The organism is Pseudomonas sp. GD04058, assembly GCF_029836855.1.
In the GTDB taxonomy this organism is placed as follows: Bacteria; Pseudomonadota; Gammaproteobacteria; order Pseudomonadales; family Pseudomonadaceae; genus Aquipseudomonas; species Aquipseudomonas bharatica.
In genome coordinates, this window is sequence record NZ_JAOECN010000002.1 from 1 (window position 1) to 55,557 (window position 55,557).

The 55,557-nt window shown below is 63.7% G+C and carries 53 protein-coding genes and 1 pseudogene (1 of these 54 only partly in view); 26 read left to right on the top strand and 28 right to left on the bottom strand.

What is annotated here, in order from left to right:
- Positions 1 to 193: 193 nt before the first annotated feature.
- Positions 194 to 793 carry an FMN-dependent NADH-azoreductase gene (locus N7650_RS01765; protein WP_009405166.1) on the bottom strand — a complete coding sequence of 200 codons (600 nt, stop codon included), beginning with the start codon at positions 791 to 793 and terminating at the stop codon, positions 194 to 196.
- A 100-nt stretch (positions 794 to 893) separates the two neighbouring features.
- The gene (locus N7650_RS01770) at positions 894 to 1,220 is read right to left on the bottom strand and encodes a hypothetical protein (RefSeq protein ID WP_009405167.1); all 327 of its coding nucleotides are present in this window, start codon (positions 1,218 to 1,220) and stop codon (positions 894 to 896) included.
- Positions 1,221 to 1,270: 50 nt separating this feature from the next.
- Between N7650_RS01770 and N7650_RS01775 the strand changes: the two genes are divergently transcribed.
- From N7650_RS01775 to N7650_RS01790, 4 genes are all read left to right on the top strand, one after another.
- Positions 1,271 to 2,194 (top strand): LysR family transcriptional regulator, encoded by a 924-nt coding sequence (locus tag N7650_RS01775; protein ID WP_009405168.1) that lies wholly within the window; start codon positions 1,271 to 1,273, stop codon positions 2,192 to 2,194.
- Positions 2,195 to 2,206: 12 nt separating this feature from the next.
- Positions 2,207 to 3,022: an alpha/beta fold hydrolase gene (locus N7650_RS01780; protein ID WP_009405169.1), complete on the top strand. Its 816-nt coding sequence runs from the start codon at positions 2,207 to 2,209 to the stop codon at positions 3,020 to 3,022.
- Positions 3,016 to 3,573 carry a peptidylprolyl isomerase A gene (locus N7650_RS01785; protein ID WP_009405170.1) on the top strand — a complete coding sequence of 186 codons (558 nt, stop codon included), beginning with the start codon at positions 3,016 to 3,018 and terminating at the stop codon, positions 3,571 to 3,573. The genes N7650_RS01780 and N7650_RS01785 overlap by 7 nt, the downstream gene beginning before the upstream one ends.
- A gap of 63 nt (positions 3,574 to 3,636) precedes the next feature.
- A complete protein-coding gene (locus N7650_RS01790) occupies positions 3,637 to 5,472 on the top strand; it encodes an ATP-binding cassette domain-containing protein (protein WP_009405171.1) in 1,836 nt (611 codons plus the stop codon).
- A 9-nt stretch (positions 5,473 to 5,481) separates the two neighbouring features.
- On the opposite strand, the gene N7650_RS01795 is transcribed toward N7650_RS01790, so the two are convergent.
- Positions 5,482 to 6,606, bottom strand: coding sequence for a GNAT family N-acetyltransferase (locus tag N7650_RS01795; protein ID WP_279896804.1), 1,125 nt, complete (start codon positions 6,604 to 6,606; stop codon positions 5,482 to 5,484).
- 202 nt (positions 6,607 to 6,808) lie between these two features.
- Complete coding sequence (locus N7650_RS01800) at positions 6,809 to 8,122, bottom strand: porin (RefSeq protein WP_009405173.1); 1,314 nt, start codon at positions 8,120 to 8,122, stop codon at positions 6,809 to 6,811.
- A gap of 375 nt (positions 8,123 to 8,497) precedes the next feature.
- Between N7650_RS01800 and N7650_RS01805 the strand changes: the two genes are divergently transcribed.
- The 7 genes from N7650_RS01805 to N7650_RS01835 all read left to right on the top strand — a co-directional run bounded on the left by N7650_RS01805 (position 8,498) and on the right by N7650_RS01835 (position 14,421).
- Entirely contained in the window at positions 8,498 to 9,238 is a 741-nt protein-coding gene (locus N7650_RS01805) for an SDR family NAD(P)-dependent oxidoreductase (RefSeq protein WP_279896805.1), read from the top strand.
- 4 nt (positions 9,239 to 9,242) lie between these two features.
- Positions 9,243 to 10,442 (top strand): hypothetical protein, encoded by a 1,200-nt coding sequence (locus N7650_RS01810; RefSeq protein ID WP_279896807.1) that lies wholly within the window; start codon positions 9,243 to 9,245, stop codon positions 10,440 to 10,442.
- The gene (locus N7650_RS01815) at positions 10,442 to 11,671 is read left to right on the top strand and encodes a hypothetical protein (protein ID WP_279896809.1); all 1,230 of its coding nucleotides are present in this window, start codon (positions 10,442 to 10,444) and stop codon (positions 11,669 to 11,671) included. The genes N7650_RS01810 and N7650_RS01815 overlap by 1 nt, the downstream gene beginning before the upstream one ends.
- Positions 11,672 to 11,673: 2 nt before the next feature.
- Positions 11,674 to 12,297, top strand: coding sequence for a 2OG-Fe(II) oxygenase (locus N7650_RS01820; protein WP_009405177.1), 624 nt, complete (start codon positions 11,674 to 11,676; stop codon positions 12,295 to 12,297).
- 65 nt (positions 12,298 to 12,362) lie between these two features.
- Complete coding sequence (locus tag N7650_RS01825; protein WP_009405178.1) at positions 12,363 to 13,262, top strand: DMT family transporter; 900 nt, start codon at positions 12,363 to 12,365, stop codon at positions 13,260 to 13,262.
- A gap of 64 nt (positions 13,263 to 13,326) precedes the next feature.
- The gene (locus N7650_RS01830; protein WP_279896813.1) at positions 13,327 to 14,088 is read left to right on the top strand and encodes a class I SAM-dependent methyltransferase; all 762 of its coding nucleotides are present in this window, start codon (positions 13,327 to 13,329) and stop codon (positions 14,086 to 14,088) included.
- Positions 14,089 to 14,130: 42 nt separating this feature from the next.
- Positions 14,131 to 14,421: a hypothetical protein gene (locus tag N7650_RS01835; RefSeq protein WP_158467721.1), complete on the top strand. Its 291-nt coding sequence runs from the start codon at positions 14,131 to 14,133 to the stop codon at positions 14,419 to 14,421.
- On the opposite strand, the gene N7650_RS01840 is transcribed toward N7650_RS01835, so the two are convergent.
- From N7650_RS01840 to hrpA, 3 genes are all read right to left on the bottom strand, one after another.
- A complete protein-coding gene (locus tag N7650_RS01840) occupies positions 14,372 to 15,784 on the bottom strand; it encodes a PLP-dependent aminotransferase family protein (protein WP_009405184.1) in 1,413 nt (470 codons plus the stop codon). The genes N7650_RS01835 and N7650_RS01840 overlap by 50 nt on opposite strands.
- Before the next feature lie 227 nt (positions 15,785 to 16,011).
- Positions 16,012 to 17,133, bottom strand: coding sequence for a beta-ketoacyl-ACP synthase III (locus N7650_RS01845; protein ID WP_279896817.1), 1,122 nt, complete (start codon positions 17,131 to 17,133; stop codon positions 16,012 to 16,014).
- A gap of 166 nt (positions 17,134 to 17,299) precedes the next feature.
- Positions 17,300 to 21,211: an ATP-dependent RNA helicase HrpA gene (gene hrpA, locus N7650_RS01850; protein ID WP_279896820.1), complete on the bottom strand. Its 3,912-nt coding sequence runs from the start codon at positions 21,209 to 21,211 to the stop codon at positions 17,300 to 17,302.
- Positions 21,212 to 21,734: 523 nt separating this feature from the next.
- Here hrpA and N7650_RS01855 point away from each other — a divergent pair.
- Positions 21,735 to 23,099: a glutamine synthetase family protein gene (locus N7650_RS01855; protein ID WP_279896822.1), complete on the top strand. Its 1,365-nt coding sequence runs from the start codon at positions 21,735 to 21,737 to the stop codon at positions 23,097 to 23,099.
- A gap of 32 nt (positions 23,100 to 23,131) precedes the next feature.
- Positions 23,132 to 24,439: an FAD-binding oxidoreductase gene (locus N7650_RS01860; RefSeq protein WP_279896825.1), complete on the top strand. Its 1,308-nt coding sequence runs from the start codon at positions 23,132 to 23,134 to the stop codon at positions 24,437 to 24,439.
- A 111-nt stretch (positions 24,440 to 24,550) separates the two neighbouring features.
- On the opposite strand, the gene fadD1 is transcribed toward N7650_RS01860, so the two are convergent.
- Together fadD1 and fadD2 are read right to left on the bottom strand one after the other, a co-directional pair.
- Positions 24,551 to 26,248, bottom strand: a complete 1,698-nt coding sequence (gene fadD1 / locus N7650_RS01865; protein WP_064301924.1) for a long-chain-fatty-acid--CoA ligase FadD1 — start codon at positions 26,246 to 26,248, stop codon at positions 24,551 to 24,553.
- Positions 26,249 to 26,545: 297 nt separating this feature from the next.
- Positions 26,546 to 28,234, bottom strand: coding sequence for a long-chain-fatty-acid--CoA ligase FadD2 (fadD2, locus tag N7650_RS01870; protein ID WP_009405195.1), 1,689 nt, complete (start codon positions 28,232 to 28,234; stop codon positions 26,546 to 26,548).
- Positions 28,235 to 28,433: 199 nt separating this feature from the next.
- Between fadD2 and N7650_RS01875 the strand changes: the two are divergent.
- Positions 28,434 to 29,378, top strand: a pseudogene (locus tag N7650_RS01875) (lysophospholipase).
- Positions 29,379 to 29,415: 37 nt separating this feature from the next.
- A complete protein-coding gene (locus tag N7650_RS01880; protein ID WP_009405197.1) occupies positions 29,416 to 29,886 on the top strand; it encodes a MaoC family dehydratase in 471 nt (156 codons plus the stop codon).
- On the opposite strand, the gene N7650_RS01885 is transcribed toward N7650_RS01880, so the two are convergent.
- From N7650_RS01885 to N7650_RS01900, 4 genes are read right to left on the bottom strand one after another with little or no spacing between them, the layout of a single operon-like run.
- Positions 29,873 to 31,126 (bottom strand): RNA polymerase sigma factor, encoded by a 1,254-nt coding sequence (locus N7650_RS01885; RefSeq protein ID WP_037061795.1) that lies wholly within the window; start codon positions 31,124 to 31,126, stop codon positions 29,873 to 29,875. The two genes, N7650_RS01880 and N7650_RS01885, sit on opposite strands and share 14 nt — an antisense overlap.
- Positions 31,126 to 31,617 (bottom strand): SRPBCC family protein, encoded by a 492-nt coding sequence (locus N7650_RS01890; RefSeq protein ID WP_009405199.1) that lies wholly within the window; start codon positions 31,615 to 31,617, stop codon positions 31,126 to 31,128. The genes N7650_RS01885 and N7650_RS01890 overlap by 1 nt, the downstream gene beginning before the upstream one ends.
- 18 nt (positions 31,618 to 31,635) lie before the next feature.
- Positions 31,636 to 31,980, bottom strand: a complete 345-nt coding sequence (locus N7650_RS01895) for a YciI family protein (RefSeq protein ID WP_009405200.1) — start codon at positions 31,978 to 31,980, stop codon at positions 31,636 to 31,638.
- A 19-nt stretch (positions 31,981 to 31,999) separates the two neighbouring features.
- On the bottom strand, positions 32,000 to 32,425 hold the full coding sequence (locus N7650_RS01900; RefSeq protein ID WP_009405201.1) for a nuclear transport factor 2 family protein: 426 nt from the start codon (positions 32,423 to 32,425) through the stop codon (positions 32,000 to 32,002).
- A 196-nt stretch (positions 32,426 to 32,621) separates the two neighbouring features.
- On the opposite strand from N7650_RS01900, the gene N7650_RS01905 reads away from it, so the two are divergent.
- Positions 32,622 to 33,428, top strand: a complete 807-nt coding sequence (locus tag N7650_RS01905) for an AraC family transcriptional regulator (RefSeq protein WP_009405202.1) — start codon at positions 32,622 to 32,624, stop codon at positions 33,426 to 33,428.
- Here N7650_RS01905 and N7650_RS01910 read toward each other — a convergent pair.
- The 3 genes from N7650_RS01910 to N7650_RS01920 form a co-directional block, all read right to left on the bottom strand.
- A complete protein-coding gene (locus N7650_RS01910; protein WP_009405203.1) occupies positions 33,406 to 34,050 on the bottom strand; it encodes a LysE family translocator in 645 nt (214 codons plus the stop codon). The genes N7650_RS01905 and N7650_RS01910 overlap by 23 nt on opposite strands.
- Before the next feature lie 128 nt (positions 34,051 to 34,178).
- Positions 34,179 to 34,355 carry a hypothetical protein gene (locus N7650_RS01915; protein ID WP_009405204.1) on the bottom strand — a complete coding sequence of 59 codons (177 nt, stop codon included), beginning with the start codon at positions 34,353 to 34,355 and terminating at the stop codon, positions 34,179 to 34,181.
- An 83-nt stretch (positions 34,356 to 34,438) separates the two neighbouring features.
- Positions 34,439 to 35,395 carry a threonine dehydratase gene (locus N7650_RS01920; protein ID WP_009405205.1) on the bottom strand — a complete coding sequence of 319 codons (957 nt, stop codon included), beginning with the start codon at positions 35,393 to 35,395 and terminating at the stop codon, positions 34,439 to 34,441.
- A 92-nt stretch (positions 35,396 to 35,487) separates the two neighbouring features.
- On the opposite strand from N7650_RS01920, the gene N7650_RS01925 reads away from it, so the two are divergent.
- The 3 genes from N7650_RS01925 to ada all read left to right on the top strand — a co-directional run bounded on the left by N7650_RS01925 (position 35,488) and on the right by ada (position 38,763).
- Positions 35,488 to 36,849 (top strand): PLP-dependent aminotransferase family protein, encoded by a 1,362-nt coding sequence (locus N7650_RS01925; RefSeq protein ID WP_279896836.1) that lies wholly within the window; start codon positions 35,488 to 35,490, stop codon positions 36,847 to 36,849.
- A gap of 5 nt (positions 36,850 to 36,854) precedes the next feature.
- Positions 36,855 to 37,514 carry a DNA-3-methyladenine glycosylase gene (locus N7650_RS01930; RefSeq protein ID WP_009405207.1) on the top strand — a complete coding sequence of 220 codons (660 nt, stop codon included), beginning with the start codon at positions 36,855 to 36,857 and terminating at the stop codon, positions 37,512 to 37,514.
- A gap of 181 nt (positions 37,515 to 37,695) precedes the next feature.
- Positions 37,696 to 38,763 carry a bifunctional DNA-binding transcriptional regulator/O6-methylguanine-DNA methyltransferase Ada gene (ada, locus tag N7650_RS01935; RefSeq protein WP_279896840.1) on the top strand — a complete coding sequence of 356 codons (1,068 nt, stop codon included), beginning with the start codon at positions 37,696 to 37,698 and terminating at the stop codon, positions 38,761 to 38,763.
- A gap of 107 nt (positions 38,764 to 38,870) precedes the next feature.
- Here the strand turns inward: ada and N7650_RS01940 are convergent, their stop codons facing one another.
- Complete coding sequence (locus N7650_RS01940; RefSeq protein ID WP_009405210.1) at positions 38,871 to 39,116, bottom strand: DUF2790 domain-containing protein; 246 nt, start codon at positions 39,114 to 39,116, stop codon at positions 38,871 to 38,873.
- A 263-nt stretch (positions 39,117 to 39,379) separates the two neighbouring features.
- Between N7650_RS01940 and N7650_RS01945 the strand changes: the two genes are divergently transcribed.
- Entirely contained in the window at positions 39,380 to 39,835 is a 456-nt protein-coding gene (locus tag N7650_RS01945) for a GNAT family N-acetyltransferase (protein ID WP_279896843.1), read from the top strand.
- Here N7650_RS01945 and def read toward each other — a convergent pair.
- The 3 genes from def to N7650_RS01960 all read right to left on the bottom strand — a co-directional run bounded on the left by def (position 39,787) and on the right by N7650_RS01960 (position 41,606).
- Positions 39,787 to 40,326 carry a peptide deformylase gene (gene def / locus N7650_RS01950; RefSeq protein ID WP_009405212.1) on the bottom strand — a complete coding sequence of 180 codons (540 nt, stop codon included), beginning with the start codon at positions 40,324 to 40,326 and terminating at the stop codon, positions 39,787 to 39,789. The genes N7650_RS01945 and def overlap by 49 nt on opposite strands.
- Positions 40,316 to 41,290, bottom strand: coding sequence for a YihY/virulence factor BrkB family protein (locus N7650_RS01955; protein WP_279896847.1), 975 nt, complete (start codon positions 41,288 to 41,290; stop codon positions 40,316 to 40,318). The genes def and N7650_RS01955 overlap by 11 nt, the downstream gene beginning before the upstream one ends.
- Positions 41,291 to 41,426: 136 nt before the next feature.
- Complete coding sequence (locus N7650_RS01960; protein WP_279896849.1) at positions 41,427 to 41,606, bottom strand: CsbD family protein; 180 nt, start codon at positions 41,604 to 41,606, stop codon at positions 41,427 to 41,429.
- A 281-nt stretch (positions 41,607 to 41,887) separates the two neighbouring features.
- Between N7650_RS01960 and N7650_RS01965 the strand changes: the two genes are divergently transcribed.
- Entirely contained in the window at positions 41,888 to 42,265 is a 378-nt protein-coding gene (locus N7650_RS01965; protein ID WP_009405215.1) for a hypothetical protein, read from the top strand.
- 15 nt (positions 42,266 to 42,280) lie between these two features.
- Here the strand turns inward: N7650_RS01965 and N7650_RS01970 are convergent, their stop codons facing one another.
- The gene (locus N7650_RS01970) at positions 42,281 to 43,117 is read right to left on the bottom strand and encodes a S1-like domain-containing RNA-binding protein (RefSeq protein ID WP_009405216.1); all 837 of its coding nucleotides are present in this window, start codon (positions 43,115 to 43,117) and stop codon (positions 42,281 to 42,283) included.
- A 166-nt stretch (positions 43,118 to 43,283) separates the two neighbouring features.
- On the opposite strand from N7650_RS01970, the gene N7650_RS01975 reads away from it, so the two are divergent.
- Positions 43,284 to 44,150, top strand: a complete 867-nt coding sequence (locus tag N7650_RS01975) for a DUF6279 family lipoprotein (RefSeq protein WP_009405217.1) — start codon at positions 43,284 to 43,286, stop codon at positions 44,148 to 44,150.
- On the opposite strand, the gene aceK is transcribed toward N7650_RS01975, so the two are convergent.
- Complete coding sequence (gene aceK / locus N7650_RS01980; protein ID WP_009405218.1) at positions 44,147 to 45,868, bottom strand: bifunctional isocitrate dehydrogenase kinase/phosphatase; 1,722 nt, start codon at positions 45,866 to 45,868, stop codon at positions 44,147 to 44,149. The genes N7650_RS01975 and aceK overlap by 4 nt on opposite strands.
- 99 nt (positions 45,869 to 45,967) lie before the next feature.
- Between aceK and N7650_RS01985 the strand changes: the two genes are divergently transcribed.
- The gene (locus tag N7650_RS01985) at positions 45,968 to 46,876 is read left to right on the top strand and encodes a DMT family transporter (RefSeq protein ID WP_009405219.1); all 909 of its coding nucleotides are present in this window, start codon (positions 45,968 to 45,970) and stop codon (positions 46,874 to 46,876) included.
- On the opposite strand, the gene N7650_RS01990 is transcribed toward N7650_RS01985, so the two are convergent.
- The 3 genes from N7650_RS01990 to cysK all read right to left on the bottom strand — a co-directional run bounded on the left by N7650_RS01990 (position 46,833) and on the right by cysK (position 50,264).
- Positions 46,833 to 47,702: a DMT family transporter gene (locus N7650_RS01990; protein WP_009405220.1), complete on the bottom strand. Its 870-nt coding sequence runs from the start codon at positions 47,700 to 47,702 to the stop codon at positions 46,833 to 46,835. The genes N7650_RS01985 and N7650_RS01990 overlap by 44 nt on opposite strands.
- A 391-nt stretch (positions 47,703 to 48,093) precedes the next feature.
- Complete coding sequence (locus tag N7650_RS01995) at positions 48,094 to 49,029, bottom strand: aspartyl/asparaginyl beta-hydroxylase domain-containing protein (protein ID WP_279896858.1); 936 nt, start codon at positions 49,027 to 49,029, stop codon at positions 48,094 to 48,096.
- A gap of 260 nt (positions 49,030 to 49,289) precedes the next feature.
- Positions 49,290 to 50,264: a cysteine synthase A gene (cysK, locus tag N7650_RS02000; protein ID WP_009399559.1), complete on the bottom strand. Its 975-nt coding sequence runs from the start codon at positions 50,262 to 50,264 to the stop codon at positions 49,290 to 49,292.
- Between the two features lie 127 nt (positions 50,265 to 50,391).
- Between cysK and N7650_RS02005 the strand changes: the two genes are divergently transcribed.
- From N7650_RS02005 to N7650_RS02015, 3 genes are all read left to right on the top strand, one after another.
- Entirely contained in the window at positions 50,392 to 51,465 is a 1,074-nt protein-coding gene (locus N7650_RS02005) for a DUF748 domain-containing protein (protein WP_279896861.1), read from the top strand.
- Between the two features lie 137 nt (positions 51,466 to 51,602).
- Positions 51,603 to 52,448, top strand: coding sequence for a MoxR family ATPase (locus N7650_RS02010; RefSeq protein WP_009399561.1), 846 nt, complete (start codon positions 51,603 to 51,605; stop codon positions 52,446 to 52,448).
- Positions 52,449 to 52,466: 18 nt separating this feature from the next.
- Positions 52,467 to 53,645 carry a VWA domain-containing protein gene (locus N7650_RS02015; protein ID WP_009399562.1) on the top strand — a complete coding sequence of 393 codons (1,179 nt, stop codon included), beginning with the start codon at positions 52,467 to 52,469 and terminating at the stop codon, positions 53,643 to 53,645.
- A gap of 85 nt (positions 53,646 to 53,730) precedes the next feature.
- On the opposite strand, the gene N7650_RS02020 is transcribed toward N7650_RS02015, so the two are convergent.
- The 3 genes in view from N7650_RS02020 to N7650_RS02030 are tightly spaced (each overlapping or abutting the next) and all read right to left on the bottom strand, a layout consistent with a single transcriptional unit that may run on beyond the window.
- Positions 53,731 to 54,651 (bottom strand): biotin-dependent carboxyltransferase family protein, encoded by a 921-nt coding sequence (locus N7650_RS02020; protein ID WP_279896865.1) that lies wholly within the window; start codon positions 54,649 to 54,651, stop codon positions 53,731 to 53,733.
- Positions 54,648 to 55,343: a 5-oxoprolinase subunit PxpB gene (gene pxpB, locus N7650_RS02025; RefSeq protein WP_279896868.1), complete on the bottom strand. Its 696-nt coding sequence runs from the start codon at positions 55,341 to 55,343 to the stop codon at positions 54,648 to 54,650. Before pxpB ends, N7650_RS02020 begins: the two co-directional genes overlap by 4 nt.
- Positions 55,340 to 55,557 carry the end of a 5-oxoprolinase subunit PxpA gene (locus tag N7650_RS02030; protein WP_009399565.1) on the bottom strand. Its footprint extends 535 nt past the window's final position, so 218 of the gene's 753 nt are visible here — the last part of the coding sequence; its start codon lies off the right edge, out of view — the gene reads right to left on this strand; its stop codon occupies positions 55,340 to 55,342. Before N7650_RS02030 ends, pxpB begins: the two co-directional genes overlap by 4 nt.

Here is a 55,557-nt window from a genome sequence, read left to right on the forward strand (position 1 = left end):
CGCGACAGCGCGGCGCCGGGGCGGCGGGCGGACTCCCACAGGGGCCTGCAGCGACTCGGACTCTGTGGGAGCTGGCTTGCCAGCGATGAGGACCTTGGAGGCAATAAAAAAGCCCGGCCGAGCGCAAGGCTTCGACCGGGCAGCACACCCAAAGGAGCAAAAAGGGGTGTCAGTCAGGGAATGTTCTTTGGCCTCAGGCGACCGCGGCCAGTTTGGCCTTGGCCTGGTTCAGGCCCTTCTCGTGGAAGTCGCCGCCCATGTTCAGGCCTTCGGCATGGATGAAGGTCACGTCGTGGATGCCGATGAAGGCCAGCACCTGGCGCAGGTAGGGTTCCTGGTGATCGCTGGACGCACCGGCATGGATGCCGCCGCGAGCGGTCAGCACATAGGCGCGCTTGCCGGTCAGCAGGCCTTGCGGGCCGGTTTCGGTGTACTTGAAGGTCACGCCGGCACGCAGCACATGGTCCAGCCAGGCCTTCAGGGTGCTCGGGATGGCGAAGTTGTACATCGGGGCGGCAAGCACCAGCACATCGGCGGCCAGCACTTCATCGGTGAGTTCGTTGGAACGGGCCAGGGCCTGGAGTTCCTCGGCGCTGCGCTGTTCCTGCGGCTTCATCCAGCCACCGAGCAGGTTGGCGTCCAGGTGTGGCACCGGATTTTGCGCCAGGTCGCGCAGGGTGATGCTGTCGGCGGGGTTGGCGGCCTGCCACTGGGCAACGAAATCACGGGTCAGTTGACGGGAGATCGAATCCTGCTGGCGGGCGCTGCTTTCGATGATCAGTACGCGGGACATTGAATTTTGCCTCCATCGGCAAGGTCGCTAAGTCGATGGAGGCAAGATTAATGGTTGACCTATCGATAAAAAAGCGTAAAAAATCGGTTAAATCTATCAGTTAATTTGTTTGTTGCGCTTTGCAGTCAACGAAGATGCGCATCTTGATGATCTGCTTGTTGAAGTTGGCCGTGACATCGACACTCTTTTTCGCCGGCACATCGACCCTGCGGTTACGCGGGGTTTCCGGGCCGTTATAGAACCTCACCCGGCACGAAGCGGCGGTGTCACCATAGTTGTTGAGCGTGATGGTGGCCATGTCGTGGGCGGTATCGTAGGCGGTGGTATCGAGCTTGATGCCCTCGGCCAGCTCCTTCTTCACCTCGATGGGGTAGGCGACCGCAGTCAGCGGCAGCATCGCCAGCAACGCAACAAAGTGTTTCTTCATTCGACGCTCTCCTTGAGAAGAGCGCCAGCTTAGGACAACAGGAGCCGAAGATGAAAGCGCCGCGCGTTACCCTGGATCAGTGGCGAACCCTGCAGGCAGTGGTCGATCATGGCGGCTTCGCCCAGGCCGCCGAAGCCCTGCACCGTTCGCAATCCTCGGTGAGCTACACCGTGGCGCGGATGCAGGATCAACTGGGCGTGCCGCTGCTGCGCATCGACGGGCGCAAGGCGGTGCTGACCGATGCCGGCAACGTCCTGCTGCGTCGCTCGCGGCAACTGGTCAAGCAGGCCAGCCAGCTGGAAGACCTCGCCCACCATATGGAACAGGGTTGGGAAGCCGAGGTGCGCCTGGTGGTGGACGCCGCCTACCCCAACGCGCGCCTGGTCCGCGCCCTGAGCGCCTTCATGCCGCAAAGCCGCGGCTGCCGGGTGCGCTTGCGCGAGGAAGTGCTGTCCGGGGTCGAGGAGGTGCTGCACGAAGGTATCGCCGACCTGGCCATCAGCAGCTTCAGCATCGCCGGCTACCTGGGCGCCGAATTGAGTGCGGTGGAGTTCGTCGCCGTGGCCCATCCGGAACATCCGCTGCATAGACTCGGCCGGGTGCTCAACTTCCAGGATCTGGAAAGCCAGTTGCAGGTGGTGATCCGCGACTCCGGTCGCTCCCAGCCGCGCGATGTCGGCTGGCTCGGCGCCGAACAGCGCTGGACCGTGGGCAGCCTGGCCACGGCCGCGACCTTCGTCAGCAGCGGCCTGGGCTTCGCCTGGCTGCCGCGCCATCTGATCGAACGCGAGCTGCGCGAAGGCGTGCTCAAGCCGCTGCCGCTGGACCAGGGTGGCAGTCGTCACCCGCTGTTCTACCTTTACTCGAACAAGGACAAACCCCTGGGCCCGGCCACGCAGATCCTCATCGAGTTGCTGCGCAACTTCGATACCGCGCCGCTGGACGTTCCCTTCGCCGCCCCGGCCCAAGCCTGACAGGTACCGCCCATGGCCCGCTTCGAACATGAAGGTTGCTCCCTGCACTACGAAGAATATGGCCAGGGCCAACCCCTGGTACTGCTGCACGGCCTGGGCTCCAGTTGCCAGGACTGGGAGCTGCAGATTCCCGAACTGGCCGCCCGTTATCGCCTGATCCTTCTCGACCTGCGCGGCCATGGCCGCTCCGACAAGCCCCGCGAGCGCTACAGCATCGCCGGCTTCAGTGCCGACCTGACCGCCCTGCTGGACCATCTCGACACAGGCCCGGTGCACTTCGTCGGCCTGTCCATGGGCGGCATGGTCGGCTTCCAGCTCGCCGTCGATCATCCTGAACGGCTGCGCAGCCTGACCATCGTCAACAGCGCCCCGGCGGTAAAGGTCCGGACCCGCGACGATTACTGGCAGTGGGCCAAGCGCTGGACCCTGGCCCGGGTCCTGCCCTTGCGGACCATCGGCAAGGGCCTGGCGGCACGGCTGTTCCCCAAGCCTGAGCAGGCCGGGCTACGGCAGAAGATGGCCGAACGCTGGGCCCGCAACGACAAGCGCGCCTATCTCGCCAGCTTCGATGCCATCGTCAACTGGGGCGTGGAGGAGCGCATCGGGCGGATTACCTGCCCGACCCTGATCATCAGCGCCGACCACGACTACACCCCGGTGGCGCTCAAGGAGCGATACACCGCACTGATTCCCGGCGCACGACTGGCGGTGATCGCCGATTCCCGGCACGCTACGCCGCTGGACCAGCCTCATGTCTTCAACCAGACCCTGCTGCAGTTCCTCGCTGCGGCTCCAACCACCTCTCAAGGATCATTGAGTACATGCTGAAGAAAATCCTCATGGCCGCCTGCTCGGTCGCCTTCGCTACCGGCGTCATGGCGTCGGACAAGACCCCGCACGTCGAACTGGTCACCAGCTTCGGCAAGATCGAGATCGAACTCAACGCCGAAAAGGCACCGCTGAGCACCAAGAACTTCCTGCAGTACGTGGACAGCGGCTTCTACAACAACACCATCTTCCATCGCGTGATCCCGGGCTTCATGGTCCAAGGCGGCGGCTTCACCGACCAGATGGTGCAGAAGGACACCAAGGACCCGATCCGCAACGAGGCCGGCAACGGCCTGATGAATACACGCGGCACCTTGTCCATGGCCCGCACCTCGAACCCGAACTCGGCCACCAGCCAGTTCTTCATCAACGTGGCCGACAATGATTTCCTCAACCCGGGCCGCGACGCCGGCTACGCGGTATTCGGCAAGGTGACCAAGGGCATGGAAGTGGTCGACCAGATCGTCAACTCACCAACCACCGTGAAGAAAGGCATGCGCGACGTGCCCGCCGATCCGGTCTATATCAAGTCGGCCAAGCGCATCGACTGACCGTGGTGTCACAGGGACGTGACCCCGCGGGCAAGGCGCCCGCCCCGACTACAGGAGTGCTGCATGCTGTTCCGTCGTTTCGAGCAGTTGATCGACATCTTCCGCGAGGCGCCCACCGCGGCGCCTCCTTCACGGGTCCTGCCCTTCTATCTCTACTACCTGCGCCAGGTCTGGCCGGCCTTCGTCGCCCTGATGGTGCTGGGCCTGATCGTCGCGCTGATCGAGGTGGCACTGTTCAGCTACCTGAGCCGGATCATCGACCTGGCCCAGGGCACTCCCAACGTCAACCTGTTCAGCGAGCACGCCGGCGAACTCATCTGGATGCTGGTGGTGGCGCTGATCCTCAGGCCGCTCTTCGTCGGCCTGCATGACCTGATGGTGCACCAGGCCATCAGCCCGGGCATGACCAGCATGATCCGCTGGCAGAACCACGCCTATGTGCTCAAGCAAAGCCTGAACTTCTTCCAGAGCGACTTCGCCGGGCGCATTGCCCAGCGCATCATGCAGACCGGCAATTCGCTGCGCGATTCGCTGGTGCAGGCCATGGACGCGCTGTGGCACGTGAGCATCTACGCCATCAGTTCCCTGGTGTTGTTCGCCGAAGCCGACTGGCGCCTGATGATCCCCCTGCTGACCTGGATCGCCTGCTACATCCTGGCGCTGCGCTACTTCGTGCCGCGGGTGAAGGAGCGCTCGGTGGTGTCGTCCGAGGCCCGCTCCAAGCTGATGGGACGCATCGTCGATGGCTACACCAATATCGCCACCCTCAAGCTGTTCGCCCACACCGATTTCGAACAGCAGTACGCGCGCGAGGCGATCCGCGAGCAGACCGAGAAGACCCAGCTCGCCAGCCGGGTCATCACCAGCATGGACGTGGTCATCACCAGCCTGAATGGCCTGCTGATCGTCACCACCACCGGCCTTGCCCTATGGCTGTGGACCCAGTCGCTGATCAGTACCGGCGCCATCGCCCTGGCCACCGGCCTGGTGATCCGTATCGTCAACATGAGCGGCTGGATCATGTGGGTGGTCAACGGCATCTTCGAGAATATCGGCACCGTGCAGGACGGCCTGGAAAGCATCGCCCAGCCGGTCAGCGTCAGCGACAGGCCGAACGCCCCGGCGCTGAAGGTCGAGCGCGGCGCGGTACGTTTCGAGAATGTCGACTTCCACTACGGCAAGAGCGGCAGCCGGATCATCAGCAACCTCGACCTGGATATCCGCCCGGGCGAAAAGATCGGCCTGATCGGCCCGTCCGGCGCGGGCAAATCGACCCTGGTCAACCTGCTGCTGCGCCTCTATGACCTGGAAGGCGGACGGATCCTCATCGACGGCCAGGACATCGCCGGGGTGACCCAGCAGAGCCTGCGCGGGCAGATCGGCATGATTACCCAGGACACCTCGCTGCTGCACCGGTCGATCCGCGATAACCTGCGCTACGGCAAGCCCGACGCCAGCGACGAGGAGTTATGGAACGCGGTGCGTGGTGCACGGGCCGACGAGTTCATCCCGCTGCTCAGCGACGCCCAGGGCCGCACCGGCTTCGACGCCCATGTCGGCGAGCGCGGGGTCAAGCTGTCCGGCGGCCAGCGCCAGCGCATCGCGATCGCCCGGGTACTGCTGAAGAACGCACCGATCCTGATCATGGACGAAGCCACCTCGGCACTGGACTCCGAGGTCGAGGCGGCGATCCAGGAAAGCCTGGAAACCCTGATGCAGGGCAAGACCGTGATTGCCATCGCCCACCGCCTTTCGACCATCGCCCGGATGGATCGCCTGGTAGTCCTGGAAAAAGGCCGGATCGCCGAGATGGGCAGCCATGCCGAACTGCTGGCCCAGCGCGGACTCTATGCCCGCCTGTGGCACCACCAGACCGGCGGTTTCGTCGGCGTCGATTGAACCGATCGTTCAGCCCTGTCGATACGGCAGGGCCGAACGCGCCTCCTCTGCATAAGCCAGTACGCCGACACGCTCCTGACCCAGGAAATCCTCCACCGCCGTGCGCAGGCCCGGGTGCAGCAGGTAGTGCCAGGAGCGGGTGATCACCGGTTCGAAACCGCGGATCAGCTTGTGCTCGCCCTGGGCACCGGCATCGAAGCGCTGCAGACCTTCGGCGATGGCGTAATCCATGCCCTGGTAGAAGCAGGTTTCGAAATGCAGGCGGTCGAACTCGGCCAGGCAGCCCCAATAACGCCCGTAGAAGCTGTCGCCTCCGACCAGGCTGAACGCCATTGCCACCTCGCGCCCGCCCTGCACGGCCATTACCACACGGATCGCCTCAGGCATACGCTCGGCCAGCAGACTGAAGAAGTCACGGGTCAGATAGGGCGCGCGGCGGCGTACCGCGTAGGTATTGGCATAGCAGGCGTAGACGAAGTCCCACTGCGCCTCGCTCAGTTCCGCGCCGTGATACCAACGGAAGTCGAACCCCTGCCCCGCCACCTGCTCGCGTTCCTTGCGCATCTGCTTGCGCTTGCGCGACGCCAGGGCGTCGAGAAAATCCTGGAAATCCCGGTAGCCCTGGTTGCGCCAGTGGAACTGGCAGCCCAGGCGCTCCAGCCAGCCGTCGCGTCCCTGCAGGATGGCGTCGGCGGCGGGGTCGGTGAAATTCACGTGCAGGCCGGACTGGCCCTGTTCCAGCAGTGATTCCTCGACCTTGTCCAGCAGCAGCGCCAGCGCCTGGGGCTCGCCGAGCAGGCGCGGCCCGCCGACCGGCGAGAACGGCACGGCGCACAGCAGTTTCGGGTAGTAGCCGATCCCGGCTCTGGCGCAGGCATCGGCCCAGCCATGGTCGAACACGTACTCGCCGAAGGAGTGGGTCTTGGCGTAGGCCGGCATGGCGGCCAGGACGTTGCCGCTGTCGTCGGCAAGCAGGTGGTGGGACGGGGTCCAGCCGGTGCGCGGGGTGACGCTGCCGCTGTCTTCCAGGCTGCGCAGAAACGCGTGGCGCAGGAACGGCTGGTCCGCCGGGACCAGGGCGTCCCAGGTAGCGGCATCGAGTTCGGCGAGGTGGTTCAGGATGAGCGTCGGCATTGCAGGAGTTTGCCGGGTTGTGTGCAGGAAAAGAAGATTTGTGTTGTAGCTGGTGGCCTCATCGCTGGCAAGCCAGCTCCCACAGGGTTCGCGCCAACCTGTGGGGCTTGCCAGCGATGAGGCCCCGGAGAGCAACACAAGTCCAAAAAAAAGCCCCACCGAAGTGGGGCTGAACATTTAACGGATGAAGGAGCGTCGTTGCTTAGAACACGTACTGTGCGCGCAGTACGAAACCGTCGCCATCGTCGTCGCCATTGGCGTTCTGGGCGTTGTCGACCTTGGCCTTGATGTAGGTACCGCTCAGCTTGATCGACTCGTTGGCGTACCAGTTCAGACCCAGGTTATGCACCTTGCCTTCGATGTCGCCAACACGGGCATAGGCGCCGTTGTCATCCTCGGCTTCGATATGGTCGTAGCGGTAGAACACTTCCCAGGCACCGATCTGCTTGTTCTGCGGCTTGATCGCGTCGAACTTGCCGAGCTTGTAGCCACGGGCCTCGCCGGTAAGGGTGTAGGCCACCTGCGCGGTGTAACCGGTGGCCTTGATGTCCTGGTAGGCAGCGGCGTCAGCCTCGACCTTGCGCTTGAGGTATTCGCCCTGCACCGAGAACGGGCCGGTGGCGAAGGCAGCTTCCAGGCCCCAGGCGCGGTCGGTGTCGTAGGCGCCAGCCGGCGTGTTGTTGGCGCCAGCCAGGGTCAGGCGGTTGCCGTTGGTACCGGCATCCTGGCCGCCATCGGTGCTCACGCCACGCATGCCCAGGCGGCTGCGGATACGACCGTCGAACGCGGTGTCGGACAGGTCGCGTTGCGCCACGTTCAGGCCGAAGTGCAGGACGTTGCCGTCGCTGTGCAGTGGCGCGAAGACGCCACGGAAGTTGAACTGCTTGGTGCTGTCGCCATCCTTGTCGGCGTTGGTGGCGTCCTTGGCGAACACACCACCGGACAGGTAGACGGACTCACCGATGTTGCTCGAAGCCTGGATACCCAGCCCGCCGTTGTGGCTGTTGACCCAGTCGGCCAGGTCATAGGCTGCGGTGCGCTCCGGAGCGGTGACCCACTTGGAGCTGGTGGCTTTTTCCAGGCCGAACTCGGGGTCGAAGCGACCGACCTTGATCGACACTGGCTTGAAGCCGTTGTAGGCCAGCGAGGCTTCGTCGAAGTAGCCGTCTTCGGAACGGTTGTCACCACCGGCGTTGTGGGAGAAGTCGTAGTTGACCTGGTAAGCCCAGTCGGTAGCCAGGACGCCGCCAATCTCGAGGAAGGCGCGACGGAAGTAGCCAGCATCGGCGGTGTTGCCGTTGTTGGTGTAGAAACCGTCGAAGCGGCTGTAGTCGGCCTGGAGACGACCACCGATCTTGAAGCTGTATTGCTTGTCAGTAGTAGCGACCTCGAGGCCACCTTTGGTCTTGACTACGATATCGGCGCCGTCGGTGGTCACGGTACCCGCGAAAGCCTGGGCGGTAACGGCCATGGCCAAGGCGCTGGCTACGAAACCTGCGAAGTGCTTACGGATCATCGATGAAGCTCCCCTAACGTTTTATGGTCTTGATTACGTTGAAAAAACACGCGGCCAGGGCCGCTTGTGCTGGGGAGGAATCTTGGCGGGGGGTTATTTCAGATCAGTGGCTTTTATATAAATGTTTTGTGACAACGGAACTTTTTTACTCCGAACAGGAATATGGCAAAACGCCTTGACGGGACGCCCGCCACCGTCCTGATCCCGCCCCGCCAACTGTCATGGTCCGGCGACCAGACAGTTCGGCGCGCAGCGCTCCGGCTGTACCGGTACATCCCCCCGCGCTCTTTCTAATCTGCACCCGTTCATCAGGCACGGACGCTTACAGGTAGCAACACCACCCCACCTAAAAGTGCAAGTTAGAAGGAGCACCAATTGAAAACTGATGAAACGGTCGTCGTCACCGGAGTGACGTCTGGCATCGGGCTGGCTTGCGCCAGAACGTTGCTAAGGCAGGGAAGCAAGGTTATCGGAATCGGCCGTCGTGAAGACCGCCTGAATGCATTGGCGGATGAATTCCACGGAAGTTTCCACCCTCTGCAGTGTGATGTTCGCGACAAACAGTCGTTGAATGAACGGATCAATGAATTACCCGAAGCATTTGCAACGATCAGCAAACTTGTAAATGCCGCCGGCCTGCTGCAAGGCCACGGCAAGTTACTGGATATCACGGACGAGCAGATTGCAACCATGCTCGATACCAATGTCCACGGCTTGATCAACGTGACCCGTGCGCTATTGCCGAGGCTGATCGCCAGCGGCCAGGGCCATGTGGTCAACCTGAGTTCGATCGGGGCCCATGTGCATTACCAGGGCGGCCACGTGTACGCCGCCTCCAAGGCCTTCGTCGACCATTTCGGCCGCTGCCTGCGCACCGAACTGGTGGGCAGCCGGGTGCGCCTGACCACCATTGCGCCGGGCAAGACCCGCTCGGAGTTCGCCCTGGTGCAGAACGACGGCGACCAGGCCCGCGCCGACCAGGTGTACAGCAGCCTGACCCCGCTGCAACCGGAAGATGTCGCCAACGCGGTGGTCTGGGCCCTGCGCCAGCCGCCTCACGTGAATATCAACCTTATCGAACTAACGCCTGCTGACCAGGAACTTTCGTATCGGTGATGCCATGAGCCAATCTCTCGCGAAGTATTACGTCAGAAACAAACTTACCCATAAGTTGATCAGCAAGCGCGTGTTGTCGCCGATCTCGCTATCGCAACAACCACCGGCCGATCTGGTCAAGGCATTGTGCATTGAAGAAGAAGTGTCCCGGCTGTCCGCCGTCTATGCCAACTTCCAACGCGAAGATGATGAACAGACCGGACTTCCACGCTATATGCCGTTCTACCGTTTCATTCAGTCGAAGTTCCCGGGCTTTCAATGGCAAGTTCGCAATGACGAAGGCCGCAAGACCCTGATCCTGGATAAACCCTATATCAACCAAAGCCGTCCTTCGTTGCTCAACCTGCTGCTTTGCGCGGTCAACGACAACACGGTAACCACCCCGGCGCTGAAGGTTCGCTACCCGGCCATGACAGTGCTGCCGGACGCCCTGGTGATCGACCTGGAGAAAGCCTTCGAACGCCTCTCCTTCACCACCTCGGCGCCGCACTTCATGGCCCGTTTCGCCGAAACACTGGCCAAGGGCCTTGCCGGTGAACCCATCACCCTGGTCTCGCCGGTCTGCCCGGACTACGGCTACGAAAGCAAGAACGGTCGCCTGCGCTACACCTTCGAGCACCTGGGCGAGGGCATTGGCCTGGTCGCCGGGCGGGTGGTCAAGACCTTGCCGGTGCTGCAAGCGGTCCTGAAGAAGCACGGTATCGATGCGCGCATCGCCGTCGGCGCCGGCGATTTCGAAGGCTTCGACGCCTCGACCCTGAACCGCCTCAAGGAAACCCGCGAGGGCTTCGCCCGCAAGCTGCGTATCAGCCAGCAGAAGATCCTCGACATCCTCGGCCCGGACACCGAGTCGATCATGATCGCCGAGGCCGCCGGTGGCGAAGCGCAGTGGCGCGCCATGACCGCCGATGCCGAGCAGCGCCTGGCCAGGCGCGACAACGGCTGCATCGTCGACAGCGACCTGGACTACGCGGCGATCTTCAATGCCCGCCTGCCGCTGTACCAGGCCTGGCACCAGCAGCGCAGCAACGAGGAACTGATGCAGATCCTCTACGCCCAGGGCGCCGAATACGCGGCCATCGGCAAGGTGTTCGCCGCGCAATGGCAGAACCCGATCGTGATCGGTGCCGACCATAACCGCATGCAGCCGTTCTACTGGTTGTACAGCGACATCCCGGTCCTTTACCTGACGCGGGTGTACTGATGAACCAGCACGACAACGCCACCCATTACTGCCAGTACGGGCCGCAGGGCAACCTGCGCGCGGCCTACGCCCGGCTGCCGTTCCAGCCGCTGTGGACCTGGCTGACCGGCAAGGGCCAGGCGCAACCGGCCGACGTGCTGAAGCAACGGATGGAGCAGACCGGCGAGCGCTTCCTGCTGGCCCACCTGCTGTTCACCTGGACCGTGATGATCGGCCTGGTGCTGCTCGGCAAGGCGGTGCTGGAAGGCGCTTTCCATCCGCTGCTCTCGGTGCTGCTGGTGCTTGCGGCCTGGGTGCTGATGGTCAACCGCCTGCGCAGCATGCAGGCGACCTTCCATTACCTGACCCACGGCGCGGTGCTCAAGGACAAGGCGCGGGCCCAGCGTTACGCGCGGCTGTTCCTGAGCACGCCGCTGCTGTACCAGGACTGGGACACCTACAACCAGAGCCATGTCCGTGAACACCACAATATCCATGTGCTGTGCACCGACATCGACCCGGACCAGCGTTTCATCCAGGCCCAGGGCTTCTACCCGGGCATGCCGGAGCTGGCCTACTGGTGGCGGGTGATCTGCACGCCGTTCCGTCCGGCCTACCTGCTGCGCCAATGGCGCGCGACGCTGCATGACTGCTTCGTGCGCCCGCCACGGGACGAAGTGCGCTTTCGCCTGGCGTTCTGGGCGGTGCTGCTGGTGCTGCTTTGGGCCACCGATAGCCTGATGGCCTTCGCCCTGATCTACGGGATCCCGCGGGCGGTGCTGTTCGAGCATTCGATGTGGTTGCAGCTGTTCACCGAACACCTGTGGTTCTACCAGCGCGAGGATGGCCGGGCCGACAAGCCGCATTACGGCCGCCTGACCTGGGGCCGCTTCCAGGGCCGCACGCCGCCGAGCGGTGGCGTCGTCGCCTGGAGCACGTGGCTGCTCAAGGCGCTGCTGCTGGATGTACCGGTGCGCCTGTACGTCTACCCGCAGGACCTGCCCAACCACGACGCCCACCACCGTCGCCCGAACGTGCATTACCGGCATATCGCCAACTACCGCGCCAGCATCGAAGGCCAGCCTTCGAGCTACGGCCCCTTCCTCGAAGTCTGGGGCTTCATGGCCGGCCTGTACCTGATTCGCGACCACATGTGCCGCGGCGTGCGCGAGCCTTTCGGCCCGCTGCACACCGGGGCCACCCAACCCCAAGACACGCTGTACCCCACGCCCAGTTCTCAAGGAGCCTGATCATGCAAGAGACGATTCAAGCGGCAAGCCAGCAACTGAACAGCACCGCCTACGCAGCCCTCAACGCTGCCCAGCTGTTCTCCCGGGAAGACCTGGCCTACATGGAAGAAGCCTGCCAGGTGATCCCCAAGACCATCATCGAGATCGGTGACGTGGGCGAGCAGAACTTCCTCTCGGTCGGCCGTTTCATGGAAGACCAGAAAGGCCAGTTGCCGGTGTACCGCAACGATCCGTGGGGCAAGCGCGTGGTGGAGATCCTTTCCTCCGGCAAGAGCCGCGAGTTCTTCAACGGCATCATGGGCGAAGAGTGCTTCATCCGCCGTTGCCAGGCCAACCAGCTGGAGGCCGGCAACTTCATCGGCAAGCACATCGACACCTACAGCAACCTGGAGTACCGCTACTCGGTGGTGATCCAGTTCGGCAAGGACTACGGCGGTGGCGAGTTCTTCGTTGACTACGAAGGCAAGGAACACCAGCTCAAGACCGGCTATGCCGATGTGCTGATCAACCGCTGCGAGATTCCCCACGGCGTGCGCAAGGTGGAAAGCGGGACGCGCACCTCCCTGGTGTTCTTCCTCAGCACCAGCCCGCTGGACAAACCGAACCTGAACAACAAACAGATCTGACCGGCGTGCGCATCCGCCCATGACGGGCGGATGCCTTACCGGTAAAGCCACAAGGAACCGCTGCAATGACGCAAAGTACAGTCGCCAGTTTTCAAGACACCAAGAACCAGGACCTGCAGGCCTACTTCCTCGGCCTGATTTCCGTCGCCGCCTTCGCCATGACCCTGCCGGCGGCGAAGATGCTCGCCGGCGACCTGAGCGCCCTGCAGGTCGGCTTTTTCCGCTCGGTACTGGCTGCGCTCGCGGCGATTCCGTTCCTGATCATCGGCCGGGCGAAACTGCCCAACGGCTCGCAGATCAAGCGCATGCTGCTGACCTCCACCGGCATCGTCTACGGTTTCCCGATCCTCACCGCACTGGGCATGCAGTACGTGCCGGTGAGCCACGGCGGCGTAGTACTGGCAGCCTTGCCGCTGTCCACCGCGATCTTCGGCACCCTGATCACCGGCACCCGGCCATCGAAAATGTTCTGGCTGGTGTCGAGCCTGGGCTTCCTCACCGTGTTCGCCTACACCGTGATCAAGTCCGATGTGAAGGACATCTACATCGGCGACCTGGCCCTGCTCGGCGCCGTGGTCCTGGCCGGCTTCGGCTACGCCCAGGGCGGTGCGCTGTCCAAGGAACTGCCGGGCTGGCAGGTCATGTGCTGGACCCTGGTGGTCAGCCTGCCGGTGCTGCTGCCGGTCAGCCTGTACCTGTATGACGGCGAGACCATCGCCAACCTGCCCGGCCAAGGCATCGCCGCATTGCTGTTCCTGGCCCTGATCAATTCGCTGCTGGGCTTCTTCTCGTGGAACCGCGCCATGGCCCTGGGCGGCATCCAGCGCATCAGCCAACTGCAGCTGCTGCAACCCTTCTTCACCTTCGCCTTCTCCATCTGGCTGATGGGCGAAGCCTGGAACTGGCTGACCCCGGCGGTGTGCGCCATCGTCATCGTGCTGGTCTGGCTGTCCAAGCGACTCTGAACATTTGCGCGTGTCGGGCGACCGGCACGCGCCTTTTTATCCCGCAACAGACGGAAACATCGAGATGAGTGCTCCGAGTTTTTTCCGCCCCGGCAGCGAGCCGCCGGACACCCCCACGCACTGCATTGCCCGCTACGTCGATGGCGTACTGGGCCTGTTGGCGCTCAAGGCCGACGAACAAGTGCTGGATATCGGCTGCGGCGACGGCTGCCTGAGTGCGCAACTGGCCAGCCAGGGCGCCGGGGTGGTGGGTTTCGACATCAGTCCGGAGCGGGTGGTGGCAGCTCGCGCCCGCGGTCTCGATGTGAAGCGTGGCAATGCCGAGGAGCTGTATTTCCATCAGGAGTTCGATGTGGTGTTCAGCCATGACGCCCTGCACGAGATGCAGCAGGCCAATGAAGTGGCCATCGGCGCCTTCATGGCGCTCAAGCCGGGCGGACGCTTCGTCGGCGAGTTCCCGGGCAGCGGCCATGCCGCGCTGATCCGTCGCGCCCTGCACGGCGCGCTGGAACGCCGCTCGATCGACGGCAGCGAACTGGAGCGCTGGTACCTGCCCGGCGCCCATGAGTACCAGCAGGTGCTGGAGCAGGCCGGGTTCCATGTCAGCCATATCAGCTGGTTCGAGCAACCGCTGGTGCTGGATGTGCCGATCGCGCAGTGGATCAATGAATGCTGTGGTCACTTCCTGCAGGTGGTACCCGCGCCGATGCGCACGGCTTTCCTTGACGAGGTAACGGAAGAACTGGTCCGCGACCTGCAGGACAGCAGCGGACGCTGGACCGTGGATGCGACGCGCCTGCGGTTCAAGGCACACAGGAAGGCCTGAGCCATGGCCAACACTTCAATCAGTCGAAGCGGGATCAACGTTATGCCCATGCAAACCAATGGATTGGCGCTCAAGTCCTTTTATGCCGACAGCCGGATCTGGTCGGGCAAGGATGGCAAGCCGCTGTACTGGATCGACGATCTGAGCCTGACCGTGAACGGCATGGAGATCCTCGAGGATTCCTTTATCCCGACCCTGGGCGACAACGACGTGGTGCAGATCCTCAACGGGGTGATCTATTCCTATGAGGACCTGGGACAGGTGAGTACCTTCGCCGATTACTTCAAGCGCTGGCAGTTTCGCTGCATAGATGGTCAGCGACAAATTGTCTGAAACGAATGTCGTTGCAATGACTGACATTCAAGCGGATGTACTGGTCGTACCCGCGGGTGTTGCTGAACAGTGAACCCGGGGCCAAGAAGATCCGCGCATCGTGCGCCTCTTCGATCAGGCGGCGAAGATCCACGTGCGCAGGGAAGCGCGCCCAGATAAACAAGCCCTCCACCACGCCCTCGTCGATTTCCACCCCCACTTTGGTCAGCCAGTCGCGCGCGCGGATGCGTTCGTGCATCACCCGCTGGCGCAAGGCATCCAGATGATGCTGGTAGCGCCCGGACTCCAGGGTATAGGCCACGATGGTCTCGTCCAGCGACGAGCCGCACAGCACGTTGTACATCTTCTGCTCCACCAGGCGCTCGACGAAGACCGGCGGGGCCACCACGTAGCCCAGGCGCAGCGCCGGGCTGAGCACCTTGCTGAAACCGCTCAGGTAGAAGGTCCGGTTCCATTCGTCGAGGCTGCTCAGGCGCAGCGTCTGCTTGGTGCACAGGGCGCCGAAGATATCGTCCTCGACGATATGGAAATCGTATTTCTGCGCCAGCGACAGGATGCGGAAGCCCTTGGCCGGCGAGGTGTTGCCGCCGGTCGGGTTATGGATCAGGGTCTGTGTCAGGAACAGCTTGGGCCGGTATCTGGCGACCATTTCCTCCATCACTTCCAGGTCCGGGCCATCGTGGGTGCGTGGCACGGTGATGATGTTGAAGTCGCGGTCCTTGATCAGCTTGAGCTGCAGCAGCAGGTAGCTGGGGTCCTCGACCAGCAGGTAATCCCCGGGCTCGAGCATCATGTTGCGGATCAGCGAGAACGCGTGGGTAGCGCCGATGGTCACCACGATCTGGGTGCTGGAGGCATTGATCTGCAGCTCGCGCAGCTTCTTGGCGATCACCGAGCGCAGCTCCTGACTGCCGGCGGCCGGGGCCGGGACGCTGCAGGACAGGGTATTGCGGATCAGCCGTCCTGTGACCGACGCCGGCACCGCATCGGCCAGCCACGAGGGCGGCAGGTAACCGGAGCTGACCGGGAAATCGTATTGCGAAGGGTCCAGCGCACGGTACAGGAACCCGGCGTGCAGGCTGGAGGGCGGGATCATCCGCTCGGCGTCCTTGCCGGTGTCGGCGGGGCCGGAAGCGAGAATGTAGTAACCCGCGCCCGGGCGCGACTCGATGATCTGCCGGGCCACCAGGTCTTCATAGGCGCTGCTGACCGTGAAGATACTCACGCCCAGCTGTTTGGACAGAGCCCGGACCGATGGCAGGCGGCTGCCGCGGACCCACTGGAAGGCCTCGATGCGGCTGATGATTGCGTTGCGAATCTGGTCCACCAACAGCACTTTGCTGTTGCGATCTATCTCGAACATTTTGCTTAACCCTGCTGAAACCGATGCCGCTTCGAAAGCTTATGGCTTTTTGCCGGCAGATTACACCAGTCCTCCTGGATTCCGGATCAATGACGCTTCATGCGTTGTCCACACGGCCCTCATCGCTGGCAAGCCAGCTCCCACAGGGATTGCATGCACCACAAACCCTGTGGGAGCTGGCTTGCCAGCGATGAGGCCGCCAGCAACAACATAGATGCCTGGGGAGATCAGCGCTTGCGCAGGATCACGCTGCCGATGGAATAACCGGCACCGAACGAACTGAGCACGCCCAGCGCGCCCTTGGGCAGGTCATCCTGGTGGCTGTGCAGGGAAATCACCGAACCCGCCGAGCTGGTGTTGGCATAACGGTCGAGAATCACCGGTGCTTCTTCCTCCAGCGCGTCACGGCCCAGCAGCTTCTTGACGATCAGCTGGTTCATGCTCAGGTTGGCCTGGTGCAGCCAGAAACGCTTCACGTCGCTGACGTTGAGGTTGTTTTCCGCCAGGTGCGTACCGATCAGTTCGGCGACCATCGGGCAGACCTCACGGAACACCTTGCGACCCTCCTGGACGAACAGCTTGTCCGGCGCGCCGATACCCTCTTCCGCCGCACGGTTGAGGAAGCCGAAGTTGTTGCGGATATTGTTGGAGAACTGGGTCAGCAGCTTGGTGCTGACGATCTCGAACTGATGCGCCGAGGTGGCCAGGTCGGCGCGCTCGACCAGCACGGCGGTGGCGGCGTCACCGAAGATGAAGTGGCTGTCGCGGTCGCGGAAGTTGAGGTGGCCGGTACAGATTTCCGGGCTGACCACCAGCACCGAGCGGGCCTGGCCCAGTTGCACGCTGTTGCAGGCGACCTGGATGCCGAAGGTGGCCGAGGAACAGGCGACGTTCATGTCGAAGCCGAAGCCGTTGATGCCCAAGGCCTGTTGCACCTCGATGGCGATGGCCGGGTACGGACGCTGCAGGTTGGAGCAGGCGACGATGACCGCATCGACGTCGGCGGCAGTGCGCCCGGCGCGTTGCAGCGCCTGCTCGGCGGCGGCCACGGCCATCTGGCAGAGGATCGACGGCTCGTCGTTGCTGCGCTCGGGCAGGCGCGGCTTCATGCGCTGCGGGTCGAGGATGCCGTCCTTGTCCATGACGAAACGGCTCTTGATCCCCGAGGCCTTTTCGATGAAGGCCGCGCTGGACTCGGCCAGGGCCTGGACCTCACCGCGCGCGATAGCCTCGGCGTTGTCGGCGTTGAATCGGGCGACGAAGGTGTTGAAGGATTCCACCAGCTCTTCGTTGGAAATGCTGTTGGCCGGGGTGTACAGGCCAGTGCCGCTGATGACGACGTTATGCACGATCGATCCTCTGTTGGGTTCTTCGAGTTGGCACCAAGGTACCAGCTTGCAAATGCAACGACCCCTTGGGGCAGAGCCATTGCCGGCTGTTCGGGTGTCGGTTGCCGCGACCGGAACGGGCGTCCGGTCGCGGTAAATGCTGCCAAGTGTGCCACAACTGCGCCGGTCAGGCTTCCACCTGGCTCCATTGCTTGCCCAGGCGCTTGTCGGAAATCGGCACCTTGGTCCCCAGTTGCTGGGCGAACAGCGAGACCCGGTATTCCTCCAGCCACCAGCGGTACACCTGTAACTGCTCGTCGCGCTTGCCTTCCTGGGCATGCTTGTCGGCGCGGGCCTTGTATTGCGCCCAGAGGTTACCCAGCTCGCCACTCCAGACCCGGTCCTTCTGCACCTGCGCGCCAAGTTTTTCCAGGCGCAGTTCGATCGCCTTCAGGTAGCGCGGCAGTTCCTTGAGCCACAGGCCCGGCGTCTCGCGGACGAAGCCCGGATAGACCAGGTTGCCAAGCTGCTGCTTGATATCGTTGAGCGCTACCGCCTGGGCCAGGTCGATCTTGCCCTTGAAACGTTTCTGCAGGCCGTGCCACAGCTTGAGAATTTCCAGCACCAGCCGGGCCAGGCGCTCGGCATGCCCGGTCCAGTCGCCGCGCTTGCGTTCGGCCAGCGAGGCCAGCGCCGCACCGTCACGTGGCAAGGTGCTTTCGCCCTCCAGCACGCAACTGTCGAGGCTGGCCAGGAGGATGTCCTCGACCAGCGATTCGACGCGCCCCAGCTCGCGATAGAGCAGGCCCAGTTCGGTCAGGCCCGGCAGCTTGCCGCGCAGGAACTTCGCCGGTTCGGCCAGTTGTTGCAGCAGCAGGCGCTGCAAGGCGCGGCGATGCTGGAAGGTGGCCTCGGCCTGGGTCGAGAAGCGCCCTTCCTTGACCGTACCGCCCTCTTCCACCAGCGCCGGGTAGACCGTCATCGACAGCCCGGCGATCTTCTGCTGGGCGGTCTGCTCGACCTTGCCGAAGCCCTTGGCCTCCACTGGTTTCTGGGTTTTTTCCGACTGCGGCACGGCCAATGCGGCCTGGCTGGCAGCGGCAAAACGGGCGGTCAGTTCGGCCAGGTCGCGGCCTTCGCCGAGGAACTTGCCCTGGCCATCGACCACCTCGATGTTCATCTTCAGGTGGTTTTCCACCTGCTGCTCCGCCTCGGCCCAGGCTTCGTCGCTGACCCGCGCGCCGGTCATGCGCAGCAGCTCGCGACCGAGGGCCTGGGACAGCGAGCCCTCGGCGAAGGTCATGCGCGACAGGGCCGCCTTGACGAAGTCCGGCACCGGCACGAAGTTCTTGCGCAGGGCCTTGGGCAGGTTGCGCACCAGGGCGATGCACTTGGCTTCCAGCAAGCCCGGCACCAGCCATTCGAGGCGCTCGCCCGGCAGGCTTGGCAGCAAGGGCGCCGGCACCCTGACGGTCACGCCATCACGGGCATGGTTGGGCTCGAAGTGATAGCTCAGCGACAGCTTCAGGTCACCCAGGCGCAAGGTGTCGGGGTACTGCGCGGCGGTGACTTCGCTGGCCTCGCGGGCCAGCACGTCCTCGGCACGCATGATCAGCAACTGCGGGTCTTTCTGGCTGTTGACCCGGTACCAGCTGTCGAAGGTGGCGGTCTGGTGGATCTCCGCCGGCAGGCGCGCCTCGTAGAAGCCGTAGAGGGTTTCTTCGTCGGCGAGGATGTCGCGGCGCCGCGCCTTGGCTTCCAGTTCGTCGAGTTCCTCCAGCAGCTTTCTATTCGCCGCCAGGCACTTGGCGCGGGAGTTGATTTCGCCGCCCACCAGGCCCTCGCGGATAAACAGCTCGCGGGACGCCTGCGGATCGATCGGCCCGTAATGCACCGGACGCCGGCCGACCACGATCAGGCCGTACAGGGTGACCTGCTCGAAGGCCACCACCTGGCCGCGCTTCTTCTCCCAGTGCGGCTCGAAGTGGTTTTTCTTCAGCAGATGGCCGGCCAGCGGCTCGATCCAATCGGAATCGATCTTCGCCACCATGCGCGCGTAGAGCTTGGTGGTTTCTACCAGTTCGGCGGCCATGATCCATTGCGGGCGTTTCTTGCCGATGCCCGAGGACGGATGCACCCAGAAACGTCGCTGGCGGGCGCCGAGGTAATCGCCTTCCTCGGTTTTCTGGCCGATCTGGCTGAGCAGACCGGAGAGGATCGCCTTGTGCAGCCGCGGGAAGTCCGCCGGCTCCTTGTTGATCCCCAGTTGCAGGTCACGGCAGATCAGCCCGAGCTGGCGATGGGCGTCGCGCCACTCGCGCAGGCGCAGGTAGTTGAGGAAGTTCTTCCGGCACCAGTTGCGCAGCGGGCTGGAGGTCAGTTCCTGGCGCTGCTCTTCGAAGCCGCGCCACAGGTTGACCAGCGCGGCGAAGTCGGAATCGGCGTCCTTCCACTGCGCGTGGGCCTGGTCGGCAGCCTGCTGGCGCTCCGGCGGACGCTCGCGCGGGTCCTGCACCGACAGGGCGCTGGCGACGATCAGCACTTCCTGCAGGCTGCCCTGTTTCGCGCCTTCGAGCAGCATGCGGCCCAGCCGCGGGTCTACCGGCAGGCGCGCCAATTGGCGGCCCAGCGGGGTCAGCTGGTTCTCGCGGTTGACCGCGGAGAGTTCCTGCAACAGGTTGAAGCCATCGCTGATGGCCTTGCCATCCGGCGGCTCGATGAAGGGGAAGGCGTCGATCTCGCCGAGGCGCAGATGGAGCATCTGCAGGATCACCGCAGCCAGGTTGGTGCGCAGGATTTCCGGATCGGTGAAGGCCGGCCGCGCGTTGAAGTCCTCTTCACTGTAAAGGCGCACGCAGATGCCGGGTTCGACCCGGCCGCAACGGCCCTTGCGCTGATTGGCGCTGGCCTGGGACACCGCCTCGACCGGCAGACGCTGGACCTTGGCGCGATAGCTGTAGCGGCTGATGCGCGCGGTACCGCTGTCGATCACGTAGCGGATCCCGGGCACGGTCAGCGAGGTTTCGGCGACGTTGGTCGCCAGTACCACCCTGCGCCCCGGATGGGACTGGAAGATGCGCTGCTGCTCGGCCGGCGACAGGCGCGCGTACAGCGGCAGGATCTCGGTATGGCGCAACTGCGCCTTGCGCAGCACCTCGGCGGCATCGCGGATCTCCCGTTCACCGGGGAGGAACACCAGCACATCGCCCGGGCCCTTGCCGACGCTGCGCTCGTGGGCGGCGATCTCGTCGAGGGTGGCAAGGATCGCCTGGTCCACGGTGAGGTCATCCTCGACCCGGTTGCCCTCCTCGTCTTGCTCGCTGGTCAGCGGGCGATACCAGGTTTCCACCGGGAAGGTGCGGCCGGACACCTCGATGATCGGCGCATCGTCGAAGTGCTTGGAAAAGCGCTCCAGGTCGATGGTCGCCGAGGTGATGATCACCTTCAGGTCCGGGCGCCGCGGCAGCAGGGTCTTCAGGTAGCCGAGGAGGAAGTCGATGTTGAGGCTGCGCTCGTGGGCCTCGTCGACGATGATCGTGTCGTAGCGTTCGAGGAAACGGTCGTGCTGGGTTTCGGCCAGGAGGATACCGTCGGTCATCAGCTTGACCAGGGTATTGGCGTCGCTCTGGTCCTCGAAGCGCACCTGGTAGCCGACCAGCGCGCCCAGCGGCGTTCCCAGCTCTTCGGCAACCCGGCTGGCAACGCTGCGCGCAGCGATCCGCCGCGGCTGGGTATGGGCGATCAGGCCGAACTGGCCGCGCCCCAGCTCCAGGCAGATCTTCGGCAACTGGGTGGTTTTCCCCGAGCCGGTCTCACCGGCAATGATCACCACCTGGTTTTCCGCTACCAGCTTCTTGATCTCGTCGCGCTTGGCGGCGATGGGCAGGCTGTCGTCGTAGCGCACCGTGGGCACGCTGGCCTTGCGCGCCACGGCCTGGTCGCAGGACGCCTGGACCCGCTGCGCCCACTGGGCCAGCTTCGCATCGTCGGGACGCTTGCGCAGTTCGTGAAGTTGCCGGCGCAGGCGATGGCGCTCGGCGATCATGGCGTGATCGAGGTTTTTCAGCAGTTGCCCGATGGCGGCGTTCTGGTCAGTCATGAGGTCTTTGGCGGCGCAGGCGTGTCCTGCGGGAGATGATCGGCTTGGAATAGCGGGGGATTGTCGCAGATTTGCCGATTGTAGGCATCGCCGATAACCCTGTGGGAGCTGGCTTGCCAGCGATGAGGCCTGCCTAGGCAAAGATGTTGCCTGGTCAGGCCCTATCGCTGGCAAGCCAGCTCCCACAGGGGTTCTGTGTTGAGCACACTAAGTTTAGTGAGAGCTTGACTGAAGTTACACAAACACCAATTTAATGAACCATCGCCAGCATGGGAGTATCAAGGCATGACTTTGTCCACCAGCATGCCCCGCCCCCACCAGGCCCCTTCGTTCCCGAAGGCGCGGGCCCGTCGCGGGGAAAACCCGCTGGTGCATGTCATCCTCGCTTTCTGGGCCCTGTGGCATTGCCGTCACGCCCGCCCACCAGATACCGCTCTCGCCTGACCGATAACCCTGGCCGTGCTCTTGCATCGGCCTCCTTGTCGATTCCCAGCGCGCCCTCATGGCGCAAGCGAGAACACCCATGCACTTTGCCCCCATCGAGCAGGCCCGCGCGTTCCTGGACGCCAATCCCGATATCGAAATGATCGAGCTGTTTATCCTCGACGCCAACGGCGTGCCACGCGGCAAGCTGTTGCACCGCGAGGAACTGCTGGCGGTCTACGAAAGCGGTCGCCCCCTGCCAAGCACCATCCTTGGCCTGACCCTGCACGGCGAAGACGTGGAAAACTCCGGGCTGGTGTGGGATGTCGGTGATATCGACTGCCGTGCCTACCCGCTGGAGGGCAGCCTGGTGCGCCTGCCGTGGCGACAGATCCCCACTGCCGCGCTGCAGGTCAGCATGCACCCGGAACAGGGCTTGCCCGCTGCCAATGCCGATCCACGCCATGTGCTGCTGCGGGTGATCGATGCGCTGAAGGCCGACGGCTATCACCCGGTAATGGCCTGCGAGCTGGAGTTCTATCTGCTTGACCAGAAACGCGACGGCAATGGCCGCCCGCAACCCGCTCTCGACGCCGATGGCGGACGCCCGCGCAGTACGCAGGTCTATGGCCTGCGCGAGCTGGAGCAGATCGAACCCTTCCTCGCCGACCTGTATGCCGCCTGCAAGACCCAGGGCATTCCAGCGCGCACGGCGATTTCCGAATATGCCCCCGGCCAGGTGGAAATCACCCTGGAGCACGGCGATGCCCTGCTGGCCATGGACCAGGCCGTGCGCTACAAGCGCATCGTCAAGGGCGTAGCGCACAAGCACGGCATGCAGGCCTGCTTCATGGCCAAGCCCTTCGCCGACCTGGCCGGCACCGGCATGCACCTGCATGTGAGCCTGGCCGATGCCGAGGGCAACAACCTGTTCGCCAGCGAAGACCCGGCCGGCACGCCACTGTTGCGCCAGGCAGTGGGAGGCATGCTCGCCGCGCTGCTCGATTCGTTGCTGCTGTTCTGCCCCAACGCCAACTCCTACCGGCGCTTCCAGGCCAACAGCTACGCGCCGCTGGCTCCAACCTGGGGCATCGACAACCGCACCGTGAGCCTGCGCGTGCCCGGGGGCCCGGCGCCGACCCGGCATATCGAACACCGCATCTGCGGCGCCGACGCCAACCCCTATCTTGCCGCCGCTGCCCTGCTCGGCGCGGTGCACCACGGCGTGCGCCAACAACTGGATCCGGGTGCGCCGGTGGAAGGCAACGGTTATGCCCAGGCCACTACCTTGCTGCCTACCGACTGGCTCAGCGCGCTCACCGCCCTGGAGCACTCGAGCTGGGCCCGGGACACCCTGGGCCAGGAATTCCTTGGCGTGTACCTCGCGGTCAAGCGTGCCGAGTACCGCCAGTTCATGGCCGAAGTCGGCGAACAGGACTGGCGCTGGTACCTGACCCAGGCCTGAACCCTTTCCTCTTTTTTCGAAGGACCCGAAACATGAATGCAGCCCTGAACCACGGCAGCGCCCAGCGCGCCGCGTCCTATTACAGCGCTACCCTCAACGATGCCACCCAGTACCCGACCCTGGAAGGCACGGTAGAGGTCGATGTGGCGATCATCGGTGGCGGCTTCACCGGTGTCGCCAGCGCCGTCGAGCTGGCCGAACGCGGCCTGAAGGTCGCCATCGTCGAGACCAACCGCATTGGCTGGGGCGCCAGCGGACGCAATGGCGGGCAGGTCACCGGCAGCCTGTCGGGCGACGAAGCCATGCGCAAGCAGATGCGCGCCCGGCTGGGCGACGACGTCGACGATTTCATCTGGCACCTGCGCTTTCGCGGGCACCAGATCATCGAGCAGCGGGTCGAGCGCTATGGCATCGATTGCGACCTCAAGCGCGGTCATCTGCATGCGGCGATGAAGCCGTCGCACATGAATGAACTCCAGGCGTTCGCCAGCGAAGCCCAGCTTCGGGGCATGGGCGACCAGGTGCAATTGCTCGACCGTGAAGGCGTGCGCCGCCACCTGGATTCGCCGCTCTACCTCGGCGCGCTGAAAAACCTGCGCAACCTGCACCTGCACCCGCTCAATCTATGCCTGGGCGAGGCCCGTGCAGCTCACAGCCTGGGCGCGCTGATCTTCGAGAACTCGCAAGTGCTGGAGATCGTCCATGGCCCGCGCCCGGCGGTGGTTACCGCCAAGGGCCGGATCGAAGCGAAACAGGTGATGCTCGCGGGCGATGTCTATCACAAGCTGGAAAAGCGCCAGCTCAAGGGCAAGATCTTCCCGGCCATGGGCGGGATCGTCACCACCGCGCCGCTGGGAGACCTGGCGCGCCAGCTCAACCCGCACGACCTGGCGGTGTACGACTGCCGCTTCGTGCTCGACTACTACCGCATGACTGCCGATGGCCGCCTGCTGTTCGGCGGTGGCGCCAACTATTCGGGACGGGATTCGCGGGATATCGCCGGGGAACTGCGGCCCTGCATCGAGCGCACCTTCCCGGTGCTGAAGGACGTGCCGATCGAGTTCCAGTGGAGCTGTGCGATGGGCATCGTGGTCAACCGCATCCCGCAACTGGGCAAGCTCTCGGAGAATGTCTGGTATTGCCAGGGCTACTCGGGGCACGGCATTGCCACCAGCCATATCATGGGCGAGATCATGGCCGAAGCGATCACCGGCACGCTGGAGAAGTTCGACACCTTCGCCGGCTGCCGCCACGTGCGGGTACCGATGGGGGATCTGCTGGGCAATCCGCTGTTGGCGGCGGGGATGTGGTACTACCAGATGCTCGAGAAATTGCGTTGATCTTTCGGGCCTCATCGCTGGCAAGCCAGCTCCCACAGGGTCAGCACAGGCCCTCAGGACTTGTGCTGACCCTGTGGGAGCTGGCTTGCCAGCGATGAAGCCCGAGAGGACTCAGGCGATCTTCTTGAGACCCAGCTTCTTCAACTCTTCATCCCGCAACTCACGTCGCAGGATCTTGCCGACGTTGGTGGTCGGCAACGCATCGCGGAACTCGACGAAGCGCGGCACCTTGTAGCCGGTGACATTGGCGCGCATATGCTCCATCACCTGCTCGCGGGTCAGGGTCACCCCCGGCTTGGCCACGATGAACACCTTGATCACCTCGCCCGACTTCTCGTCCGGCACGCCGATCGCGGCGCATTGCAGCACGCCCGGCAGGGTCGCCAGCACATCCTCGAGTTCGTTCGGATACACGTTGAAACCGGAAACCAGGATCATGTCCTTCTTGCGGTCGACGATGCGCATGTAGCCATCGGCCTGGATCACCGCGATGTCGCCGGTCTTCAACCAGCCCTCGGCATCGAGGATCTCGTCGGTGGCTTCCTGGCGCTGCCAGTAGCCTTTCATGACCTGCGGGCCCTTGATGCACAGCTCGCCGATCTCGCCGAACGGCAACTCGTTGCCAGCATCGTCGATCACCCTGCACAGGGTCGAAGGTACCGGGATGCCGATGGTGCCGACCTGGATGTTCTGCGCCGGATTCACCGAGGCCACCGGGCTGGTTTCGGTCATGCCGTAGCCTTCGCAGATGGCGCAGCCGGTCACTTCGCGCCAGCGCTCGGCAACCGAGAGTTGCAGGGCCATGCCACCGGACAGGGTGACCTTGAGCGCGGAGAAGTCCAGGCGACGGAAGTCCTCGTTGTTGCACAGGGCGACGAACAGGGTGTTGAGCCCGACGAAACCGCTGAACTTCCACTTCGACAGCTCCTTGACCATCGCCGGCAGGTCGCGCGGGTTGCTGATCAGGATGTTGTGGTTGCCGATCAGCATCATCGCCATGCAATGGAAGGTGAAGGCATAGATGTGATAGAGCGGCAGCGGGGTGATCAGGATCTCGCAGCCCTCATTGAGGTTGGAGCCCATCAGCGCCTTGCACTGCAGCATGTTGGCGATCAGGTTGCGGTGGGTCAGCATGGCGCCCTTGGCCACGCCGGTGGTGCCGCCGGTGTATTGCAGCACCGCGACATCGTCGTGGGACGGCGAGGCTTCCCTGACCGCCTTGCCCTGCCCTTTCGCCAGTGCGTCGTTGAACTTCACGGCGTTCGGCAGGCTGTAGGCCGGGACCATCTTCTTCACGTACTTGATGACGCTGTTGATCAGCAGGCGCTTGAGCGGCGGCAGCAGATCGGCGACTTCTGTGACGATGACGTGCTTGACCGACGTCTTGGGTACGACCTTTTCCGCCAGGTGCGCCATGTTGGCCAGGCACACCAGGGCCTTGGCGCCGGAGTCGTTGAACTGGTGTTCCATTTCCCGCGCCGTGTAGAGCGGGTTGGTGTTGACCACGATCAGCCCGGCGCGCATGGCACCGAAGACGGCGACGGGATATTGCAGAACGTTCGGCAGTTGAACGGCGATGCGGTCTCCGGGTTGCAGGTCGGTATGCTGCTGCAGGTAGGCAGCGAAGGCACCGGACAACTCGTACAGCTCGCCATAGGTCAGGGTCTTGCCCAGGTTGCTGAATGCCGGTTTATCGGCGAAACGCTGGCAGGACTGCTTCAATACCGCCTGGATATTCGGGTACTCGTCCGGGTTGATTTGCGAGGCGACCCCGGCCGGGTACTTATCCTTCCAAAAGTTTTCGATCATGGAAGCCCACTCCTCCAGCAACAGCGAATTCTTCACCGCGTCGATGCGATTATTATTGATATTTGATGTCGATTTATTGCAAACCGACCGATCCGAAGCGCGCCGAGAGTAACAGCTTTACCAGGGGTCGCCTAGAGCTAAAGCGGCCCAGCGAGTCACTAAAATGACTCTTGATAATTTATTGGTCACTTTTAGAGTAAATGGTCTAAACCGAACTGCAAGCTTTAAGTCAAAAGCTGCAAGAGAGCGTGCGCGGCCGCTCTATCCTGCAGCTTTCGGCTTATAGCTTGTAGCTGCTCAAGCCGGTTCGCGCAACTCGCGGCGCAGGATCTTTCCTACCGGCGTCATCGGCAACGAATCCCGCAGGACGATGTGCTTGGGCACTTTGTAGCCGGTGAAGTTGGCCTTGCAGTAAGCCTTGAGTTCTTCCAGGGTCACGCCGCCCTCCCTCGCCACCACGAACAGCTTGACCGCCTCGCCGGAACGTTCGTCCGGCACGCCGATGGCGGCACAGGCGGCGACTTTCGGGTGAGCCATGACCACGTCCTCGATTTCGTTCGGGTACACGTTGAAGCCCGAGACGATGATCATGTCCTTCTTGCGGTCGACGATGCGGGTGAAGCCGTCCGGATCGATCACCGCGATATCGCCGGTCCGGAACCAGCCCTCGGCATCGAAAGCCTCGGCGGTGGCGTCCGGACGCTGCCAGTAGCCCTTCATCACCTGGGGGCCCTTGATGCAAAGCTCGCCGCGCTCGCCCAGGGGCATTTCGTTGCCCTGGTCATCGGTGACCTTGAACGCCGTGCCCGGTACCGGAATGCCCACGGTGCCCAGGCGCGCCAGCTGGCCATAGGGATTGGTGCTGGCCACCGGCGAGGTTTCGGTCAGGCCGTAGCCCTCGACGATGCGGCAACCGGTGAGACCTTCCCAGCGCTCGGCGGTGGCCTTGACCAGCGCGGTGCCGCCGGAGTTGGTGACCTTCAGCGCGGAGAAATCCAGGTCCTTGAAGGCAGGGTTGTCCATCAGCGCGACGAACAGCGTGTTGAGCCCGAGCAGCGCGGAGAAGCGCCACTTTTTCAGCTCCTTGACGAAGCCCGCAATGTCCCGCGGATTGGTGATCAGCACGTTGTGGTTGCCGGTCACCATCATGCACATGCAATTCGCAGTGAAGGCATAGATGTGGTACAGCGGCAGCGGCGCGATCATCACTTCCTGGCCGTCCTTGAGCAGTTTCTGCCCGTCAGGCCCCAGTTGCGAGAAACAGGCCAGCACCTGGAGCATGTTGGCGACCAGGTTGCCGTGGGTGAGCATCGCCCCCTTCGCTACCCCGGTGGTGCCGCCGGTGTATTGCAGCACGGCGATGTCGTCGTGGCCGGCCTGCACCGGCTTCAGGGCATGCCCCTTGCCCTGGCGCAGCACCTGCTTGAACGACAGCGCCTGGGGCAGGTGGTAGTCGGGAACCATCTTCTTGACCTTGGCGACGATGGTATTGACCAGCCAGCCCTTGGCGGTCGGCAGCATGTCGCCCATCTTCGCTTCGATCAGGTAGTCCAGGCCGGTATCGGGCAGCACTTCCTGCACCAGCTTGCCGAACATGTTCAGGTACACCAGGGCGCGGGCGCCGGAATCCTTGAACTGGTGGCGCATCTCCCGGGCGGTGTACAGCGGGTTGGTGTTGACCACGATCAGCCCGGCGCGCAAGGCACCGAACACGGCGATGGGGTATTGCAGGACGTTGGGCATCTGCACCGCGATGCGCTCGCCCGGCTTGAGGTCGGTGCATTGCTGCAGGTACGCGGCGAAGGCGGCGGAATAACGGTCCAGTTCGGCGTAGGTCAGGGTCACGCCCAGGTTGCTGAAGGCCGGTCGGTCGGCGAATGTCTTGCAGGAGCGTTCGAATACTTCGACTACCGACTTATAGGTGCTCATGTCGATCTGCGAAGGTACTCCCGGCGGGCGCTTGTCGTTCCAGAAATCGGCGTGCATTTATTATTGTCCTCGGTCCTGAGCCTGTGCGGTCCGGATTGCTGCTTGCAAAACGGCGTTCTGCCGACGTTAGCAGCTCTGCCACAGGTGGCAAATATGCCAAGGCTCGTCATAGATCCTGTGAATCTCCATCTACCGGGCTAGCCGATTTGGCAAGCGGCTATACACTCAGGGGCATCCATTGCCTTGGAAAACCACGATGCTCCATGACGCCTTCTGGCTGCCGGCCAGCAACCATTGCAGCCTGTACGTCCGCCACTGACTACCCGCCACGCCGGTGCGCGCGGTGGTGCTGCTGGCCCACGGCATGACCGAGCATGCCGGGCGCTACCAACGACTCGGCGAGGCCCTTAGCAGTGCCGGTTTCGCCCTGTATGCCCACGACCAGCGCGGCCACGGCCGTACCGCCGAGCAGGGCACGCTTGGCCTGTTCGCCACCGAGAACGGCTGGAATACCGTAGTCAACGACCTCGGCCTGCTCAACCAGCACATCGGCCAGCAGCATCCGGGCCTGCCGGTGTTTCTCTTCGGCCACAGCATGGGCAGCTACATTGCCCAGGCCTACCTGCTGCACCATAGCGGCAGCCTGCACGGGGCGATCCTCAGTGGCTCCAATTTCCAGGCGCCGGCGCTGTATCGCGCGGCGCGCCAGATCGCCCGCCTGGAAAGCTGGCGACAGGGCCCGCTGGGCCGCAGCGCGCTGATCGAATTCCTCTCCTTCGGCTCGTTCAACAAGGCCTTCAAGCCCAATCGCACGGCCTTCGACTGGCTCAGCCGCGATCCGGTGGAGGTCGACAGGTACGTGAACGACCCGCTATGCGGCTTCCGCTGCTGCAATCGCCTGTGGATCGACCTGCTCGGCGGGCTGGAGCAGATCAGCCGCCCGCGCAACCTGGCGCAGATCGACCCGAACCTGCCGATCCTGGTGATCGGTGGCGAATGTGATCCGGTCAGTGCCGGCAAGCGTCTGAAAGATCTGACCGGCGCCCTGCGCCTGTCCGGGAACCAGCACGTGCACCTGCGGCTCTATCCGCAGGCTCGCCACGAGCTGCTCAACGAAACCAACCGTGACGAGGTCACCGCGCAGCTGATCGACTGGCTCGAAAGCACCCTGGCCCTTGGCCGGCCGGTGCGCAGCGAGTGATACTGCCGCCCCGTCGCGTATCGAAGGAATCCCCTGAATGACCCAGGTCACCAACACGCCTTACGAATCCCTCGAAGTCGGTCAGAAGGCCAGCTTCAGCAAGACCGTCGAAGAACGTGACATCCAGCTGTTCGCCGCGATGTCCGGTGACCACAACCCGGTCCACCTGGATGCCGAATTCGCCGCCAAGAGCATGTTCAAGGAGCGCATCGCCCACGGCATGTTCAGCGGTGCACTGATCAGCGCCGCCGTGGCCTGCGAGTTGCCCGGCCCGGGCACCATCTACCTCGGCCAGCAGATGAGCTTCCAGAAGCCGGTGAAGATCGGCGACACCCTGACCGTGCGCCTGGAAATCCTTGAAAAGCTGCCGAAGTTCCGCGTGCGCATCGCTACCCGCGTGTTCAACCAGAACGAAGAACTGGTGGTTGACGGCGAAGCCGAGATCCTCGCGCCACGCAAGCAGCAGACCGTCGAACTGGTCAGCCCGCCGCCGATCACCTTCGGCTGATCGCCTGCAGAACCTGAAGACGGCGCTCGATAAAGCGCCGCTCGGGCGCTTGCCGGGTCAGGCCGAGTGCGGTGCGATACGCTTCGCGGGCCTGATCCTGGCGTCCAAGCTGCCGGCACAGCTCGGCCCGCGCGCAATGCGCCGGCTGGTAGTCGCGAAGGTCTCCCCGCTGCAGAATCCCCTCGATCAACGCCAGCCCCGCCAGCGGGCCGTCCCTTTGCGCCACGGCGGCCGCGTGATTGAGCTCGATCACCGGCGAAGGCCAGCCACGCAGCAGCACCTCGTAGAGCCCGACGATCTGCGCCCAGTCGGTATCCTGCGCCGTGGCGGCTTCGGCATGCACTGCAGCGATCGCCGCCTGCAAGGTGTACGGGCCGAACCTTTGGGTGCACAGTGCCTGTTGCACCAGGGCACACCCTTCGGCAATCAGCACCTGGTCCCACAGGCTGCGATCCTGGGCGTCGAGCAGGACCAGCTCGCCTTCCCCCGCATTGCGCGCCCGGGTCCGGGAGGCCTGCAACAGCATCAGCGCGAGCAGGCCGAGCACCTCGGGGTCGGGCAGCAACTCACGTAGCAGCCGCCCAAGACGAATCGCCTCGGCACAGAGCTCATCGCGCACCACCGTCTCACCGGACGACGCCGAATAGCCTTCGTTGAACACCAGGTAGATCACCCGCAGGACACTGTCGAGGCGCTCCGGCAGTTCATCGCGCGCCGGCACCTGGTAGGGAATGCCGGCCTCACGGATCTTGGCCTTGGCGCGGACAATGCGCTGGGCGATGGTGGCCGGCGCCAGCAGGAAGGCCCGTCCGATTTCCTCGGTGGTCAGGTCGCAAACCTCGCGCAGGGTCAGGGGCACCTGGGCGTCGGCGGCCAGGGCCGGGTGACAGCAGGTGAAGATCAGGCGCAGGCGGTCGTCTTCCAGTTCCTCGACATTCATGTCATCCGCCTCCAGCCGCTCAAGGGCCTGGCGCAAGGCCTCGGGCGAGCGCTCGAAACGGGCACGCCGACGCAGGCCATCGATGGCCTTGAAGCGTCCGGTGGAGACCAGCCAGGCCCTGGGGCTGGCGGGAATGCCATCGCGCTGCCAGCGCTCGACGGCAGTGAAGAAGGCTTCATGCAACGCCTCCTCGGCCAGGTCGAAATCCCCCAGCAGACGAATCAAGGTGGCAAGGATCCGTCGCGATTCGTCCCGGTACACCTGATCGATGGCGGCACGCACCGCCTCGCTGCCGGGCATCATGCCTCCAGCGGACCGGTCACCAGTTCCACCAGGCGGTCGAGGCTCTCGCCCCAACCGCGGTGGAAACCCATTTCCTCGTGGGCCTGGCGGTCTTCGGCGCTCCAATGCCAGGCACGGGCGGTGTAGAGGGTCTTGCCGTGGATATCGTCGAGGGTGATCACCGCGGTCATGAACGCCCGCGCCGAGGGTACCCAGCCGGGACCGAAGGCGTCGGTGAAAACGATCCGCTCCGGCGCGACGATCTCCAGGAACACGCCCTGGTTCGGGTACTCGCTGCCGTCCGGGGCACGCAGTACGGTACGAAACAGACCGCCGACCCACAGCTGCATCTCGCACACCGGGGTGGTCATGCCGTGGGGCCCCCACCAGCACCGAAGCAGTTGCGGATCGGTCCAGGCGCGGAACACCCGGGTGCGAGGTGCGTCGATCAGGCGGCTCAGGGACAGTTCATGCCGCGCTTCTCCCGCACCGGATTGCTGAGGATTCATGGGTGTTGTTCTCCTCGTTCAGGGTTGCAGCTCGCGCACCGGCCGGACCTCGACGCTGCCCACCCGCGCGGCCGGAATGCCGCGGGCGATGTTCAGCGCTTCGTTGAGGTCGCGGGCTTCCACCAAGTAGAAGCCGGCCAGTTGCTCCTTGGTTTCGGCGAAAGGGCCGTCGGTCAGGCTGGTCTGCCCGCCACGTACCCGCACCGTGGTAGCGGTCTGCACCGGCTTGAGTGCCTCGGCGGCGAGCATCCGGCCGCTGTCGTGGATGGCATTGGCGTAGGCCATGCACTCGGCATCCGCCGGGCTCTCGGGCAGACCGTGCAACAGGGTTTCATCACAGTAGACCAGGCACAGGTATTTCATGGCGTTCTCCGACGTGGGGTCAGGGCTTGAGATCGAACAGGGCCTTCTGGGTCTGCATGTCGAAGGGCGCGGACCAGTGTTCGTGGATCACCTGCCACTGCCCGCCGGTGCGCCGGTAGCCCACCGAAGCGCGCATGAAACCGCACTGGCTTTCGTCGTCTGCGGGCCCGCAGCGGTTGAGCCAGTGGGCCAGGGCCAGGTCACCACTGGCGTGCACGGTCAGTTGTGCCACCTCGAAGACCATCGGCCCGCTGCACATGCCCATGCACATCTCCCAATGCGCCTTGTAGTCGGCCTTGCCCTTGAATTGCAGGGCCTGGATAGCGTCGAAGGCGACGATATCGTCAGCGTAGACCGCGACGATGGCGGGCAGGTCGCGCTCGCGCACGGCCTGGATCCAGCGGTCGATGAGTTGACGGATTTCCTGTTCGGCTGCGCTGTTCATTGGTATGTCCTCATGGCAGTGATTGGCGACGGGAAAATCCGGCGCCTGCAGCATTGGTCGAACGGGAGCCCGAGGAATCGACAGCCCAAGGAAAAAAGCGAAAAAAATCTGTACGCACCGGCCGTAATCGTCGCTTGCGGTACTTGCCGCTTCCCGGCTAGTGTCGCCGCGTTGCGTGCTTCGGAGACCTCGGCAGATGGCATTGATCAGCCAACCTTTGCGGGCCTGTGGCCTGGTCGAATCGTCCTGGGTCCGGGCCACGGGCGCCGCCTGTTTCGAGCGCCATACCCACGACGAGTATGTGCTGGGCGCGAACCTGTGGGGACATGAGCGGATCTGGCTGGAGGGACGCACCCTGGAGGTGCCGGTTGGCGCTATCACGCTGTACAACCCGCTGGCGGTGCAGGCGTCGGAGTTCGCGGCCCCAGGGGTGGAATACATCAGCCTGCACCTGGCGCCGCAGGCACTGGAGCAGGTAGCGCGGGAGAACAACCTGAAGCCCTTTTGCGCAATGCCACGCTTCGAACAGGGCGTGTTCCAGGATGCCGGGCTGTACCGCGCCATCGTCGATTTCGCCCGGATCGACAATCAACAACCGGCTCATCGCGAAGAGGCTTTGCTGGCACTGCTCGGACAATTGCTCCAACGCCCCACCGGCCCCGCCGGAGAACAAAGCCACGCCCTGCGCCTGGCCATGCAGTGCATGCGCGACACCCCGCACGCGCGCCTGGCCCTTGAAGACCTGGCGGCGGTGGCAGGGCTGAGCAAATACCACTTCGTGCGCTGCTTCAAGAATGCGACCGGGCTGGCCCCGTTGCAGTACCACATGCAATTGCGCCTGAGCGAAGCGCGCCGGCGCTTGCGGGCCGGCGAGCATCCCGCCGAGGTGGCACTGGGCCTGGGCTTCTATGACCAGAGCCACTTCATCAATGCGTTCCGCCGGGTCATGGGCATGACCCCCAATCATTATTGGCAGGCGTTCAAAGCGCCGGCGCAAGGATGAATTCGCGGTAGCCGGACACGATCACATAGACCGCGAAGTAGCAGAAGATCCCTGCCGACGCCAGGTACGACCAGGTCAGCAGGCGGTCGCCGAGGAGCTTGCCGCCGTGGCTGGCGGCGCCGCACAGGGTCACGCACCAGAGCACCCCGGCGCAGAAGAACCCACCGAGGAACAGGCCCGCTTGCAGCGCCCCGCCGGCGCCCGAACGGGAGATCAGCACCCCGCCCACCGCCGCGAACCAGAGAATCGCGCTGGGCGAGGACATGGCCAGGAAGATGCCGCGCAGGAACTCGCGCCAGGGCGATTCGCGCACCACTTCCCGGGTGGTGTCCAGGTGGGCATTGCCGCGCAGTGCCGCCCACAGCATCTTCACCGCGAACCACACCAGCAGCAGCGAACCGCCGATCCACAGGACCCAGCGCACGCTCTCGAATTGCAGGAGCACGGTCATCCCGGCCAACGCGGCCAGGGCATAGAGCAAATCACCCACGCAGGTTCCCAATCCCAGCCACATGCCCTGCCAGAAGCCGCGCTGCATGGCCAGGGTGATCATGGCGATGTTGGCGATGCCGATGTCGAGACAAAGGGAAAGGGAGAGGAGAAAACCGTTGGAAAAGGGCATGAAGGAAGGGTCCGCTACCGGCTGATGATCGAGGCAGCCGGTATTTAAGCGGATTGGGGTGGGGGTGTATTGGAAGAAATTGCGGGGCGCGAACCAGAAGACCAAAAGGTGTGCCACTTGATCCCGATTCACTCCCCAGCCAGGTAGTCCTCAAGCGCCACTATAAATGCCTCGTGCAGAGCGCTGACCGAATCAGCATGAAAACTGATGATCGTCTGTACGCCCAAAATCCGCCCAACAAAAAGCTTGTCACGGGCATCGTATTGAACCCGGGCGGTATATCCCATGTAACTGATGCAACTCATGCTTTGAACTCTCCCTCAGGGAACGGGCAAAGAGCCTAGCAAAGCACGACAGCACTTCTTGCCGAAGTTTCATTCAAGACTTTTCAGCCCTCCCCCAATACCCGCGCAAACCTCTCCCTGTCGATATTCGCCCCGCTCAACACCACCGCCACCTTGCGCCCCTGCTGTCGCCCGCGTTCCTGATACAGCGCGGCCAACCCCGCCGCGCCGGCACCTTCGGCGGTGTTGTGGGTGTCTTCGTGGTAGATGCGGATCGCCTGCCCGATCTCCTCGTCAGTGACCCGGACAATCCGCGCCGCGCCCTGGCGGATGATTTCGAACGCTTCCGGCTGCGGAATCCGGCAGGCCATGCCGTCGGCGAAGGTATCGGCGGTTTCGGTGGTGACGATCCGCCCCGCCTCGACACTGCGGGCAAAAGCATCGGCCGCACTGGAGACCACGCCGATGATCTGCGTATCCAGCCCGAGCAGGTCACGGGTGCGGATCAAGCCGCAGATCCCCGAGCCCATGCCGATCGGCACATACACCGCATCCAGCCCGGCCACCGCTTCGAACAATTCCAGGGCATAGGTGGCGACCCCGCGGATCAGGTCCGGATGAAACGGCGGCACGCTTTCGAAGCCCCGCTTCTGCGCCACCCGCGCCGCCTCGGCCCGGGCCTGGTCGAAGTCGGCGCCATGCTCGATCAATTCGGCGCCCAGGGCGCGCATCGCTGCGTTCTTTTCCGGGGAATTGCCTTGAGGGACGACAATCACGATAGGCACTCCGGCATTACGCGCCGCCAGGGCCATGCTCTGGCCGTGGTTGCCCCGCGTCGCCGTGACCAGGCCGCGGGTCTGCGGCGCCCGCGCCAGCAACGACTGCACGTAGAGCAAGCCGCCGCGTACCTTGAAGGCGCCGGTCGGTGCATGGTTTTCATGCTTGACCCAGACCTCGCAACCCAACCGTTCGGCCAGGCGTGGCCAGGCATATTGCGGAGTGGCGGGCACCTGGGCACGAACCAGACGGGACGCTTCGCGCAGGGCAGGCAGGTCGAACATGGAACACCTCGGATCGGGTTGACGTTGACCCGATCCTGGGTGCCGCGCATTGTATGGGTCAAACCTTATATTGCATGGCCAACAATAAAATCATGTGGACCCCAACCCTCCCCGACGACGCGCAACCCCGCTACCTGGCCCTGGTCGAGGCGATCGCCCGGGCCATCGAACAGGGTGAGCTCAAGGTGGGCGAACGCCTGCCACCGCAACGTCGCCTGGCCTGGGCCCTGGGCCTGAATCCGAGCACCACCCAGCAGGCGTATCGCGAGGCGGCGGCGCGACATCTGGTGTCCGGCGAGGTCGGCCGGGGCACCTACGTATTGGCGGGGAGCAAGGAAGCTACGCTGTTTCGGCTGAAACAACGCGATCATGAGAGCACCTGCATCGATCTATCGACAAACGTGCCGATCGTAGACGAGCAAGGGCAGGATCTCGAACAAGCCCTGCGCCAGGTCCTTCACCAGGGCCCGGCCCACGGCCTGGAACATTACCTCGGCGCCGAACAGTTGCTGCTGGGCCGATTGCAAGGTGCGAGCTGGCTCAACCTGCGCGGCCTGCAACTGACGGCCAGCCAGATACTGCTCTGTGGCGGCGCGCAACAGGGCGTGTTCAGCGTCCTGCTGTCGCTCTGCCAGCCCGGCGAGGCGGTGATGGTCGAAGCCCTGACCGCCCCGGGGATCAAGGCGGCCTGCCGGCAACTGCGCCTGCCCTTGCACGGCATCGCGATGGACCACCAGGGCATTCTTCCCGACGATCTCGACCGCGTGGCCCGTGCCAGCGGCGCCCGGGTAGTGGTGCTGACCCCGGCGCTGCACAACCCCACCGGCGCCAGCATGGGCGAACGACGCCGGCGTGATATCGCCGCGGTGGTCGAGCGTCTCGACTTGCTGCTGGTGGAAGACGACGTCTATGGCGCCCTGAGTGACGAGCCACCGCTGCTGCCGCTGCTCGGCGCCCGTGGCCTGCTGGTCAGCAGCCTGTCGAAAACCGTCTGCGCCGGCATGCGCCTGGGCTGGATCGCCGGCGATGAGCACTTGCTGGCGCAGATCGATCCCCATGCCCAGGCTACCCACTGGCAGATCGCCCCGCTGATGCTGGGCATCGCCGGACGCTGGATCGACGACGGCACTGCCGCGCGCAAGCTGGCCTGGCAGCGCGAAGAGGTGAGCCAGCGCTGGCGCCTGGCCCAGCGTCTGCTCGGGGCCGGGATGCAACCGGCAACGCCATCGCCGCATATCTGGCTGAACGGGCCGCGCCCCGGTGATGTGCTGGCTGCCGCCTGCCGCGGCAAAGGCGTCGAGGTGGTGCCGGCCCAGGTGTTCGCGGTCAAGCAGGGGCAACTGCCAGCCGTGCGTGTCAGCCTCACCGCCGCGCGCAGCCGGGCCGAGCTGAAACAGGCGCTGGAACGCATCGCGACCGTGTTCGAGGAATTCACAGCGCAGGATCCGGAGTGACAACCATGCCTACCCGCCTACACTCCAGCGCCATGGACGAACGTGAAGCTTTCTACCAACAGGCCAGCGAGCACCTGCGCCAGCAGGGTCCCGCCTGGGCTGCACATATCGAGGCCGTCGGGCCTTGCCAGCATGTACCGCTGCCGACCCGTGACCCGTACCAGGCACTGGTGCGCGCCATCGCCTACCAGCAGTTGCATGCCAAGGCCGCAGAGGCGATCCTCGGGCGATTCCTGGCGCTGTTTCCCGGGCAGGCGTTTCCGTCTCCCGAACAGTTGCTGGCGACCACCCCGGAACACCTGCGCGCCTGCGGCTTCTCGGGGCGCAAGATCAGTACCGTGCAGGCCGTGGCCCAGGGCCGGCTGGACGGCCTGGTGCCGGATCACGACGAGGCCCGGCTATTGGAACATGAGGTGCTGGTCGAGCGCCTGACCCGGCTGCCCGGTGTTGGTCGCTGGACCGTGGAGATGCTGCTGATCTATACGCTGGAGCAGATGGATATCCTGCCGGTGGACGATTTCGGGGTGCGCGAGGGGTATCGGCGGCTGCATGGGCTGGAAGCGCAGCCGACGCGCAAGCAATTGCTGGAACTGGGTGCGGCGTGGAGTCCGTACCGGACGGTGGCGGCGTGGTACCTGTGGCGGGTGCCGGCGAGGGGAATTTGAAAGCAAGCGGCGGAGTTTTTGAAAAGTCCCGCCACTTTAGGCTTCAAGCCAGTACATCCCTTAAGCACGACCACGCCCCCTGTGGGAGCTGGCTTGCCAGCGATGAGGATGGTGGATTCACTATTGCAATCGCTGGCAAGCCAGCTCCCACAGGGACGGTGGCGACCTGACTATTGGAGAGATGCCCATGCGCCGCGAAAAAACCACCATCACGGAATCCGACCCCCGCTGGCAAGCCCTGCTCGCCCGCGACGCCTCCGCCGACGGTACCTTCGTCTATGGCGTGCGCACCACTGGCGTGTACTGCCCGCCGTCCAGCCCGGCGCGACGGCCCAATATCGAGAACGTGGAATTCTTCGACACGCCCGCCGCCGCCGAAGCCGCCGGCTACCGACCGAGCAAGCGCCGTGGCAGCGACCAGGGCGAGCTGGCACGCCAGCACGCCGCCCAGGTAACCCGGGCCTGCCAGTTGATCGAGAGCGCCGAGATCGAACCCAGCCTCGAGCAACTGGCCGGCCAGGTGAACCTGAGCCCGTACCACTTCCATCGTGTGTTCAAGCGCGCCACGGGCCTCACGCCCAAGGCCTACGCCAGCGCCCACCGCGCCCGCAAGCTGCGCAATCAGTTGCAGCATGCCGGCTCCATCACCGAAGCGGTGTACGAAGCGGGGTTCAACGCCAATAGCCGCTTCTACGAGTCGAGCAATGCCCGTCTCGGCATGACGCCGGGCACTTACCGCGCGGGGGGCGTGCATACCGACATCCACTTCGCCATCGCGCAGTGCTCGCTGGGCGCGATCCTCATCGCGCAAAGCACCAAGGGTATCTGCGCGATACTCCTGGGCGATGATCCCCAGGCACTCTTGCAGGACCTTGAAGATAAGTTCCCGAAGGCCAACCTGATCGGCGCCGATCAAGGATTCGAGCAGTTGGTGGCGCAGGTGGTGGGCTTCGTCGAAGCGCCGGGCATCGGCCTCGACCTGCCCCTCGACCTGCAAGGCACGGCTTTCCAGGAGCGGGTCTGGCAGGCGCTGCGCGAGATCCCGGCGGGCAGTACCGCCAGCTACGCCGAGATCGCCGAGCGTATCGGCGCACCGAAGGCGGTACGCGCAGTGGCCAAGGCCTGTGGCGCCAACAGCATCGCGGTGGCGGTGCCCTGTCACCGGGTGGTACGCAGCGACGGCAATTTGTCTGGTTATCGCTGGGGTGTGGAACGCAAGCAGCAACTTCTGGAGCGGGAGCGGCGCTGAAACCTATTCATTACATTAATTACATCAATCTATTTATTCGAACTATAAAGGTCCACCCATTAAAAAGCCCCGCGACTGGCGGGGCTTTTAAACGACTTGAAAGGTTATCAACCCTGGCTGCAACCGTCGCCCATCACCCGGTATTCGATAGTGTGGCGCTTGCCTTGATGATCTTCATAGACCATGGTGGCCGGAACCACCTCGCAGACATTGGCGACTTTCGACAGGCTGATGACCTTGGCGATATCCAGCTTGGTGCCGTAGGTGTACTGCTCGACCTGGGGCTGTGCTGCCTGGTCGGCAAGGGCGAACGAAGAGACGGCGAGCAGGGCTGCTGCAATTAATGCTTTCATGATTGTGGGCCTTTAAAGCAATCGAACCAACAGATTGACTTCATATGCCTGAGTGGCCGGAGAAGTTGTCATTTCAACTAAGCAAACATGACACGAAGTACCGATCCCGTTGGAACTTCCGAGTGGGGATGCACTTAGTCTACTGATCTGCTAAGTTCCTTGAATCACCAAGACTGACATTCACTGTTACAGTATTCGCAATAATTGCGCCCAACCCTTGCCCGAGGGGATACGCTGCAAATCCCGCCCCGGAGCATTCGCCTGTGCCAGAACGTCATCCAGCCCGCTGCAGCCGTCTTACCGCCACCGAGCGACCGCTACTGAACAAGTTCTACAAGACCCAGGGGTCGGCCATGCGCGCCAGCGAAGGTGGCGAAGCCTGGGTCGTGCGGGCGGGAGAGATCGTTGCCGCGCTGAATCTCACACCGGTGCCGGGCGGACAATGGCTGACCGGCCTGCTGGTGGCTTTTTCCTGGCGGGGGACAGGGATGGCGAGCCGCTTGATGGAAACGGCCTGCGCCGAACAGTGCACCTGGCTGTTCTGCCATCCGGACCTGCAAGGCTTCTATGAACGCCTGGGCTTCGAGGTGACCGAAGCGCTGCCACAGGCGCTGGCCGATCGCCTGGCCCGCTACCGGCGCAGCAAGTCGCTGCTGGCGATGTACCGCAGTCAGTCGTCGCTGGCCGGGTCGAGCCCCGGGAACAGCACCTCGGTGTAGCCGAAACGGCTGAAATCATGGATGCGCGAAGGGTACAGGCGGCCGATCAGGTGGTCGCACTCATGCTGTACCACCCGCGCGTGAAAACCCTCGGCGGTTCGCCGGATCGGTTGGCCGTGGGGATCGACGCCTTCATAGAAGATGCTCTTGTAGCGGCTCACCACGCCACGCAGCCCGGGTACCGACAGGCACCCTTCCCAGCCTTCCTCCAGCTCGGTGCCCATGGGCGTGATCAGCGGGTTGAGCAGGATGGTCTGCGGCACCGGCTCGGCATCCGGATAGCGCTCGCTGCGCTCGAAGCCAAAGATCACCAGTTGCAGGTCGACGCCGATCTGCGGCGCCGCCAGGCCCACGCCACCGACATGGCGCATGGTCTCGAACATGTCGTCGATCAGTTGCTGCAGCTCGGCACTGCCGAACAGGTGCTCGGGGACCGGTGGGGCGATGCGCAGCAGGCGCTCGTCGCCCATCTTGAGGATTTCACGAATCATGGGTGGTTCGGCTCGCAGGTTCTGTTTCGGCGGCCGGGGCGTGATCGCGGTCGAGTCCGGAAACCTGGTTTGTAGCACGTTCCGGGGCGCCGTCGCCGGGTTGTTTTTCCCCCGGGTCCTTGCCCTCCTGCGACATATGCTCGATCACCGCGTTCATCTCCGCGCCCAACAGCAGCACCGCCGCAGAAATGTAGAAGTACAGCAGCAGGACGATGATCGCCCCGATGCTGCCGTACATGGCGTTGTAGTCGGCGAACGTCTTGACGTAGTAGCCGAAGCCCAGGGAGGCGATGATCCACACCACCACCGCCAGCACCGACCCCGGGGTGATGAAGCGGAATTCCTGCTTTACATCGGGCATCACGTAGTAGATCAGCGCCACCGCCACCATCATCAGCACGACGATGGCCGGCCAGCGGGCCACGGTCCAGATGGTCACGATGATGTCTTCCATGCCCACCTGCGACGCCACCCAGCTCATCACCTGCGGGCCCAGGACCATCAGCGCGGCGGCGGCCAGGAGCATGCCGGCGATGCCCACGGTATAGAAGATCGACAGCGGGATGCGCTTCCACACCGGACGCCCTTCGATCACATCGTAGGCGGCATTCATCGCGCTCATCATCAGGCGCACGCCGGCGGAAGCGGTCCACAGGGCGATGACGATACCCACCGAGAGCAGGCCGCCCTTGGATTGCTGGAGCTGGTCGATCACCGGGTTGACCTGCTCCAGCGCCTGCGGTGGCAGGACCAGCTCCGATTGCAGACGCAGCCAGGAAAAGAAGTCCGGCAGGTGCAGGAAACCGATCAGGGCAATGAGGAACAGCAGGAAGGGGAACAGCGAAAACAGCATCTGGTAGGCCAGTGCCGATGCGTAGGTGGACATCTCGTCGTCGAGGAACTCCTTGACGGTTCGCACCAGTACGCGGTGGACCGGCAGACCGCGTAAATGGGTAAGTCTCATTGGCGTCTCCTTGCGCTGCCCCAGGCTCAGTTACAAAACAGTCTAATAGACCCTGTTCACAAGGTCGCGATTCCGTCTGCCGGGTAAAAAAAACGGCCATCCAGGGATGGCCGTCTCTTTATGGCCCGCAGGCCGGTCAAGGCTTTTTCACGGCATCCTTGACCTTGCCCACGGTTTGCTGGGCTTCGCCCTTGAGCTCCTGGGCCTTGCCTTCGGCGTGCAGGCGATCGTTATCGGTCGCCTTGCCCACGCCTTGCTTGATATTGCCGACCGCTTCGTTGGCCATGCCTTTGACTTTGTCTTTGGTGCCACTCATGGGATTTCTCCTTGAAGGTATGTCGGAATCGACAATGAGTGGAGTAGCAGGCGAAGCGGGGAGTTTCATTTATTTTCAGCAGGGTAGATCAAGAGCATTGCGCCCCCTGTGGGAGCGGGTTCACCCGCGATTACAATGGTGAACTCACTACCGCAATCGCGGGTAAACCCGCTCCCACAGGGTCCGCGGTGTACCCAGCCATTGCGAACAGCAGCTTTATGTTTGTGCACATTCCCCGCAAAATACCCGACCTTTCCAAGCGTCACTCGCAGGACACCCGCATGAAACTCGACAAGACCACCGCCATCGCCCGCCGCAACGAGGCGCTGGGGACTCCTGTACTGAACAGCGACAACACTCTGTTCGCCGTCCTGGACAGCAAGCGCAGCCTGTGGTGGTTCGATATCCCGGTGGCCTGGCTGCGCAAGAACAGCGACTTCGTCAACCTGCTGCTGCACAGCCCCGAGACCGACAAGCTGCAGCACCTGAAGATTCCGGTGCGCGACCTGCGCACCCATCAGGAAAAGATGGAAGTACGCAATCCGGGCAAACGTCGCTCCACCATCAGCCTGGCCTTGTCGGCCGACCGTGACTCGCTGCTGCGCGACCTGCGGCCCGGTGGCGAGAACCTGGACTTCTCCGGCTATCGCCAGCGCTGAACCGGAGCTGCCGGATCAGGGCAGCTCGATGCGGTTGTCATGGATGACGATCTGGCCGCTCTTGTACAAGGCGCCGATGGCCTTCTTGAAGTTGCCCTTGCTGACCCCGAACAGGTCGCTGATCACCTGCGGGTCGCTCTTGTCGCTCACCGGCAGCACGCCATCGGCGGCCTTCAGCCGAGCGAGGATCTGCTCGTGCAGGCTGCTGGCCGCGCCCTCGCCCACCGGCTGCAGGCTCAGGGCGATCTTGCCGTCGTCACGGATTTCCTTGATGTAGCCCTTTTCCTGCTTGCCCGAACGAAGGAACTTGAACACCTCGTTCTTGTGGATCAGGCCCCAGTGCTGGTTGTTGATGATGGCCTTGAAGCCCATCGGGCTCTGTTCCACCACCAGCAGGTCCACTTGCTGGCCGACCCGGTAGTTGGCCGGGGTCTTGTCCAGGTAGCGATCGAGCTTGGCGGTCGCGGTGATGCGCCGGGTGCGGCGGTCGAGGTAGACGTGCACCACGCAGTACTCGCCGGCGCGCATCTGGCGCTTTTCCTCGGAGTACGGCATCAGCAGGTCCTTGGGCAGGCCCCAGTCGAGGAAGATACCGATGCTGTTGATCTCCACCACCTTGAGGCTGGCAAACTGGCCGACCTGGACCTTGACCTTGTCGGTGGTGGCGATCAGCTTGTCCTCGCTGTCCAGGTAAACGAAGACGTTCAGCCAGTCGTCCACCTCGCTCGGCGTGTCCTTGGGGATGTAGCGCTTGGGCAGAAGGATCTCGCCCTCCGGACCGCCATCCAGGTACAGACCGAAGTCCGTGTGCTTGACCACCTGCAAAGTGTTGTAACGCCCAACTGAAGCCATGTTCGAAATCCTCGCTGCGAGGCGCGCATTCTACACGCGATCGCGGTCGATCACCCTGCGCTTCGGCACTTTCACCGCTGGAAACAGCCACGAGGGCATCGCCTTGAACCCCTCCGGTCAAAGCTGCTCTATAAACACTGAGTACGCCAACGCAAGGACGCCGACCATGTCCGCTCGTCTATCACGCTGCCTGCGCCCGTTCCTGCTGGTTTTCACCAGCCTCCTGCTGCTGTCCTGCACACGCCTGGACCTGGCCTACCGCAACCTGGACGTGCTGGTGCCCTGGTCACTCGGCGATTACCTGGACATGAACCGCCAGCAGAAGAACTGGCTGAACGAGCGGCTCAAGGAAGAACTGTCCTGGCACTGCAAGACCCAGTTGCCCGGCTACCTGGCCTGGCTCGACAACATCCGCCAGATGGTCACCAGCAACCAGGTCACCGACCAGCAGTTGCAGCAACGCACCGTCGAAGCCCGTGCGGCAATCGCCCGCGTCGCCGAGCAAATCACCCCGTCGGCGGCGCAATTGCTGCGTGGCATGGATGACCAGCAGGTGCGCGAGATGCGCGAGAACTTCGCCAAGGACATCGAGGAGCGCCAGGCCAAATACGTGAAGACACCGCTGTCGCAGCAGATCGCCGAGCGCGGCGAACGCATGGAGAAACGCCTGTCGCCCTGGTTCGGCGGGCTCAGTCCGCAGCAAAAGGCACGCGTGGCCTCATGGTCGGCGCAACTGGGCGAGCAGAACCGCGCCTGGATCGCCAACCGTGCCCACTGGCAGGCCCAGTTCAGCAACCTGATGGACCAGCGCCACAGCGACAACTTCGAACCGCGCCTGGGCGAACTGCTCAAGGACCGCGAGCGCTTCTGGACTCCGGAATACCGCGTCGCCTTCGCCAATACCGAGGAGCAACTGCGCAGCCTGCTGGTGGACCTGATGGCCCAGAGCAGCGAGCAGCAGCGCCAGCAGCTGGATCAGCGGCTGGGCAAGGTGCGCAAGGATTTCAGTGAGCTGAAGTGCCTTAAAAGCTAAAGGGTCCGATCCTTGCGCCGGTACGGGAACACATCGATCACCTTGCCGGCGCGGATCTTGTCCTGCAGCCCTTTCCAGTAATCGGCATCGTACAGCTCGCCATGCAACTGGCTGAACAGCCGGCGCTGGCCGATATCGGCGAACAGGAACGGCGGGAATTCTTCCGGGAACACATCATGCGGGCCAATGGAATACCACGGCTCGCTGGACATTTCGTCCTCGGGGAAACGTGGCGGCGGAATATGGCGGAAGTTGGCCTCGGTGAGGAAGGTGATCTCGTCGTAGTCGTAGAACACCACCCGGCCGTGACGGGTGACACCGAAGTTCTTCAGCAACATGTCGCCCGGAAAGATATTCGCCGCCGCCAATTGCTTGATCGCCAGGCCGTAGTCGTCCAGCGCCTCGCGGACCTGGGCGTCGTTGGCGTTTTCCAGATACAGGTTGAGCGGGGTCATGCGCCGCTCGGTCCAGCAATGGCGCACCAGCACGGTATCGCCTTCCAGTGCAACGGTGGACGGCGCCACTTCCAGCAATTCCGCCAGGCACTCTGGCTCGAACTTGCTCAGGGGGAAGCGGAAATCGGAGAACTCCTGGGTATCGGCCATGCGCCCGACCCGGTCGACGCTTTTAACCAGGCGGTATTTCTCGATCACCGTGGCGCGGTCGACGTTCTTCGATGGCGAGAAGCGGTCCTTGATGATTTTGAACACGGTATTGAAGCCCGGCAGGGTGAACACGCTCATGACCATGCCGCGCACGCCCGGGGCCATGATGAAGCGATCGTCGGTGCTTGCCAGGTGATTGATCAGCGCCCGGTAGAACTCCGACTTGCCGTGCTTGTAGAAACCGATCGAGGTGTACAGCTCGGCAATGTGCTTGCCCGGCAGGATGCGCTTGAGAAAACCGACGAACTCCGCCGGCACCGGCACATCCACCATGAAGTAGGAACGGGTGAAGGAGAAGATGATCGACACATCGGCTTCGTCGGTGATCAGCGCATCGATCTCGATACCCTGGCCCTCGCGGTGCAGCAGCGGGATCACCAGCGGCCATTGCTCGTCGCGGGTAAAGATACGCCCGACCAGGTAGGCGCCCTTGTTACGGTACAGCACCGGGGAAAACAGCTCGACCTGGAGTTCCGGGTCCTTGCATACCCAGTCCGGCAGGTGCTCGCGCAGTTGCGTCTCCAGCCGCGCCAGGTCGCCGGGCAGGTCGGCGTAGGGCACGTCGAACCGATAGTCTTCGAAAATCATCGCCAGCAGGCCGGACAACTGTCCGTCGGGCCGGTAGATGCGGGTCTGCGCCGCGCGCTCGTGAGCCCTTAGCGAAGGCCGGGTGGTGTGGATGAACATGCAGCCGTCGCTGATCAGGTCATGGCTGAACAGGCTGCAGAAGATCGAGTTGTACCAGGTTTCCGCCAGTTCATCGTCCAGGCGCGGGTCGATCAGCCTGATGTAGGCGCTTTTCACCAGCGGCCACAGCGAGACGTCCAGCAGCACCTCGTCCTCGAATGCCTCGCGCAGGCCCGCACTGATTTCGGCCACCTTCTCCTCGTAGAGGTTGATCCGCGCCGCCGCCGCGCTCTGGATCTGCTGCCAGAGGGCCTGTTCGAAACGCTCGCGGGCGCCGTCGGTGATCTGGCGGAAATGCTCGCGGTAATTGTCGAAACCTTCGAGGATCATCCGGGCGATATCGGCGGCCGGCCATTGCTGGGGCATATCAGGACCTCTGGCAGAAGGACGAAAACCTGAGAGTAACCGGGGCGCTTCGTGCTGCACAGGGGTACACTCCGTTCCCCGTTCGCCCCGGAGAATCCCGTGAGCCCCATTGCCCTGTCCCGCCTGCTGATCCTCGCCGCCGTCTGGGGTGCCAGCTTCCTGTTCATGCGCATCATCGCGCCGGTGCTGGGAACGGTGCCGACGGCGTTCTTCCGGGTGACCATCGCCTGCGCCGGCCTGCTGGTGATGCTCGCCCTAATGCGGGTGCGCTGGGACTTCCAGGGCAAGTTCAAGGTCGCCCTGGTGCTGGGCATGATCAACTCGGGGATTCCGGCGACCTTCTATTCGGTGGCCGCGCAGGTGCTGCCCGCCGGTTACTCGGCAATCTTCAACGCCACCACGCCACTGATGGGCGTGTTGATCGGCGCGCTGTTCTTCCATGAAGCGATGACCCTGCCCAAGCTGTCGGGGATCTTCCTCGGCCTGCTCGGCGTGGGGATTCTCAGTGGCGCGGGCCCGGTGGCCTTCGACCTGAAACTGCTACAGGGTGCCCTCGCCTGCCTCGGCGCAACCACCTGCTACGGCTTTTCCGGCTTTCTCGCCAGGCGCTGGCTGGACCAGCGCGGCGGCCTGGACAGCCGCCTGTCCGCGCTGGGCAGCATGATGGGCGCGAGCCTCCTGCTCACGCCCCTGTTCGCCTGGAGCGTCGCCACCCAGCCACCGGCCAGCTGGGGTGGCTGGCCGGTGTGGCTGTCGCTGCTCGGCCTGGGCCTGCTGTGCACCGCCTTCGCCTACATCCTGTACTTCCGCCTGATCAGCGAGATCGGCCCGGTGAAATCCTCCACAGTGACCTTCCTGATTCCCGCCTTCGGCGTGCTCTGGGGTGCCTGGCTGCTGGACGAACCGCTGTCCACCGCACACCTCTACGGCGGACTGCTGATCGGCCTGGCCCTGTGGCTGGTGCTCAAGCCTGCGCGGGCCGGCGGAACACGAACAGCAGGCCGATGACGATCAAGGCCATGCCCAGCAGGCTCAGGGCCGCGAGGCGGTTGCCGAAGATCAGGTAATCCATCACCGCGGTCACCGCTGGCACCAGGTAGAACAGGCTGGTGACATTCACCAGGTTGCCGCGGGCGATCAGCCGGTACAGCAACAGGGTCGCCAGCACCGAGACCACCAGCCCCATCCACGCCACCGACAGCAGGAACTGCGGGTTCAGCTTCACCTCGAGTGGCTGCAACGGCGCGAACAATACGCACATCAGCAGCCCCGCCAGGTACTGCAGCGGCAGGGTGCCGAGAGGCTCGCGGGTGATGCGCTTCTGCATGATCGAACCACCGGTCATGCTCACCAGCGCCAGCAAGGCGAAGAGCATCCCGGACCAGGACATACCGCCCAGGCCGATGCCCTGCCAGACCACCAGGACCAGCCCCGTCAGCCCCAGGCACAGGCCGAACAGACGCCCCAATGAACGCCGGCGCTCCATCAGGACCACGGTCAGGATGGGCTGGACACCCATAACCGTGGCCATGACCCCAGGAGTGACCTTCAGGTCCAGCGCCAGCAGATAGAAGATCTGGTAGGCACCGAGCAGAATCCCGCCGGTCACCAGGGCCTGGCGGATAGCCGCAGGCTCGCGGGGCCAGCGCAGCTTGAGCAGCGGCCCCAGGAGTACCAGGGCGCCAAGGGCGAGAAGGAAGCGAATCAGCAGAAAAGCGAAGGGCGTAGCCTGGGCCAGCCCCAGTTTCGAGACAATCGCGCCACTGCTCCAGAGCAGGACGAACAGGCTCGTGGTGGCCGCCGAGGCCACGGAAGTCTTGTGCAGGAAAGACATGGATTTGCCACCTGTATTCGGGCAAGAAAGCCGATCGGACGGACTGCGAGGGCGCAGCCGGCCGGATTCAGAAACGTTGCGTGTGCAGCGGGCGTCAGCCCACTACCACCACTGCCACGACGGTTCTGACAGGTGGGGACTGGCTGATGGCCGGCTGCTGGAACCCGCGCACGACAACCACCGCGTCGGGCGCGGTAGCGAGTACTGGGGCTACAGGGGAAGCTGGCATGAGCGAGTCTTCGGGTGAGATGTAGAGGCTCAGGACTATAGGCCTGGCACTTTGATAGTGCAAGCCTTGAGGGCCTCATCGCTGGCAAGCCAGCTCCCACAGGGTTGTGGGAGCTGGCTTGTCGGATCGCCGCACCGCAGCGATGAGGCCCTCGAGAGCGAATCAGAACAACCAGCGGTACAGCAAGTAAGCCACCACCACGGCCAACACCGGCCGCAGCACACGGTAAGCCTTCGGATTGGCACGCTTGAAGGCTTTCACCCGCGTGCTGATGACATTGCTGAATTTCTTGCTCCAGGCATAGGCCTGGTTGATCCCGCCGACCCGCTCGTCATCGGTGTTCTGCGGCGCGGTGGCGCGGCCGAGGAAGGCACTGACCTTGCGGTTGATCCTGGTCATGAACGGGCTGCTCAGCGGACGCTCGACGTCGCAGAACAGGATCACCCGGGTCATGTCGGTTTCGTTCTTGACCCAGTGCACATAGGTTTCGTCGAACATCACGTCCTCGCCGTCGCGCCAGGCGTACGGCTGGCCATCAACGTAGATGCGGCAGTTGTCCGAGTTAGGCGTGGTCAGGCCCAGGTGATAGCGCAGCGAACCGGCGAACGGGTCACGATGCGGGTTGAGGTGGCTGCCGCCCGGCAGCAGAGCGAACATCGCCCCCTTGACGTTGGGAATGCTGTTGACCAGCTCGACGGTCTTCGGGCACAGCGCCTCGGCCGACGGCAGGGCCTTGTCGTACCACTTCAGGTAGAAGCGCTTCCAGCCCTTCTTGAAGAACGAACCGAAGCCGGCGTCGTTGTCCTTCTCGGCGGCGCGGATATAGCCCTCGTCGAACAGGTGCATGGCCTCTTCGCGGATGGTCTGCCAGTTGTTCTTCAGTACATCCAGCTCAGGGAAGCGCTCGCGGTCCAGGTACGGCTTGGACGGCACTCCGGAGAACAGGTACATCAGCGAGTTGTAGGGGGCGAACAGCGCCGAATGGTTGACGAACTGGCGCAGCACCGGCAACCGGGCCTTGCCGCGCAGGTGCACGAACAGGACGCTGCCGAAGAACAGCAGCAGCACGCCTGCCTTGGCGACAAAGGAAAAAGTCATTCAATGCTCCTGGAAGTCTCGTTCAGGCTCAGGGCCGGAAATTGGCCATGATAAACCGAACAGGCCCCGGCAAGAACAACCGGGGCCTGATAGACAGTGTTGGGGATTTTGTAATAACCCCGGGAGCGGTGCATTGTCCGGGGTCAAGCTGTGAACTCACTGGCCCTATCGCTGGCAAGCCAGCTCCCACAGATATTGCACATCTCTCAAGCCCTGTGCTGACCCTGTGGGAGCTGGCTTGCCAGCGATGAGGCCATCACTTACTGCTGGTTCTCCTGGTCGGTGAACAGGTCACTGAACAGCATGCTCGACAGGTAGCGCTCGCCCGAGTCCGGCAGGATCACCACGATGGTCTTGCCCTGCATTTCCGGCTTCTCGGCCAGGCGCACGGCGGCAGCCATGGCCGCGCCGCAGGAGATCCCGCAAAGAATCCCTTCTTCCTGCATCAGGCGCAGGGCCATGGCCTTGGCCTCGTCGTCGCTGACCTTTTCCACCTGGTCGACGATGGACAGATCGAGGTTCTTCGGCACGAAACCGGCGCCGATGCCCTGGATCTTGTGCGGGCTGGGCTTGATTTCCTCGCCGGCCAGGGCCTGGGAGATGACCGGCGAAGCGATCGGCTCTACGGCAACGGACAGGATGGCCTTGCCCTGGGTGTTCTTGATGTAGCGCGACACCCCGGTAATGGTGCCGCCGGTACCGACGCCCGCCACCAGCACATCCACCGCACCGTCGGTGTCGTTCCAGATTTCCGGACCGGTGGTCTTCTCGTGGATCGCCGGGTTGGCCGGGTTATCGAACTGCGCCGGCATGAAGTATTTCTCCGGATCGCTGGCGAGGATCTCGTTGGCCTTCTCGATGGCGCCCTTCATGCCCTTGGCCGGCTCGGTCAACACCAGTTCGGCGCCCAGCGCCTTGAGTACCTTGCGGCGCTCGATGCTCATCGACGCCGGCATGGTCAGCAGCAGCTTGTAGCCACGGGCGGCGGCGACGAAGGCCAGGCCGATGCCGGTGTTACCCGAAGTCGGCTCGACGATGGTCATGCCCGGCTTGAGCCGGCCGCTGCTTTCGGCGTCCCAGACCATGTTCGCGCCGATCCGGCATTTGACCGAATAACCCGGGTTGCGCCCTTCGATCTTGGCCAGGATGGTCACCCCGCGCGGGGCGATGCGGTTGATCTGCACCAGCGGCGTATTACCGATGGAATGGGCGTTGTCAGCGAAGATACGGCTCATGGCAGGAGGTCCTTTTGGCACCGAGCTAAAAAACCAAGGGTAAGCCTGCCATGGGGGTGCGTCTACCCCGGTCGAACTCCATGCAAGCGAGCGCGGTCAACCTTTCATCCGGGATCTGGAGACTCCGATGAAACGTCGCTATAGCTGGCCCTTGACCACGCTGGCCGGCCTTCTCGTGCTGTTGCTGGCCCTGCACCTGTCGCTGCCCTGGCTGGTGCGCGACTACCTGAACGGCAAGCTTGCCGACATGGGCGATTATCGCGGCCAGATCGCCGACGTTGACCTGGCCTGGTGGCGCGGAGCCTACAAGATCAACGGCCTGACCATCGTCAAGACCACAGGCAAGGTGCCGGTGCCGTTGCTCGATGCACCGGTGATCGACCTGTCGGTGAGCTGGCATTCGTTGTGGTACGACCATGCCGTGGTCGGCGAAGTGACCTTCCTCAACCCCGAACTCAATTTCGTCGACGGCGGCAGCAAGCAGGCCTCGCAGACCGGCCAAGGCACCAACTGGCGGCAGCAGCTGGAAAAACTGCTGCCCATCACCCTCAACGAGGTGCTGATCCAGGACGGCACCCTGACCTTCCGCAACTACAACTCCAAACCGGCGGTGGACCTCAAGGCCACCCAGCTCAACGCCAGCATCCACAACCTGACCAATGTGCTGGACAAGCAAGGCCGGCGCGACGCCACCTTCGACGGCAAGGCCCTGCTGGTGGGCGATGCGCCTGTCGAAAGCCAGGCCACCTTCGATCCGCTGAGCAATTTCGAGGATTTCCAGTTCCGTCTGCGCGCCACCGACATCCAGCTGCGCCGCCTCAACGATTTCGCCAGCGCCTATGGCAAGTTCGACTTCAAGGCCGGCCACGGCGACGTGGTGATCGAGGCCCAGGCCGAGAAAGGCCGCCTGACCGGCTATATCAAGCCGCTGCTGCGCGATGTCGAGGTGTTCGACTGGCAACAGGACGTGGAGAACAAGGACAAGAACATTTTCCGCTCGGTGTGGGAAGCGCTGGTCGGCGCCACCGAGACGGTGCTGAAGAACCAGCCGAAAAACCAGTTCGCCACCCGGGTCGAACTGTCCGGCAGCGTGCACCAGAGCGATGTCAGCGCCTTCGAAGCCGTGCTGCAGATCCTGCGCAACGGCTTTATCCAGGCCTTCAACGCACGTTACGAGCGTTCCGCGCCCAAGTCTGACTGAGTCACCGAGTGACGGCCCATTCAGAGACTGAATGGGCCGTCTGCGTTCCCACTGTGTAGGGCGGCGGGTATAGTCGCGTATGACATTTTTCTGCCGGATGGATCATTCCCGGCATCCGTATTCATGAGGATGGACAGATGAAGTTCGAAGGCACCAGCGCATACGTCGCCACAGACGACCTGAAACTGGCGGTCAATGCGGCGATCACCCTGGAGCGGCCACTGCTGGTCAAGGGCGAGCCGGGCACCGGCAAGACCATGCTCGCCGAGCAACTGGCCGCCTCCTTCGGTGCCAAATTGATCACCTGGCATATCAAGTCCACCACCAAGGCCCACCAGGGCCTCTATGAGTACGATGCGGTCAGCCGCCTGCGCGACTCGCAACTGGGCGTGGATAAGGTCCACGACGTGCGCAACTACCTGAAGAAGGGCAAGTTGTGGGAAGCCTTCGAATCCGAGGAGCGGGTGATCCTGCTGATCGACGAAATCGACAAGGCCGATATCGAGTTCCCCAACGACCTCTTGCAGGAACTCGACAAGATGGAGTTCTACGTCTATGAGACCGACGAAACCATCAAAGCCAAGCAGCGTCCGATCATCATCATTACCTCGAACAACGAGAAAGAGCTGCCGGACGCCTTCCTGCGCCGTTGCTTCTTCCACTACATCGCCTTCCCCGACCGCGAGACGCTGCAGCAGATCGTCGATGTGCACTACCCGAACATCAAGAAGGACCTGGTCAGCGAAGCGCTGGACGTGTTCTTCGACGTGCGCAAGGTCCCGGGCCTGAAGAAAAAGCCGTCCACCTCCGAACTGGTCGACTGGCTGAAGCTGCTGATGGCCGACAACATCGGCGAGGCCGTACTGCGCGAGCGCGATCCGACCAAGGCCATCCCGCCGCTGGCGGGTGCCCTGGTGAAGAACGAACAGGACGTGCAACTGCTCGAACGCCTGGCCTTCATGAGCCGCCGCGGCAACCGCTGAGGCCAGGGGGCGAACGCCATGCTGCTCAATCTGTTCAATGAAATGCGCGCCGCCAAGGTGCCGGTGTCGGTGCGCGAACTGCTCGACCTGATCAACGCCTTGCAAAAGCGCGTCACCTTCGCCGACATGGACGAGTTCTACTACTTGTCGCGGGCGATCCTGGTCAAGGACGAACGGCATTTCGACAAGTTCGACCGGGCCTTCTCCGCCTACTTCAAGGGCCTGGAGAACCTCGACCAGCACCTGGAGGCGCTGATTCCGGAGGATTGGCTGCGCAAGGAGTTCGAGCGCCAGCTGACCGATGAAGAGCGCGCGCAGATCCAGTCCCTGGGCGGTCTGGACAAGCTGATCGAAGAATTCAAGAAACGCCTGGAAGAACAGAAAGGACGCCATGCCGGCGGCAACAAGTGGATCGGCACCGGCGGCACCAGCCCGTTCGGCTCGGGCGGTTTCAACCCCGAGGGGATCCGCGTCGGCGAGGCCGGCAAGCGCCAGGGCAAGGCGGTCAAGGTCTGGGACCAGCGCGAGTACAAGAACCTCGACGACCAGGTCGAGCTTGGCACGCGCAATATCAAGCTGGCCCTGCGCCGCTTGCGCAAGTTCGCCCGCCAGGGCGCGGCGGACGAGCTGGATATCGACGGCACCATCGACCACACCGCCCGCGATGCCGGGCTGCTCAACATCCAGATGCGCCCGGAGCGACGCAACAGCGTGAAACTGTTGCTGCTATTCGATATCGGCGGCTCGATGGATGCCCACGTGAAGATCTGCGAGGAACTGTTCTCGGCCTGCAAGACCGAGTTCAAGCACCTTGAGTATTACTACTTCCACAACTTCGTCTACGAATCGGTGTGGAAGAACAACCTGCGCCGCACCTCGGAGCGCACCTCGACCCTGGACCTGCTGCACAAGTACGGCGCCGACTACAAGGTGGTGTTCGTCGGTGACGCGGCCATGGCACCGTACGAGATCACCCAGCCGGGTGGCAGCGTCGAGCACTGGAATGAAGAGGCCGGGTATGTGTGGATGCAGCGCTTCATGGAGAAATTCAAGAAGCTTATCTGGATCAACCCGTATCCGAAGGACACCTGGAACTACACGGCCTCGACCAACATCGTCCGCGAACTGATCGAGGACCGCATGTATCCGCTGACCTTGCGCGGGTTGGAGGAAGGGATGAGGTTCCTGTCCAAGTAGGAGGGTGTTCTTGAGGGCCCCATCGCTGGCAAGCCAGCTCCCACAGGGACCATGTGGGAGCTGGCTTGCCAGCGATGAGGCCCTGTCAGCCAGCAAACCTCTTGAGCCATGCCTGCATTTCAGCCCAGGCCAATCCCTGCACCACCGCCCTGAACCTCACCCGCTCCCCGGGCAAGCACTGCGCCAGCCGCGCCAGTGCCAACGGCGTCAATGCCCCCAACCGCGGATACCCGCCAATCGTCTGCCGGTCGTTGAGCAACACGATCGGCTGCCCGTCCGGCGGCACCTGCACCGCGCCCAGCGGGATGCCCTCGGAGATCATCGGCCTGCCCTGATAACGCAAGGCCGGCCCAAGCAAGCGAATGCCCATGCGATCGCCGCGACTGTCCAGTTGCCACGGGCTGTTGAACGCATCGAACAGGCTTTGCCCGCTGAATTCGCCCAACTGCGCGCCCATCACCAGGTCCAGGCACGCCTCGCCTTCCAGCTCCGGACGCAGCAACTCGGGCACGCTTCCCCGCCCCGCCGCCGCCCCTGCAAAGCGCAACTCATCGCCCTTGACCAAGGCACGACCTGTGCCATCCGGCCCGCCCAGTTGCTCGCGAACCACGGTTGCGCAACTGCCCAGCACCCGGGGCGCATCGAAACCACCCGGCGCCGCCAAATAGGCCCGGGCACCGAGCAACGGCTGGCTGAACTGCAAGCGCTGCCCCTGGCGCAATACAAAGCTGCGCCACGGTTTCAGCGGCTCGCCGTCGATCCGCGCGTCCAGGTCCGCGCCGGCCAGGGCCAGAACACAATCCGCCTCGGCCTCCACGGCAAAACCGCCCAGGGTGATTTCCACCACTGCCGCCTGCGCCGGGTTATCCAGCAGCCAGTTGGCCCAGCGCGCCGACACCCAATCCAATGCGCCGCCCTGGGTCACGCCAAGGTGACGTACACCGAAACGGCCCTGGTCCTGAAGCTGACACAGGGGCGTGCTGGCCTCGATCCGCAGGTGGTTCATGGTTGTTCCTCCAGCGGCGAGTCGTCACCTCCCAGCCTGATGAATTCATCCCGCCCGATAGCCACGAAACGTACCCGGTCGCCCGGCTGCAACAGGCTGTAGCCATCACGGTCATGGTCGAACAGCGCAGCGGGCGTACGCCCGATCAGGTTCCAGCCCCCCGGCGACAAGGCCGGATAGGCCGCCGTCTGCCGCTCGGCAATCCCCACGCTGCCCGCCGCCACGCGCTTGCGCGGCGTTGCCAGACGGGGCGAGGCCAGGGATTCCTCGACCAGGCCCATGAACGCGAAACCGGGGGCGAAACCAAGGGCAAATACCTGGTATTCGCGCCCGGTATGCCGCCGGACGATCTCGCTTTGCGCGACGCCACAACGCGCCGCCAACACCTTGAGTTCCGGGCCGACACTGGCGTCGTACCACACAGGAATGTCCATGCGCCGCCCTGCCCCGCCACTGTCGGGCTGCAGATCGCGCAACGCTTCGCCGATCAGGCTGCGCGCCTCGCCAGGTGAGCAATCGAACTGGATCATCAGCGTGGTGTAGGACGGCACCAGTTCCACCAGGCGCTTGCCGAACACCTGCCGCAGGCGCCGGCTGGCCGCCAGCATCCAGGGCATGTGGGTTTCGTCGATGGACTCGAACAGGCGCAGCATCAGGCAGTCGATGGCGACCGCTTCGATCCTTGGCTTCATGGGGTCTTCAGGGCATCCAGGGCCTGGCGGATCTGGCGCACGGCGGCCAGCGAGCTTTGGTTGTCGCCATGCACGCAGAGGGTCTGGGCGTGCAGCGTCACGGCGCTGCCGTCGATGGCGGTGAGCGGTTCGCCACGAGCCAGGCGCAGAGCCTGTTCGACGATCAGCGCCGGGTCGTGATGCACCGCTCCCGGCAGGCGGCGGGAAACCAGGT

Excerpts from the sequence above, each read along its gene's own strand:
- N7650_RS01765 (WP_009405166.1), bottom strand. The coding sequence starts at position 793 with ATGTCCCGCGTACTGATCATCGAAAGCAGCGCCCGCCAGCAGGATTCG.
- N7650_RS01770 (WP_009405167.1), bottom strand. The coding sequence starts at position 1,220 with ATGAAGAAACACTTTGTTGCGTTGCTGGCGATGCTGCCGCTGACTGCG.
- N7650_RS01775 (WP_009405168.1), top strand. The coding sequence starts at position 1,271 with ATGAAAGCGCCGCGCGTTACCCTGGATCAGTGGCGAACCCTGCAGGCA.
- N7650_RS01780 (WP_009405169.1), top strand. The coding sequence starts at position 2,207 with ATGGCCCGCTTCGAACATGAAGGTTGCTCCCTGCACTACGAAGAATAT.
- N7650_RS01785 (WP_009405170.1), top strand. The coding sequence starts at position 3,016 with ATGCTGAAGAAAATCCTCATGGCCGCCTGCTCGGTCGCCTTCGCTACC.
- N7650_RS01790 (WP_009405171.1), top strand. The coding sequence starts at position 3,637 with ATGCTGTTCCGTCGTTTCGAGCAGTTGATCGACATCTTCCGCGAGGCG.
- N7650_RS01795 (WP_279896804.1), bottom strand. The coding sequence starts at position 6,606 with ATGCCGACGCTCATCCTGAACCACCTCGCCGAACTCGATGCCGCTACC.
- N7650_RS01800 (WP_009405173.1), bottom strand. The coding sequence starts at position 8,122 with ATGATCCGTAAGCACTTCGCAGGTTTCGTAGCCAGCGCCTTGGCCATG.
- N7650_RS01810 (WP_279896807.1), top strand. The coding sequence starts at position 9,243 with ATGAGCCAATCTCTCGCGAAGTATTACGTCAGAAACAAACTTACCCAT.
- N7650_RS01815 (WP_279896809.1), top strand. The coding sequence starts at position 10,442 with ATGAACCAGCACGACAACGCCACCCATTACTGCCAGTACGGGCCGCAG.
- N7650_RS01820 (WP_009405177.1), top strand. The coding sequence starts at position 11,674 with ATGCAAGAGACGATTCAAGCGGCAAGCCAGCAACTGAACAGCACCGCC.
- N7650_RS01825 (WP_009405178.1), top strand. The coding sequence starts at position 12,363 with ATGACGCAAAGTACAGTCGCCAGTTTTCAAGACACCAAGAACCAGGAC.
- N7650_RS01830 (WP_279896813.1), top strand. The coding sequence starts at position 13,327 with ATGAGTGCTCCGAGTTTTTTCCGCCCCGGCAGCGAGCCGCCGGACACC.
- N7650_RS01835 (WP_158467721.1), top strand. The coding sequence starts at position 14,131 with ATGCCCATGCAAACCAATGGATTGGCGCTCAAGTCCTTTTATGCCGAC.
- N7650_RS01840 (WP_009405184.1), bottom strand. The coding sequence starts at position 15,784 with ATGTTCGAGATAGATCGCAACAGCAAAGTGCTGTTGGTGGACCAGATT.
- hrpA (WP_279896820.1), bottom strand. The coding sequence starts at position 21,211 with ATGACTGACCAGAACGCCGCCATCGGGCAACTGCTGAAAAACCTCGAT.
- N7650_RS01855 (WP_279896822.1), top strand. The coding sequence starts at position 21,735 with ATGCACTTTGCCCCCATCGAGCAGGCCCGCGCGTTCCTGGACGCCAAT.
- N7650_RS01860 (WP_279896825.1), top strand. The coding sequence starts at position 23,132 with ATGAATGCAGCCCTGAACCACGGCAGCGCCCAGCGCGCCGCGTCCTAT.
- fadD1 (WP_064301924.1), bottom strand. The coding sequence starts at position 26,248 with ATGATCGAAAACTTTTGGAAGGATAAGTACCCGGCCGGGGTCGCCTCG.
- fadD2 (WP_009405195.1), bottom strand. The coding sequence starts at position 28,234 with ATGCACGCCGATTTCTGGAACGACAAGCGCCCGCCGGGAGTACCTTCG.
- N7650_RS01880 (WP_009405197.1), top strand. The coding sequence starts at position 29,416 with ATGACCCAGGTCACCAACACGCCTTACGAATCCCTCGAAGTCGGTCAG.
- N7650_RS01885 (WP_037061795.1), bottom strand. The coding sequence starts at position 31,126 with ATGCCCGGCAGCGAGGCGGTGCGTGCCGCCATCGATCAGGTGTACCGG.
- N7650_RS01890 (WP_009405199.1), bottom strand. The coding sequence starts at position 31,617 with ATGAATCCTCAGCAATCCGGTGCGGGAGAAGCGCGGCATGAACTGTCC.
- N7650_RS01895 (WP_009405200.1), bottom strand. The coding sequence starts at position 31,980 with ATGAAATACCTGTGCCTGGTCTACTGTGATGAAACCCTGTTGCACGGT.
- N7650_RS01900 (WP_009405201.1), bottom strand. The coding sequence starts at position 32,425 with ATGAACAGCGCAGCCGAACAGGAAATCCGTCAACTCATCGACCGCTGG.
- N7650_RS01905 (WP_009405202.1), top strand. The coding sequence starts at position 32,622 with ATGGCATTGATCAGCCAACCTTTGCGGGCCTGTGGCCTGGTCGAATCG.
- N7650_RS01910 (WP_009405203.1), bottom strand. The coding sequence starts at position 34,050 with ATGCCCTTTTCCAACGGTTTTCTCCTCTCCCTTTCCCTTTGTCTCGAC.
- N7650_RS01915 (WP_009405204.1), bottom strand. The coding sequence starts at position 34,355 with ATGAGTTGCATCAGTTACATGGGATATACCGCCCGGGTTCAATACGAT.
- N7650_RS01920 (WP_009405205.1), bottom strand. The coding sequence starts at position 35,395 with ATGTTCGACCTGCCTGCCCTGCGCGAAGCGTCCCGTCTGGTTCGTGCC.
- N7650_RS01925 (WP_279896836.1), top strand. The coding sequence starts at position 35,488 with ATGTGGACCCCAACCCTCCCCGACGACGCGCAACCCCGCTACCTGGCC.
- N7650_RS01930 (WP_009405207.1), top strand. The coding sequence starts at position 36,855 with ATGCCTACCCGCCTACACTCCAGCGCCATGGACGAACGTGAAGCTTTC.
- ada (WP_279896840.1), top strand. The coding sequence starts at position 37,696 with ATGCCCATGCGCCGCGAAAAAACCACCATCACGGAATCCGACCCCCGC.
- N7650_RS01940 (WP_009405210.1), bottom strand. The coding sequence starts at position 39,116 with ATGAAAGCATTAATTGCAGCAGCCCTGCTCGCCGTCTCTTCGTTCGCC.
- def (WP_009405212.1), bottom strand. The coding sequence starts at position 40,326 with ATGATTCGTGAAATCCTCAAGATGGGCGACGAGCGCCTGCTGCGCATC.
- N7650_RS01955 (WP_279896847.1), bottom strand. The coding sequence starts at position 41,290 with ATGAGACTTACCCATTTACGCGGTCTGCCGGTCCACCGCGTACTGGTG.
- N7650_RS01960 (WP_279896849.1), bottom strand. The coding sequence starts at position 41,606 with ATGAGTGGCACCAAAGACAAAGTCAAAGGCATGGCCAACGAAGCGGTC.
- N7650_RS01965 (WP_009405215.1), top strand. The coding sequence starts at position 41,888 with ATGAAACTCGACAAGACCACCGCCATCGCCCGCCGCAACGAGGCGCTG.
- N7650_RS01970 (WP_009405216.1), bottom strand. The coding sequence starts at position 43,117 with ATGGCTTCAGTTGGGCGTTACAACACTTTGCAGGTGGTCAAGCACACG.
- N7650_RS01975 (WP_009405217.1), top strand. The coding sequence starts at position 43,284 with ATGTCCGCTCGTCTATCACGCTGCCTGCGCCCGTTCCTGCTGGTTTTC.
- aceK (WP_009405218.1), bottom strand. The coding sequence starts at position 45,868 with ATGCCCCAGCAATGGCCGGCCGCCGATATCGCCCGGATGATCCTCGAA.
- N7650_RS01990 (WP_009405220.1), bottom strand. The coding sequence starts at position 47,702 with ATGTCTTTCCTGCACAAGACTTCCGTGGCCTCGGCGGCCACCACGAGC.
- N7650_RS01995 (WP_279896858.1), bottom strand. The coding sequence starts at position 49,029 with ATGACTTTTTCCTTTGTCGCCAAGGCAGGCGTGCTGCTGCTGTTCTTC.
- cysK (WP_009399559.1), bottom strand. The coding sequence starts at position 50,264 with ATGAGCCGTATCTTCGCTGACAACGCCCATTCCATCGGTAATACGCCG.
- N7650_RS02005 (WP_279896861.1), top strand. The coding sequence starts at position 50,392 with ATGAAACGTCGCTATAGCTGGCCCTTGACCACGCTGGCCGGCCTTCTC.
- N7650_RS02010 (WP_009399561.1), top strand. The coding sequence starts at position 51,603 with ATGAAGTTCGAAGGCACCAGCGCATACGTCGCCACAGACGACCTGAAA.
- N7650_RS02015 (WP_009399562.1), top strand. The coding sequence starts at position 52,467 with ATGCTGCTCAATCTGTTCAATGAAATGCGCGCCGCCAAGGTGCCGGTG.
- N7650_RS02020 (WP_279896865.1), bottom strand. The coding sequence starts at position 54,651 with ATGAACCACCTGCGGATCGAGGCCAGCACGCCCCTGTGTCAGCTTCAG.
- pxpB (WP_279896868.1), bottom strand. The coding sequence starts at position 55,343 with ATGAAGCCAAGGATCGAAGCGGTCGCCATCGACTGCCTGATGCTGCGC.